The sequence below is a fragment of the Prevotella vespertina genome (genome assembly GCF_009728485.1).
Lineage (GTDB): Bacteria > Bacteroidota > Bacteroidia > Bacteroidales > Bacteroidaceae > Prevotella > Prevotella vespertina.
In genome coordinates this window covers 346029-401015 of record NZ_VVIQ01000001.1, presented here as the reverse complement: position 1 = coordinate 401015, position 54987 = coordinate 346029, and the positions used below count along the sequence as shown (strand labels likewise).

General features: G+C 42.4%; 44 protein-coding genes (1 of these 44 cut by a window edge). 14 read left to right on the top strand and 30 right to left on the bottom strand.

Annotation, left to right across the window (positions count from 1 at the left end; translation table 11 throughout):
- The first annotated feature begins 557 nt into the window (after positions 1–557).
- Complete coding sequence (locus F0475_RS01465) at positions 558–1256, top strand: alpha/beta hydrolase (protein ID WP_155715070.1); 699 nt, start codon at positions 558–560, stop codon at positions 1254–1256.
- A 136-nt stretch (positions 1257–1392) separates the two neighbouring features.
- On the opposite strand, the gene F0475_RS01460 is transcribed toward F0475_RS01465, so the two are convergent.
- Positions 1393–1596, bottom strand: a complete 204-nt coding sequence (locus F0475_RS01460) for an RsiV family protein (protein ID WP_234422926.1) — start codon at positions 1594–1596, stop codon at positions 1393–1395.
- Between the two features lie 221 nt (positions 1597–1817).
- Between F0475_RS01460 and F0475_RS01455 the strand changes: the two genes are divergently transcribed.
- The 3 genes from F0475_RS01455 to cysS all read left to right on the top strand — a co-directional run bounded on the left by F0475_RS01455 (position 1818) and on the right by cysS (position 5943).
- Positions 1818–2765 (top strand): Gfo/Idh/MocA family protein, encoded by a 948-nt coding sequence (locus F0475_RS01455; protein ID WP_155715069.1) that lies wholly within the window; start codon positions 1818–1820, stop codon positions 2763–2765.
- Between the two features lie 98 nt (positions 2766–2863).
- Positions 2864–3817, top strand: a complete 954-nt coding sequence (locus F0475_RS01450) for an alpha/beta hydrolase (RefSeq protein WP_155715068.1) — start codon at positions 2864–2866, stop codon at positions 3815–3817.
- Between the two features lie 638 nt (positions 3818–4455).
- The gene (cysS, locus tag F0475_RS01445) at positions 4456–5943 is read left to right on the top strand and encodes a cysteine--tRNA ligase (protein WP_155715067.1); all 1488 of its coding nucleotides are present in this window, start codon (positions 4456–4458) and stop codon (positions 5941–5943) included.
- Between the two features lie 374 nt (positions 5944–6317).
- On the opposite strand, the gene F0475_RS01440 is transcribed toward cysS, so the two are convergent.
- Positions 6318–7985 (bottom strand): nucleoside kinase, encoded by a 1668-nt coding sequence (locus F0475_RS01440; protein WP_199879764.1) that lies wholly within the window; start codon positions 7983–7985, stop codon positions 6318–6320.
- Positions 7986–8101: 116 nt separating this feature from the next.
- Here F0475_RS01440 and F0475_RS01435 point away from each other — a divergent pair, with 116 nt between their 5' ends.
- Complete coding sequence (locus F0475_RS01435; protein WP_155715065.1) at positions 8102–9811, top strand: Na/Pi cotransporter family protein; 1710 nt, start codon at positions 8102–8104, stop codon at positions 9809–9811.
- 727 nt (positions 9812–10538) lie between these two features.
- On the opposite strand, the gene F0475_RS01430 is transcribed toward F0475_RS01435, so the two are convergent.
- The 13 genes from F0475_RS01430 to pckA form a co-directional block, all read right to left on the bottom strand.
- Entirely contained in the window at positions 10539–10739 is a 201-nt protein-coding gene (locus F0475_RS01430) for a DUF4250 domain-containing protein (RefSeq protein ID WP_009434320.1), read from the bottom strand.
- 30 nt (positions 10740–10769) lie between these two features.
- Positions 10770–11249: a cytidine deaminase gene (gene cdd / locus F0475_RS01425; RefSeq protein ID WP_155715064.1), complete on the bottom strand. Its 480-nt coding sequence runs from the start codon at positions 11247–11249 to the stop codon at positions 10770–10772.
- Between the two features lie 80 nt (positions 11250–11329).
- Positions 11330–12796, bottom strand: coding sequence for a right-handed parallel beta-helix repeat-containing protein (locus F0475_RS01420; RefSeq protein ID WP_155715063.1), 1467 nt, complete (start codon positions 12794–12796; stop codon positions 11330–11332).
- Between the two features lie 51 nt (positions 12797–12847).
- Positions 12848–13687, bottom strand: coding sequence for a glutamate racemase (gene murI, locus F0475_RS01415; protein ID WP_155715062.1), 840 nt, complete (start codon positions 13685–13687; stop codon positions 12848–12850).
- Positions 13688–13772: 85 nt separating this feature from the next.
- Entirely contained in the window at positions 13773–14288 is a 516-nt protein-coding gene (locus F0475_RS01410) for an OmpH family outer membrane protein (RefSeq protein ID WP_009434339.1), read from the bottom strand.
- A gap of 150 nt (positions 14289–14438) precedes the next feature.
- The gene (locus tag F0475_RS01405; protein ID WP_004383130.1) at positions 14439–14942 is read right to left on the bottom strand and encodes an OmpH family outer membrane protein; all 504 of its coding nucleotides are present in this window, start codon (positions 14940–14942) and stop codon (positions 14439–14441) included.
- 85 nt (positions 14943–15027) lie between these two features.
- Positions 15028–15576 (bottom strand): OmpH family outer membrane protein, encoded by a 549-nt coding sequence (locus tag F0475_RS01400; RefSeq protein WP_155715083.1) that lies wholly within the window; start codon positions 15574–15576, stop codon positions 15028–15030.
- A 120-nt stretch (positions 15577–15696) separates the two neighbouring features.
- Complete coding sequence (locus F0475_RS01395) at positions 15697–18318, bottom strand: BamA/OMP85 family outer membrane protein (protein WP_155715061.1); 2622 nt, start codon at positions 18316–18318, stop codon at positions 15697–15699.
- Between the two features lie 14 nt (positions 18319–18332).
- A complete protein-coding gene (locus F0475_RS01390; protein WP_009434370.1) occupies positions 18333–19085 on the bottom strand; it encodes an isoprenyl transferase in 753 nt (250 codons plus the stop codon).
- A gap of 50 nt (positions 19086–19135) precedes the next feature.
- Complete coding sequence (porG, locus tag F0475_RS01385) at positions 19136–19828, bottom strand: type IX secretion system protein PorG (RefSeq protein WP_155715060.1); 693 nt, start codon at positions 19826–19828, stop codon at positions 19136–19138.
- Between the two features lie 18 nt (positions 19829–19846).
- Complete coding sequence (locus F0475_RS01380; RefSeq protein WP_155715059.1) at positions 19847–21229, bottom strand: DUF6242 domain-containing protein; 1383 nt, start codon at positions 21227–21229, stop codon at positions 19847–19849.
- Positions 21230–21966: 737 nt separating this feature from the next.
- Positions 21967–22422 (bottom strand): BACON domain-containing protein, encoded by a 456-nt coding sequence (locus tag F0475_RS01375; protein WP_155715058.1) that lies wholly within the window; start codon positions 22420–22422, stop codon positions 21967–21969.
- A 252-nt stretch (positions 22423–22674) separates the two neighbouring features.
- Entirely contained in the window at positions 22675–24288 is a 1614-nt protein-coding gene (gene pckA / locus F0475_RS01370; protein WP_009434377.1) for a phosphoenolpyruvate carboxykinase (ATP), read from the bottom strand.
- A 278-nt stretch (positions 24289–24566) separates the two neighbouring features.
- Between pckA and upp the strand changes: the two genes are divergently transcribed.
- The gene (gene upp / locus F0475_RS01365; protein WP_155715057.1) at positions 24567–25226 is read left to right on the top strand and encodes a uracil phosphoribosyltransferase; all 660 of its coding nucleotides are present in this window, start codon (positions 24567–24569) and stop codon (positions 25224–25226) included.
- 145 nt (positions 25227–25371) lie between these two features.
- A complete protein-coding gene (locus tag F0475_RS01360) occupies positions 25372–26676 on the top strand; it encodes a S41 family peptidase (protein ID WP_155715056.1) in 1305 nt (434 codons plus the stop codon).
- A 251-nt stretch (positions 26677–26927) separates the two neighbouring features.
- On the opposite strand, the gene F0475_RS01355 is transcribed toward F0475_RS01360, so the two are convergent.
- The 3 genes from F0475_RS01355 to F0475_RS01345 form a co-directional block, all read right to left on the bottom strand.
- Positions 26928–28658, bottom strand: coding sequence for an MAG1210 family protein (locus F0475_RS01355; RefSeq protein WP_155715055.1), 1731 nt, complete (start codon positions 28656–28658; stop codon positions 26928–26930).
- Positions 28659–28667: 9 nt separating this feature from the next.
- Complete coding sequence (locus F0475_RS01350; protein WP_004383119.1) at positions 28668–29417, bottom strand: LemA family protein; 750 nt, start codon at positions 29415–29417, stop codon at positions 28668–28670.
- A gap of 174 nt (positions 29418–29591) precedes the next feature.
- Positions 29592–30242: a hypothetical protein gene (locus F0475_RS01345; RefSeq protein ID WP_009434342.1), complete on the bottom strand. Its 651-nt coding sequence runs from the start codon at positions 30240–30242 to the stop codon at positions 29592–29594.
- 281 nt (positions 30243–30523) lie between these two features.
- Between F0475_RS01345 and F0475_RS01340 the strand changes: the two genes are divergently transcribed.
- Entirely contained in the window at positions 30524–31252 is a 729-nt protein-coding gene (locus F0475_RS01340) for a DUF1266 domain-containing protein (protein WP_155715054.1), read from the top strand.
- A 31-nt stretch (positions 31253–31283) separates the two neighbouring features.
- The gene (locus tag F0475_RS01335) at positions 31284–31814 is read left to right on the top strand and encodes a hypothetical protein (RefSeq protein WP_009434348.1); all 531 of its coding nucleotides are present in this window, start codon (positions 31284–31286) and stop codon (positions 31812–31814) included.
- Positions 31815–32534: 720 nt separating this feature from the next.
- On the opposite strand, the gene F0475_RS01330 is transcribed toward F0475_RS01335, so the two are convergent.
- The 7 genes from F0475_RS01330 to miaB form a co-directional block, all read right to left on the bottom strand.
- Positions 32535–33368 carry a LytTR family DNA-binding domain-containing protein gene (locus F0475_RS01330; RefSeq protein ID WP_155715053.1) on the bottom strand — a complete coding sequence of 278 codons (834 nt, stop codon included), beginning with the start codon at positions 33366–33368 and terminating at the stop codon, positions 32535–32537.
- A gap of 78 nt (positions 33369–33446) precedes the next feature.
- Entirely contained in the window at positions 33447–34454 is a 1008-nt protein-coding gene (locus tag F0475_RS01325) for a 2-oxoacid:ferredoxin oxidoreductase subunit beta (RefSeq protein WP_155715052.1), read from the bottom strand.
- Between the two features lie 38 nt (positions 34455–34492).
- A complete protein-coding gene (locus F0475_RS01320) occupies positions 34493–36391 on the bottom strand; it encodes a 2-oxoacid:acceptor oxidoreductase subunit alpha (RefSeq protein WP_009434390.1) in 1899 nt (632 codons plus the stop codon).
- Between the two features lie 3 nt (positions 36392–36394).
- Positions 36395–36784 carry a LamG domain-containing protein gene (locus tag F0475_RS01315; protein ID WP_155715051.1) on the bottom strand — a complete coding sequence of 130 codons (390 nt, stop codon included), beginning with the start codon at positions 36782–36784 and terminating at the stop codon, positions 36395–36397.
- A gap of 204 nt (positions 36785–36988) precedes the next feature.
- On the bottom strand, positions 36989–37516 hold the full coding sequence (locus tag F0475_RS01310; protein ID WP_155715050.1) for a hypothetical protein: 528 nt from the start codon (positions 37514–37516) through the stop codon (positions 36989–36991).
- Positions 37517–37817: 301 nt separating this feature from the next.
- Positions 37818–39677, bottom strand: a complete 1860-nt coding sequence (locus F0475_RS01305) for an ABC transporter ATP-binding protein (protein ID WP_155715049.1) — start codon at positions 39675–39677, stop codon at positions 37818–37820.
- A gap of 33 nt (positions 39678–39710) precedes the next feature.
- Positions 39711–41039 carry a tRNA (N6-isopentenyl adenosine(37)-C2)-methylthiotransferase MiaB gene (gene miaB, locus F0475_RS01300; protein WP_155715048.1) on the bottom strand — a complete coding sequence of 443 codons (1329 nt, stop codon included), beginning with the start codon at positions 41037–41039 and terminating at the stop codon, positions 39711–39713.
- 302 nt (positions 41040–41341) lie between these two features.
- On the opposite strand from miaB, the gene F0475_RS01295 reads away from it, so the two are divergent.
- The 3 genes from F0475_RS01295 (at position 41342) to F0475_RS01285 (ending at position 43727) form a co-directional block, all read left to right on the top strand.
- The gene (locus tag F0475_RS01295) at positions 41342–42595 is read left to right on the top strand and encodes a peptidase U32 family protein (RefSeq protein WP_155715047.1); all 1254 of its coding nucleotides are present in this window, start codon (positions 41342–41344) and stop codon (positions 42593–42595) included.
- A 166-nt stretch (positions 42596–42761) separates the two neighbouring features.
- Positions 42762–43178: a SufE family protein gene (locus tag F0475_RS01290; protein WP_155715046.1), complete on the top strand. Its 417-nt coding sequence runs from the start codon at positions 42762–42764 to the stop codon at positions 43176–43178.
- Positions 43179–43727, top strand: coding sequence for an RNA methyltransferase (locus tag F0475_RS01285; protein WP_009434333.1), 549 nt, complete (start codon positions 43179–43181; stop codon positions 43725–43727).
- A 175-nt stretch (positions 43728–43902) separates the two neighbouring features.
- Here the strand turns inward: F0475_RS01285 and F0475_RS01280 are convergent, their stop codons facing one another.
- From F0475_RS01280 to rnr, 3 genes are all read right to left on the bottom strand, one after another.
- On the bottom strand, positions 43903–44904 hold the full coding sequence (locus tag F0475_RS01280) for a C1 family peptidase (protein ID WP_199879763.1): 1002 nt from the start codon (positions 44902–44904) through the stop codon (positions 43903–43905).
- A 31-nt stretch (positions 44905–44935) separates the two neighbouring features.
- A complete protein-coding gene (locus tag F0475_RS01275; protein WP_155715045.1) occupies positions 44936–45751 on the bottom strand; it encodes a hypothetical protein in 816 nt (271 codons plus the stop codon).
- A gap of 363 nt (positions 45752–46114) precedes the next feature.
- Positions 46115–48394, bottom strand: a complete 2280-nt coding sequence (rnr, locus tag F0475_RS01270) for a ribonuclease R (RefSeq protein ID WP_155715044.1) — start codon at positions 48392–48394, stop codon at positions 46115–46117.
- Between the two features lie 84 nt (positions 48395–48478).
- Between rnr and F0475_RS01265 the strand changes: the two genes are divergently transcribed.
- Together F0475_RS01265 and F0475_RS01260 are read left to right on the top strand one after the other, a co-directional pair.
- Entirely contained in the window at positions 48479–49468 is a 990-nt protein-coding gene (locus F0475_RS01265) for an NAD-dependent epimerase/dehydratase family protein (RefSeq protein WP_155715043.1), read from the top strand.
- Between the two features lie 81 nt (positions 49469–49549).
- Positions 49550–50521, top strand: a complete 972-nt coding sequence (locus F0475_RS01260) for a phosphatase PAP2 family protein (RefSeq protein ID WP_009434399.1) — start codon at positions 49550–49552, stop codon at positions 50519–50521.
- Positions 50522–51052: 531 nt separating this feature from the next.
- Here F0475_RS01260 and F0475_RS01255 read toward each other — a convergent pair.
- Both F0475_RS01255 and F0475_RS01250 read right to left on the bottom strand, forming a co-directional pair.
- The gene (locus F0475_RS01255) at positions 51053–53524 is read right to left on the bottom strand and encodes an outer membrane beta-barrel family protein (RefSeq protein ID WP_155715042.1); all 2472 of its coding nucleotides are present in this window, start codon (positions 53522–53524) and stop codon (positions 51053–51055) included.
- A gap of 146 nt (positions 53525–53670) precedes the next feature.
- Positions 53671–54987, bottom strand: partial view of a glycoside hydrolase family 97 protein gene (locus F0475_RS01250; RefSeq protein ID WP_155715041.1) — the 3' portion only. It continues 705 nt past the right edge of the window; 1317 of the gene's 2022 nt are visible here — the last part of the coding sequence; its start codon lies off the right edge, out of view — the gene reads right to left on this strand; it ends in the stop codon at positions 53671–53673.

The following is a 54987-nucleotide window of genomic DNA, read 5'->3' as shown; positions in this document are numbered from 1 at the left end:
CCGGTCGACGTCCATTCGGTGCAAGCACTAAATGCCGTTTCCCCTCGACTTGCATGTGTTAAGCCTGTAGCTAGCGTTCATCCTGAGCCAGGATCAAACTCTCCATTGTAAAATATGTTTGGGTGATTAGAATAGATAATAGTGATAACAAATACCACATAAAATCAACTCTTCACCGAGTAATCTCTGTTTCAGAATGCTTATCCTTTAGTATCAAGTTTTAAAAGCACCTTTTCCTATATAAGGAATTCAATTGAATTGATCGGTTCGTTTCTTTTACCCATCTATTTGATTCTTAATCAAACAGACGCTTCTTGTACTACTTCTCTGTTTATGTAAATCTCTTCAAAGAACGCTTTCTTTATTGCTTTAAACACTCATAAGCACGTGGCTTATTTCGTAAAAGCGAATGCAAAGGTATATAGAAAACCAATACAATCCAAATGTTTTAAAGATTATTTTTAAGAAAAGGTGATATTTCTTTATAAAATTGACATACATCAATGGATTTAACCTAAAATGGGTTACTTTTGCATACAAACATCGATAAATAGAATATGAGACATCAAAGACAAATAATAGAGATAAATGGTCATACATGCATAATTCATTGCGAAGATAATGCAAAGGATTTTCTAATTCAACCCGTAGATAGTCATGATACGGAAGAATTAGAGCACCAGATTAGCTATATAGAAGAACATTCATCAGCAACATTCACCCACATTGCTATGCGTGTAGAGAAGTGGAATGCAGAATTAACACCATGGTCAGCTCCACCTGTATTCGGAAAGATTCCCTTTGGAGATGGTGCGAATCACACCTTATTATATATAATACAACAACTGATTCCCAAATTACAGCATCTATACAACTTATCCATTTGCGGAGAGAATACATTTCTTGGTGGCTATTCCCTTGCAGGGCTATTTGCTTTATGGGCTTCTTATCAAGCGGAGATACCCTTCAATGGTATTGCTGCAGCATCCCCTTCCGCATGGTATACAGGTTGGCTTGACTATGCAGAGAGTCACACCCCACAAATAAAGAACGCTTACCTAAGTCTAGGAGATAAGGAAGAAAAGACGAAAACAAAACTCATGTCAACCATTCGTAAGGATATGCTCAACCTAGAACACATATATAAAACGAAGGGAGTAAACTGCAAGATGGAATGGAACGAAGGTAACCATTTCCAAGACAATGGTATCAGGATGGCAAAAGGATTTGTATGGCTTTTGCAGAACCTAGACTAATAACATCGACACATAACTAGAGATTAAATAAAGGAAGCGTCTCCCTCATAAGATTTAATCACAAAGGAAGACGCTTTTATATTCTGCTTTATCATGGGGAAGGTGCTTATAACCTAGCAAGCGACCTCTTCCGCCATCAATCACCAAGCCCTGCAAGTCGACGAGCTTCAGGTGTAAGATACTTCTCAATCTTACTATAAGGAATCGTGAAAGTGGGCATACCATGCATATAAGGAGCAATTTCATATTGTCCATAAATAATCTCTACACCTTTTTCTACTAAACAAGGAGTAATAGAAGGTTTAGGAATTACCCCATTCCCAATGAATAAATCATTCATGTATTCTTGTATTGCAGCAGGCGAAGGGGGCTCTCCGTTATCTTTTAGCCAGCCAATATACCCACTGCTATAAGGCACGCCAATAATAATAGAAATCTTTTGTTCATAATAGTTATAAAGCTTGTTAACAGACCACAAATATAGTCTTTTCCTATATTATCTGCAAAACAATTCCTACTTTTGTTACGCTCTGAACACATCATAAACATCAATAGAACAGCATGAAGATAAGTATTATAGGCACAGGAATGATAGCCACCGAGGTTATCAAGATGCTAAGGAATGAGGCGAAAGGGATTGAGATAACAAGTATCTTTTCACACAGCAACAAGGAGAAAGCACTGACGCTTGCAAAGGAGAACGATATTGACCACGTATATACCGACTATGCCCAACTATTAAAAGAAGACGATGCCGACTTTGTCTATATAGCTTTGGTCAATAACGCACACTACACTTACGTGCGCCAGGCATTAGAGGCTCAACGCAACGTTATTGTTGAGAAGCCCTTTACGAGTACGCTTGAGGAAGCGAAGCTACTCGCACAGATGGCACGCGAACGTGGACTTTATCTCTTCGAGGCAGTCACACCCCTTCACACCCCCAACTTCCAACTCGTAAAGCAAAGTCTCAAGCGCATTGCTCCCATACATTTCGCACAATGTAATTTCTCGCAATACTCCAGTAGATACGAGCGCTACCTACAGGGGGATATAGCCCCCGCATTCAATCCAGAACTAGGTGGTGGAGCCTTGAACGACCTCAATGTGTACAACATCAACATCATCGTAGGACTATTCGGGGAGCCTATCGCCAACCAATATTTCGCTAATCATGGGCACAATGGCGTTGATACCTCGGGCATTATGGTGCTCACCTACCCCAATCTCACAGCCTCCTGCGTTGCAGCCAAGGACTCCAGTAGCCCTTCCTTCACCTTAATTCAAGGCGAAAAAGGATGGGTGCGTATCCCAACTACAGCCAATGAGTTCGGAAAAGTGGAGATTATGGAGCAAGGAAAGCTCACCAGCTACCAACGAAACGCATACGAGAGCCGTCTCGCCCATGAGTTTATGGACTTCAAGGATATATGGGAGCGGAAAGACTACAAGCGTATGGAGGAATGGCTCGACACATCACTTACGGTCATGAAAGTGCTGAGGAGTTAGAAAGCAGTCAAAGAAGTCAAGAGAAACTGAAGAACGTGCAGGATGATAGAGGCGTGAAAGTCAACAGAACTCATCCCTTAGCCTAATCACAAATAACAATGAAGAAGAAGCTCTCTCTATATCTTATCATCGCATTGATCGTGGTCATTGGCACACTAGCGGCTACCACATCTTATCTCCTAAAGTACATGCTTGAGGAGCCAACCCACACTTACGACTATCGTTGGGCAAAATTACATCAACGCTATCCAAGCCTTACTCCATGGTTAGACAGCCTCAAGACCACCCACCAACTGCGTGACACAACCATCCTACTCAATAACCACTTGCGGGCGCACGCCTTCTATCTTCGTGGTGATTCAGCCTGCGGGCGCACAGCAATATGCGTCCACGGATATAAAGACAACGGGTTGGGACTCCTATACATCGCTCATATATATAATAAGGTGATGCGCATGAACGTACTACTACCCGACCTTCACGGGCACGGGCAAAGCGAAGGCAACTCCATACAAATGGGCTGGAACGACCGCAAAGACATAGAGCAATGGATACCCGTTGCCGAACGGATGTTCCGTGATAAACGCCACCCTAGTCAGATGGTATTACATGGCGTCTCCATGGGAGCAGCCACCATTATGAACGTGTCAGGCGATGAGAATATCCCAACATACGTGAAAGCATACGTAGAGGATTGCGGTTACACCAGCGTATGGGACGAATGTACCGACCAGCTAAAGGCGCAGTTCAACCTCCCACAATTCCCCCTCGTCCCCCTAGCCTCAGCCCTCTGCCAAGTCAAGCATGGTTGGAATTTCCATGAGGCGAGTCCAATGGAACAAGTCAAGAAATGCCACCGCCCCATGCTCTTCATTCATGGCGACCACGACACCTATGTCCCTTCATGGATGGTATATCCCCTCTACAAGGCAAAACCCCAGCCCAAGCAACTATGGATAACACAAGGTTCTGAGCACGCATATAGCTATCACGACTATCCAAAACTATATGAATCCAAAGTGAAGAACTTCGTTAGCAAATACTTCAAATAAGTGGGCTAACGAACACCTCCCACGCTTTGGAAGCACTAAAGATAGCCCTTTCCCCACCTTCATCATACGTCTACCGCCCCCTTTCAACCATACTCGATACCGCTTACAAGTATGGTTGATTTCGTTTGCAGATATGCTCAATGTTGCTTACAAAGTATGTTCGATATTGCTTACAGCTATGCTCGGCATTGTTTACACATACATCTGCCATCCTTTACACATACGCCTCATAGTATCTTCACCATGGTGAAGATTGTGTTTCATCGTGATGAGACACTCGTTTCATCATGATGAGACACAGGTTTCATCATGATGAGAATAACATGAGACATACGTCTAATGAATCAAAGACGCACATCTAACGAATAGAAGACATACATCTAATGAATGGAAGACATATATCTAACGAACCAAAGATACACATCTAAGGAATGGAATACATACATCTAATGAATCGGGAACATAAGTCGGACAAAGCAGAGACAGGCACATAATCAAACGAAGACGCACGACCTGCGTATTCGCTTCCATATCTTTCACCGATGCGAAACAAAGATTATAAAAAGTGTAGACAGACGTGTTACGGGTGATAATAATTTTGTAATTTTGCATCACATTAAGTAATAAATAACCAGATTATGCAAGACTTAGTAATTTACAATACACTGCATCGTAAGAAGGAGTTGTTCCAACCCATCGCTGCACCTAACGTGGGTATGTATGTCTGTGGTCCTACTGTTTATGGCGATCCACACCTTGGGCATGCGCGTCCTGCCATCACTTTCGACCTCTTATTCCGCTATCTGAAGCATATCGGGTATAAGGTTCGTTATGTTCGTAACGTCACTGACGTGGGGCACTTGGAGCATGATGCCGATGAGGGGGATGATAAGATTGAGAAGAAGGCACGGCTTGAGCAACTCGAACCGATGGAGATTGCACAATATTACACCAATCGTTATCACGATGCTATGCATGCATTGAATGTTTTGCCGCCAAGTATTGAGCCGCATGCAACAGGGCATATCATTGAACAGGAGGAGCTGGTGAAGCAGATTATGGACAATGGTTATGCTTACGAAAGCAATGGTAGCATTTATTTCGACGTGGCTAAGTATGACAAGGACCATCATTATGGCGTATTGTCAGGGCGTAATCTCACCGATATGATTAATAACTCTCGTGAGTTAGCAGGCGTTGGTGAGAAGCATAATCAGGTTGACTTTGCATTGTGGAAGCGTGCTATGCCCGAACATATCATGCGTTGGCCATCGCCTTGGAGTAATGGTTTCCCTGGTTGGCATTGTGAGTGTACAGCTATGGGGCGCAAGTATTTGGGCGATCACTTTGATATTCATGGTGGCGGTATGGACTTGATTTTCCCGCATCATGAGTGTGAGATTGCGCAAGCTGTAGCTTCACAGGGCGATGAAATGGTAAAGTATTGGATGCACAATAACATGATTACAATCAATGGACAGAAGATGGGTAAGTCGTTGGGCAACTTTATTACGCTCGAACAGTTCTTTACTGGCAAGCATGACACGCTCACGCAGGCTTACTCGCCAATGACAATTCGTTTCTTCATCCTATCTGCTCACTATCGTGGGACTGTCGACTTCTCTAACGAGGCATTGCAAGCTGCAGAGAAGGGATACGAACGTTTGATGAATGGTATTGAGGATTCGGCACGCATTCAGCCATCGGATGCATCGGACGATAATACGAAGAAGTTTGTTGCTAACTTCCGTCAGAAGTGTTACGATGCGATGAATGACGACTTAATGACGCCTGCTGTCATCTCTAATCTGTTTGAGGCTTGCCACTTGGTAAACGTTCTTATCGATCACAAGGCACAGATTTCTGCCGATGATCTAAGGGAACTCACGGAGGCTATGCAACTCTTTGCTTTCGACATCTTGGGACTCAAGAACGAGCGCAGTGCTAATAACGATGCACGCGAAGAGGCATACGGAAAGGTAGTAGACATGGTACTCGATCTTCGTGCAAAGGCTAAGGCTGAGAAGAATTGGGCGGTCAGCGATCAGATTCGTGACGCTTTGGCTGATGCAGGTTTCCAAGTGAAAGACACTAAAGATGGTGTTACCTGGAAACTTGACAGATAAGAGGAAAAACCACTTCTAACACGTTCCCCGTAAACTTCTCATCAATGAGGAATTTACGGGGAACAGCTTTGTTCGGCTAATTACTCTTTTTATGTTTATCTTTGTATATGGCTTCTACAACTGAAGTTAAGCCAAAAATCGTGCCAAATACTAGTGCTGGCCACAAAATAGACCATGCTTGTTCAAACCCAAGATGATCAAAGAGTTCATAAATTAACCAGAAACATGTAGCTAATAACGTCTCACGAAAATACTTCCGCAGATATCTAAATAAGGAATACTTGTGCATTGTTTTAATAATTAGTTGTTTAAAAGTTTAACAGCACAAAGATAAGACTTATTTTTTAAATTATCATGAGAAACAAGAATACTTCTTAATACTTAAACGAACTACCACCAAGGAACTCACGGAGCAATGAGGTTGGAGGGAGCGCACGGAAAGGCTGTGGAGAGAAGTACTTGAGGAACTTGCGTAAACGATAGGCCTCGGCATATTCTTCACAATTCTCTGGTACTTGCTCGAGCACCTCCTCTGCTTGTGGCTTTATGACTGCAAGCTCGAAGAGCATAGCTGTATTAAACATCACATCGGCTTGCTCCTGATAAGGGAATATCCATTTATTCTCACCAGAACGCACACTAGGCCATCGGCGGATCGTTTCTTGTGCCGAACAACCACGATACTTATAATCACGAACAATGCGTCGGAGCAATCGATTGTCAGTTGTTGGGATATAGTTGTGATTATCCAATAGGATGGTAGTAAGCGCAGAAGCATAGATCTTAAACTTCTTGTCGTCGGGAATCTGAGCCGTGAGTGTCGGGTTAAGGGCATGGATTCCTTCTACAACCAACACGTTATTCTCCTCCAAATGCAACTTATTCCCACTCTTCTCACTACTTCCTGTTTGGAAATTATACTTGGGTAATTCCACCTCCTGACCATTGAATAAAGCATTAAACTGCTCGTTGATGAGTGGAATATTCAGTGCATAGATGCTTTCGTAATCATATTCTCCCTGTTCATCCTTCGGTGTTTCTTCCCGATTAACGAAGTAGTCATCCAACGAAATCTGTACGGGCTTCACACCACTAGCAAGTAGTTGCACAGAAAGCCGTTTGCAGAATGTGGTCTTACCACTCGATGATGGTCCTGCAATCAGTACCACCCTAATATCTTTCTTTGCTGCAATCTTATCCGCAATCTGTGATATCTTCTTCTCTTGCAAGGCTTCGCTGACATTAATTAGATTGGTGGCTTCACCATTGCCAACCGCCTCATTAAAGTCACCCACCGTCTTTATACCTAACAGACTCTGCCAACGATGATGCTCTTTAAACACTTCAAACATCTTATCCTGTCGTATCAAGGCACCTAATTGGGATGGATCTTGCACGGAAGGGATGCGCAGTAACACACCATCAAAATAAGGTTCGAGTCCGAAGAGATATAGTTGTGACGTGTTCGTGAGCATTGAACCGTAGTAATAATCCTTATAGTCATCCAGAACGTAATAAACAGTATAAAGCGTTCCACTACTCTTGAGCAACTTTGCCTTTTGTTCGTCACCGAGTTTAGAGAACATATCAATAGCCTCTTCTGTTGTTGTTTCAAAACGTTGGATAGGTAGATGAGCATTGACAATCTCCTGCATTCGTGTGCGAATGCGGTTTACATCCTCTGCAGTGATAGCATGACCGAGTTTCAAATTACAATAATAACCATTTGAAACAGGAATATCTATGATCACTTCGCTTCGCGAATAAAGGTCGTGGACAGCCTTACAAAGCACAAGGAAAAGCGACCGAGTGTAAGTGCGAATACCCGATTGTGTATGCAAATCAAGGTACTCCACATCCTTATTATGATAGAGCCTGTAATGCAACCCTTCAACTTTATTATTCACTTTAGCACTTACAGGACCATAAGGCATTTGAATATTTATTTCCTTGAAAACATCAGAAAGTGTACTTCCCATTGGGACTTTCAGACTTTTTTTATTATTTTTGCAGCGGATATGCAGTAATTGTGTCATAAGCATTTACGTGTTAAATGTAAGTCGGTGGACTAAATCGTTCGTCTATAAAATACGAATGGTAAAGGTAAAGATTGTTCTGCATATACACAAGAGTTAGTCGTCACAAATTAAGTTATTATATGTCGATTTGGATTTTTTTTAAGCTCATTGGAGCCTTAGCGTTACTAATGTTTGGTATGAAGGCAATGAGTGAAAGCCTGCAAAAGATGGCAGGACCTCAATTGCGTCATGTCCTTGGTGCAATGACAACTAATCGCTTCACTGGTATTTTAACAGGTACATTTATTACCGCAGCCGTCCAATCATCAACGGCAACAACAGTCATGACGGTTAGTTTCGTGAATGCAGGATTACTCACCCTTGTGCAGGCTATCTCCGTCATCATGGGTGCTAACATCGGAACAACCCTAACGGCATGGATCATGTCAGCAGGCTTCTCGTTTAACATTACCGACTTCGTTTGGCCTGCTTTCTTCATTGGTATTGTACTGATTTACTCTAAGAAGCGCAAGCTAATTGGCGACTTCCTCTTCGGCATATCATTCATGTTTCTAGGCTTGGGAACGCTGCGCCAAACGGGTATAGACATGGATTTGGCACACAACCAAGCGGTACTTGATTTCTTTAGTCAGTTCGATCCACAGAGCTTCTTCACCACAATTGTATTCTTACTCATCGGTAGTGTGCTGACGATGTGTGTGCAAAGCTCCGCTGCAATCATGGCTATTACGATGATTCTCTGTTCGACCGGTGTGCTTCCAATCTACCAAGGAATAGCACTCGTAATGGGTGAGAATATCGGAACAACAGTTACCTCTAACCTTGCCGCATTGACGGCAAACACGCAGGCACGAAGAGCTGCCATGGCACACATGGTGTTTAATATCTTTGGTGTTATTTGGGTATTGTGTATCTTCCATCCATTCATTAACATGGTCTGCAGCTGGGTTGGTTATGACGTGACGATGCCTAAGGGAGCAGCTGGATTTGCCGCTAATGCCGCTAAACTTAGCTTTGTGTTAGCCGCCTTCCACACCACGTTCAATGTTACCAACACGCTTATCCTTGTTGGTCCCATCAAGTACTTAGAAAAGTTAGTATGCTTGATTATCAAGCCAAAGGCCAACAAAGACGAGGATGAGTTCCGTCTTCATTTCATTCAGGCAGGTATCATGAAGACGCCAGAGCTCTCTGTCTTGGAAGCATCTAAGGAGATTAAGTCGTTTGCAGAACGTATCCAAAGAATGTTCGGAATGGTACGTGAACTACTTGGAGAGCGTGACACAGAGAAGTTCAATAAGCTTTATACACGCATTGAGAAGTATGAAGGAATCTCAGATAACATGGAGATTGAGATTGCCAAATACCTTGATCAAGTGTCAAATGCCCATTTGAGCGATGAGACAAAGGATAAGGTACGCTCTATGTTACGTGAGATTTCAGAACTAGAGAGTATTGGTGATGCTTGTTACAATATCGCTCGTACAGTGGGAAGACGCATACGCGGCAAGGAGGACTTTACAGAGGAACAGTATGATCATATACATCAGATGTTCGAGTTAACGGACGATGCTCTCACGCAGATGAATCGTATCTTGGTGGGACATAGACAAGACAACGATGTGAATCGTTCGTTCAACATAGAGAACGAGATTAATAATTACCGCAATCAACTACGCTCACAGAACATCAATGACGTCAATGAACATAAATACACTTACGCTATTGGTACGATGTATATAGACATCATTCAGGAGTGTGAAAAGCTCGGTGACTACGTTGTCAATGTGGTAGAAGCACGCATGGGTGTGCGCCAGCAAGAAGCATAAAGGGCATATACTGCCAACAACAAGAGAGTGTATCAAGTAGGTTAAGGGTATAGAAACAAACGTTCTCGTCCGTCAGTACGATTGCAAATACTAGACAGGTGAGATTATCTATACCAAAGAGTTTAACCTTTGATACACTCTCTTATTTTATACCAAGCCTATTACGAATACCGAGAAACACGTCTGCTTCCCCCTTAAAGAAACCTAACTAATGCCTTAAACAAACTACTTATAACAGCGTTTTCATGGCTTGAGACTGTGCGTTTCATGTACTGAAACCCTGCGTTCCATATACTGAAACCCTGCGTTCCATGTATTGAAACGCTGTGTATCATAGGCTTGAAACGATGTGTATCATAGGCTTGAAACGATGTGTATCATAGGGCTGATACGATGTGTATCATAGGTCTGAAACACTGAGTATCAAAGCCTGAAACACTGAGTATCAAAGCCTGAAACGCTGTGTCTCAAGGCTTGAAACGCTACGTCTCATACGCTGAGACAACATTACATCGGCTGAAAGTCGTCCGTATTTAAGACGATAGCCCCCACATACATTAAGGTTTTGTAAACAGGAACACATCATGTTTCTTCTGGCTAGCAACACGTTTCTAGCTAACAGAAGAGGGCATACACCTTATTATTAGACTAGGTTTAAAAGACAAGCCCCACCTTTCGGCGGGGCTTGCTGATACTTCATTTGAATGAAAATTAGTGTTATTCACGCTTACTTATCAAAGCCAATGGGGCGGAACTGATGCTGCTCTTCGCTATATACATAGCCTGCCTTGAGCAGAGAAGCCTTGAGTTTGTCAACGTCCTCATTGAAGTTGTTGCAAAGAGACTCTAGTGAATCGAACTCTTCATCACGCAGTAGCATGTTTGCACTGCTTACCAGTATTGCTGGATCTTTTGGTAGATAATCCATGATTTAATAATATTTTAAATGAATAGAGACCTACTTCATTGACTCACCAACGAATTGGAGAGGGAGCAAGTCCTTGACTGTATCAATAACATAAACGCCTGATGTACCATAAAGAAGGATACGAATGGGCTGGTTATAACGACTTTCTATCTCTAAGATAACCTGTCGGCAAGCGCCACAAGGTACGATTGGGTCACGCATCAAACCATACTCATTAGCCGCAGCTATCGCTAAGAGGGTGATAGGTTGGTCTGGATAAGTGGACTGGGCAGCAAAGATTGCGGAGCGTTCAGCGCATAATCCTGAAGGAAAAGCTGCATTCTCTTGATTCGCCCCCATCACTTCTACGCCATTCGCAAGCAACAATGCTGCACCAACACGGAACTTGCTGTAAGGCGAATAGCTGTTACCCGTAGCCGAGATTGCTGTTTGGATGAGGTGTTGCTCGTCTTCTGATAGTTCATCAAGTTGGCAGAATCCTATCTTAATACTTAAATCTATTGTCTTCATTGTCGATATTTGTTATTGGTTATTGGGCTTATTAGCCTTATTAGGCAATAGGACTAATTAGGCTAATAAGGCTAATTAGATTAATTAGCTATCAGCTCATAACAGCCAATATCTGGTTTATTATCACGCTGCTTACCATCATGATCGGTTGCGAAACGTGTATCTGTTAATACTCGCCCTGCATCAATAGCAGGTGAGAGAACGTTATTCTCTGGCTTTTTAAGGTGCAAGTCATAGTCTTGCTTATCGGCATTGACCTTGACAAATTGCTTATCTCCACCCCCTGGATAGTCCTTTGTGTTCTCCCAAATAACGTCTGTAAAACGTGCGAGCAAAGCGGTATCCTTTGGCTTTGGCGTGCGTAACAGACAATGATCGAACTGATAATTGGCTGTTACTCCGTCCTTGTTATACACCATGAGGACATCTTCAGAATAGCCAGTTACCAATGAGTTAACCATGTTGAAAGCCTGTAAAGGATAGTCCTTATCGCCTTCATGATTGCCAAGACTTAATGCTGCACCGCGGTTACTATCGAAAGGATAGAACTGAGCAAAGGTGCAATGAGTCAGCGTAATGTGCCCACCAAGGAAGGAGGCGCAGTCCATCAATGTGTTAGAGAATTGTGTATTATAGGCTTCCACCTTACTATTTACAGCCTTCAAACCATATCCTTGACAATTATGTATGGTTGAGTTAGCCAGTGTAAGTTTGTTTTGCGAGGTGTTGGCAGCGTCACACACGATACCATTATAAGCTGAATGGAGGTCGGTATGACTAATGACATTATCGTAACTATCGGCATGGAAGTGTATTCCTTGCCATTGTCCACTCACATGGTCATAGGGAAGATAAGGGAAGAGGCGGTCTAATCGGTCACCACGTAACACCACGGGATGATCCGCCGTACCCTCACATCGCAACGAGCCATACACTTCCAGTGATGCTTTCTGCGAGAAGTAAAGCGTTGTTCCAGCTGGTATTGTAAGTGTCGCACCCGCTTCTACCTTCAGAGTATCTTGTAAGACAATGGGCTTAGAGCCTGTTAATGTCATATTACTGGCGACCTTCAAACCCTTTAGAAGTTGCGCATCCCAGCTGTAAGCACTAAGGATTACACGTTGCTGAACGCCACTCTCAAGTGTAAATATAAGGTTATCTACTATCTCCTGTGGACTTGTTCCATTATTCAGAGGCGATGTCATTTCCACAAATACACGAATACTATCCTTGTTTCTCACCTCTAAGTCTTTCACTTGATAGCCATTAGCTGCATTCAACTCGTCTCCACTGACATTCACACGGAACCCCGTTTGATTGCCTTGTGCTAGTCGGACATTCGTCAATCGAAGCCCAGCTCCCGAGCGATTATACACCCAGAAGGTCTTTGTGGATGTAGGGACATTAGAAAAAGTGGTATCTAACTTCAACGTATCCGATGAGAAAGACAACAAGTTCGAACGTGATGTTGTAAATGTATCATCGTCCGAACAGGCTGTTATCAGGGCTACTATCGCCAAGAGGCATAGTATGGTTAATTTCTTCATTATCTATCTTTTTGGTTCTTATCTAACGATACTCCCCTTGCTTTTATTGCTTTACTCCAAATCCACATGCTCCACATTGACTTCCTCATGGATGAAGATTTGGGCGTTCTCTTTGAACTTCTCTGGGTTCTCTGTCGTTAGATACCTCACAGTTCCATGTTTCGTGCATCGTTGCTCCATATCTGGATGGCGTCGCAAATAGTCTTGTAAGCTCTCTGCAACATACTCGCCTTGTGCAACAATCTGCACATTCTCTGGAACATGCTTCCGTATTTTAGGCATGAGGATGGGATAATGCGTACAGCCAAGGATGAGCGTGTCAATTTGTGGATCACGTTCTAAGATAAGGTCTATACGCTTCTTCACGAAGTAATCAGCACCTGGGGTATCTGCTTCATTGTTCTCAATGATAGGCACCCAAAGCGGACAAGGAATACCCGTCACCGTCACGTCGTCCCATAGCTTTTGTATTTCAAGCTTATAGCTATGACTCTTTATTGTCCCTTCTGTAGCCAACACGCCAACATGACGTGAGTGGGTAAGTTTGCCAATCACCTCTGCTGTAGGTCGAATCACACCTAACACGCGGCGCTGAGGATCGAGTTTGGGTAAGTCATTCTGCTGTATGCTGCGTAGTGCCTTGGCTGATGCTGTGTTACAACCAAGTATCACTAACTGACAACCAGACTCAAAGAGTTTCATTACAGCCTGCCGTGTAAATTGGTAAACAACATCAAATGAACGTGAACCATAAGGTGCACGGGCATTATCTCCAAGGTAGATATAATCGTAATCAGGCAATAACTGGCGGATACCATGCAGAATGGTTAACCCGCCATAACCAGAGTCAAACACGCCAATAGGGCCTGGCTGTTGCGAATATTGTGACATTATCCTCTTTATCAAATCGTTATTAAATAGGGCTTTAAGGCTCTATCGTTTTGCTTATTAATGGTTTCAGACACTTGAATACAATCTACTTAAGCGCAGAGATAAGTGCATCTGTGATGTCTTCTCCTATGGCTGTATTCACAAACGGAAGGTTGTTATTGTCTGAGTTAAGAATGAAGGCGTACCCACTCTCCTTACCCATCTCACGAACAGTATTGTCTAGTTTCTTACGAACAGGCGCATAGAGATCTGCTTCAGCCTTCTTTAAGAGACGATCTGTCTCCTTACGAAAGGCGATGTTGCGGTCCATCAACTCCTCTAACTCTGCTTGCCGCTTACGGAGAATAGAGGGTTCTAACTTGTGCTGAACATCAAGGAAATCCTCATAACGATTGTTGAAGTCATCAGCCGAACGCTTTGTTTCTGCATCATATTTCGCCTTTAAGTCATTCAAACTACGTGTTGCTGTGGCATAGTCTGCCATTGCGTGCAATACCTTCTCATAACTAAAGTAACCGAACTTTAGGCTTGGAGTAGTTTGTTGTGCGACTGCTAAGAGTGGTAACAACATCAAAGCAAAGGAAAAGAATAGCTTTTTCATCCTATTAATTATTATCTCTTCTATATATAAATACAAATAATGAGGTCAACGCAAGAATACTAATTCGTGCGGTGACCTCACCCTTATCTCCTCTTGAGAGTCGACTCTCTAGAGGCATATTAACACGGGCAAAGACTCCCGTACATACTTTTACTTCATCTTAGCCAATTGAGCCTTAACCTCAGCTGTTACATCCTTGCTAAGTGCCTCATTGATATACAATGGCTGACCATTAGCTTTCTCCATGATGTAAACATAGTTTCCTGCCTTTGCAACAGCTGCAATCGCATTGCGAACTTTCTCAAGTACAGGACCGAGTTGCTTCTGCTGTTCCTCATTGAAAGCCTTTTGGTTGTCCTGAGCAGTCTGCTGAATCTTTGTATACATATCCTGCAGATTCTTCTCTGTTTCTGCCTGCTTTGTTGCATTCATTGTGCTCTTTGCTTTGTCATAAGCCTCAGCCTGACGCTGCAACTCTGCTTGCATGTCTTCCAACTGCTTCTGGTATTCCTTACCTTTAGCCTCTAACTTGCTCTGAACTGCTGTTGCCTCTGGGAGAGACTGGAGTAGAGCTTGTGAATCAAGGTGACCAAACTTCTGTGCAAACAAGGTCATTGGTGCACAGAGCATCAACATCAAAAATAACTTTTTCATTGCTTTTATTGTTTTAATAGTTTATGTTTTTGTTTTCTTATAAACGTTCTTGTGATTCTATGAATATCGGTTGTCTCACCTTATATTATTGGTAAGCATAACCTAACTTCTGTAATACTTCATTGCTGATATCAACCTTAGGTGACCCATATATAATGCCAGAAGCATTGCTAGAACGGTCAATAACAAGACTATATCCACGCTGATCGGAGATATCCTTGACGGCATTATAAATCTCATCTTGTATAGGACTTATCAAACTAGTGCGCTTCTTGAAGAGCTCACCCTCTGGTCCGAAGTACTTACGTTTGAGGTCGGATGCTTGCTTCTCTTTCGCCAAGATAGCATCTTGTTTCTTCTTCTTCTGGTCTTGAGAGAGGAATACTACTTCATTCTGATAGTTCTTGTACATGGTTGCAGCTTCTGTATTCAAAGCCTCAACCTCTGCTTGCCACTTCTTACTAACCTGATTCAACTGCTCATTCGCACGTTCGTAAGCTGGCACATTCTTAAGGATATATTCCATATCAATGAGTGCAAACTTCTGTGCAGAGGCTGATAAAGGTAAAAGAGTGAAAAGGTAAAGAGGTAAAACATACCTCAATACGCTGTTTAATATCTTCTTTTTATTCATCATTCTTCTTATTATTAAAATCAAATCTAACGTTTCTGTTTTATGAAAACAATCTCTCAACGCTCAAAGACCAACATTACAAGGTCAATGGTCAAGGATCAATAGGCAAAGTATCAAACCCTAGAACTCCTGTCCAAGGATGAAGTGGAACTGGCTTCCACCCTTCTTTCCAAAGACTGTATCAAATCCGTATGCCCAGTCGATACCCATCATACCAACCATTGGAAGGAATATACGAACACCAAGACCAGCAGAACGTTTCATATCAAATGGATTGAACTTACTTGTTTCTGACCATGCATTACCAGCCTCAACAAATCCCAAACCATAGATAGTTGTATTGCCCAAGAGGAACGGATAACGCAACTCTAGAGAGAAGCGGTCGTATGCGTAACCTTGTACTTCGTATGAAGGTGTGAGTGCTCCATTCTCATAACCACGCAATCCAATAGTCTCTTCTGCATAGCCACTAGAGTATCCACTCATACCATCACCACCCATATAGAAGGTTTCAAATGGGCTCTTCTTATTCCTGTTATAGCTGCCCAATAGACCTAACTCAACACGAGTAACCAAAACGAAACACTTCTGACTGCTACTAAGAGCTGTAAAGGTTCGTGCCTTAAACTTCCACTTGTGATACTCTATCCAGTGATACTTCTCTTGTTGCTCCTTTGAGTAATTAGGCGAATTAGGATTCGTTGCCAAGTGAGCATAGTCCTTACCATCCCACTTAGACCATGGCGGAGTAATCGTCAAAGATGCTGAGAACTCTGAACCACGACGTGGGAAGAGTTGGTTATCAGTAGATGTTCTATTCAGTGCTACAGTCAAGTTCAAGTTGTTAGATGTGCCTGTTGGCATGAGGAAGTATCGCCAGTTACGCAACATATAACGCTGATATTGCAACTGTAAAGACAATGTGAAGTAATCATCAGGCCAACTCAAACGTTTTCCCCAACCAGCATAAACACTCAACAACTTAATGTACTTGTCTGGATCATAATAGTTTTCATAACTATTGTAATTATAGTTTCCGTAACCGTAACGATAATTGTTATAGTTGTTCAACAGCGACTGGTTGTAGTAATTACTTGATACGTCAGTCTGCTTTGAATAAGAGACACCCACATTGAATTGGATAGGACGCTTACCACCAAGCCAGTTGGTTGAATACTGAACATTGTAAGATTGGTAATAAGTACCATTCGTCTGTGCTCCCAAAGACAATGTCTCACCATCACCGATAGGCATAATACCACGATGTTCACGGTTTCTACGGAGGAGATTAGCCATTGAGAAGTTAGTTAATTTCAAGCCTACTCGCCCGATAACACCCGTCTGTCCCCAACCCAGAGAAAGCTCAACTTGGTCGTTAGACTTCTGTTTCAAATTATAATTGATATCCACTGTTCCATCTTCGTAATTAGGTTCAGGAACAGGGTTGATAGCTTCTGGATCAAAATAACCCATTGATGCTAACTCGCGGGCGGAACGCTGAAGAGCCTCTTTAGAGAATAGGTCACCAGGCTTTGTACGCAACTCACGACGAACAACATTCTCATAGAGTCGGTCGTTACCATTAATCTTCACACGATTAATATGTGCCTGCTGTCCTTCCGTAATACGCATCTCAAGGTCGATAGAGTCGCCGACAATGTTCACCTCAGTTGGCTCAAGCCTATAGAAGAGATAACCATTATTCCAATACTCATTACCAACAGCATCCTCATCTTGTGAGAGTCGCTTACTTAGATAAGTCTGGTTATAAACGTCACCTTTCTTCATTCCAAGCAAACGAGATAGATAATCAGTTGAATAAACTGTGTTTCCGACCCAAGAGATATTACGAATATAATACTTCTTACCCTCGTTTACCTTTACATAGATATCCACATGCTTTGGATCAACATTCCACACACTATCTTTCAAGATGGTGGCATCACGGAAACCAAACTCATTGTATTTGGTAATGAGATTCTTCTTATCTTCTGTCCAACGCTCGGGTGTAAACTTCTTTGACTTCAGTAAATTACCAAGCTTTCCTACTTCATGTGTCTTAGCAAAAGCACCCTTTGAGAAGAAAGAACCCTTGATCTTCTTTATTGGAAGTTGCTCATTCCCTTCAATGATAATATTGCGAACCTTTAGTTTCTCCTTCTTATCTACATCAATATCAAGTATGACTTGATTCTTATTCGCAACATCATCACGCTGGAGAATATTTATCTCGGCATTCTTATATCCCTTATCATCAAAGTACTTCTTAGCAAGTATCTTGGCACGACTAATCATATTAGGAGTAATCTGACCACCTTTCAGTAAGCCCAACTTCTTCTCCATATCATCCCGTTCACTCTTCTTCAAACCATTGTAATTGATGGTCGAGATACGTGGTCGTGGCAAGAGATTAATTCTCAAGTAAATCTTATCACCGACGATAGAATCTGCACTGATGGATACATCAGAGAAGAGTCCATGCTTCCAATAACGTTTCACCGCATCAGTGATAGCCGTTCCTGGTACCTCCAACTCCTGCCCAATGCTGAGCCCAGAAATACCCGTAAGTACATAATCCTCATAACCATCAATACCGCTGACTGCCAGTCCTGCAAGCTTATAAGTATGCGGATTACCAGAATAAGTTATATCTGGATTAACGATCTTCTCTTGTCCGCTCACCGTTAGAGTCATTCCAGAAGTGAGAGCAAGAAGCATCAACACCTTATTTATCTTCGTCATCTATATTGCGTAACTTATTTGTTTTCGTTTTCTTCTATCTGTCTCTCTGTCTTTCCAAAACGACGTTGTCTCTTTTGGAAACTATATATAGCACGCTGTAAATCGCATTCTCCAAAGTCTGGCCAATAGGTATCACAGAAGTAAAGCTCTGAGTAGGCTATCTGCCAAAGAAGGTAATTAGAAATACGAAGCTCACCACCTGTCCTTATTAGAAGGTCTGGATCAGGCATAAAGTTGGTTTGCATGTGCTTACTGAGTAACTCTTCTGTTATCATTTCGGGACGTAGCGTTACTTTTTCATTGCCCTGATTTTCAGCAATGATATCCTGTACCGCCTTAGTGATCTCCCATCGTGAACTATAACTAAGAGCAACAACCATTGTCATAGCAGAGTTCTTCGCCGTATGTTCTTCCGTCTCTCTGAGTTTCTGTTGCACCTCTATAGGCAATCGACCAATATCACCTATCACACGGAATCGGACATTATTCTTCATAAAGATTTCATCTTCTAAAGAAGTCAAGACCAGCCCCATCAATGCAGCAATCTCATCAGAAGGCCGACTCCAATTCTCTGTAGAGAAGGTGTAAAGCGTTAGATACTTCACACCCAGACGTACACACTCAGAAGTAATACGGCGAACCGTCTCCACTCCTGCCTGATGTCCATAAGAACGGGGCTTATTACGCTCCGTTGCCCAGCGCCCATTACCATCCATAATGATAGCAATGTGTTCTGGAATCCGTGTCATGTCTAATTCTTCCACCATGATTATATATGAAGAAAATAACCTTTCTTACTATTCCTTATATAGCCATCTTATTCATCTTCATTGTGACATGTTCGGCACTTGGTCATAAAGCTATAGCTGAACGTCAATTGAAGTGTTGAATAGCTATCTGTATTCTTAAAGAGTCCACTACTCTTTATTCCGTAGGGATCTCTTTGCCCATCTAGTTCGTCAGAGAGTGAGAAATGCATCGCCCACTCTAGTCCGATATTCGTTCGATCGCCAACCTTATACTTAACGCCAACGCCAATAGGAAGGTTAGCCGAGAATGCGGAACTACGATTACCATTCTCTATCTTAACATACGTGGCACCCAGTCCTATTGTTACATAAGGTGACAAACGTTGTGCGCCACGATAATCTTTACCCGTTCCATATGGCAAGAAGTTATATTCGTAAGCCACGCCTACATCTACCAAAGAGTTATTGAATAGATAAGGTGTCGTGGCAAATTGAGGATAATAGGTCTTCGCATCAGCTGAAGAACCTTTCATCTTGCCAAAAGAGACATTCATCTTCAACCCCATATAAGGATTGAAATTATATCTGGCAAGCATCGTCCCCATTGGTTGCAAGTCTTTTGTTAAAGACTCATTGAAGTCGCCAAGATAGCCCATCAAGCCAACACCCGCTCCTAACTCCATCTTATATTCAGGGTCACTCTGTGCCCACAAAGATGTTGTTACTAAAAGGAGAAGAACGCTAATGATGGTCTTTTTCATCTTACTCAGCCTTAGAACTTACTCTGCAGCACGCTCTTGATTCAACTTCCAACCCACTCTATTGAGCCTTCCACGCCAAACCTTACTACCGCTAATCATCCAAATGTAAGCATCTGCGTCGACCGTTGCTGTAAATGTATTAGCGGGTTGTGCATTCAGTGGATAGCTAAAATCTTTATCGCTATTCCATACAATTCCTGCATCACGAGACAATAACATTGAACCGAATTTGCCACTATTATCCACGCCCATAGCTAGCGCAGCACCATCATAATTAACAACTGTAAGATGGCGATAAGCAGGCAATAGGAACTTAGTTGCTGCATTCTCTACATAATTCCAAGTATCGTCTGCTGTTGGACGATTCTTATAGGAAAGCCTTGTCCAAGTAACTGTCTTATTCCCACTAGCAGTTGTTCCTACTAGCAAGACACGACTCATATCATCAGCGTCATTGTTGCTCAATAAGGCATAATTGATATTGCTCACAGGGAGAAGAGAAGCGTTATCATCGAGAGTCTCAACATTCCATGTAGCCCCATTATCTTGCGAACGAACTAAGCTTCCAGCTGTTGTCAAAGCGAATAGCTCCGAAGAAGATGCAGCCACCAACTGCTTCAAGTTCGTATTCGTACCCACTTGAGTCCAAGCGTTACCATCAGTAGAACTAAGGATTCGTCCACTATCTAAGATAAATAACTTATTCTCTTTGACCAATACGCTCTGATAAGCATGTGCAGAGAAAGACTGAGACAACAAAGCCCAATGATTACCATCATTCTGCGCCGTCACATATCCCTTCGTCTGTGTTCCATCCGTTCCAAACACAAATATCTTATCCTTAGTACTTACAGCCTTCATCGCCGTGAAAGCACCGAAATTACTATTACCCTGCATACTTACCCAAGAGAACACATTGCCCTTCTGCTTATGCACATTCACCGATATCTTATAATCACGATAAGTATCCCGTGCATTAGAGTAGATACGGAACGAGCGGGGAGAAGTGAAATCGATTGAATCATTCGGAGAAAAGTAAGTCTGCTTATCTCCTTGTTGAGAAAGGATTGTAACTGTACCAGAGTTCTTGGTTGTTATTGTAGCCAAAACGTGCGCCACATCAGTTCCATAAGGCAGGGAGTCCACATTGTAAACCAGCCCCTGCGCTTGGTCAATATAGAACCTAAGATTCTTTGCTTCATATTTAGCATAGAAAGTACTATCCTTCCCAGACTTCGTAAGCGTATCACGTTTTACTTTCAGCTGCCCCAGAGTAAACCCTGTTATAGCTGTATCTCTAAAACTTGAGCCATTATCATCATTGTCATCATCTTTCAGACAAGATGTCATCATCAAAGTTGCCAATACAAGGCCTACAAGAGTATATATCTTATTACGCATCAGATACTAATAATTGAATTTAGCTGCAAATTTAATCAGAAATCTTCAGACTAAACATCTTTTACGGGGTTAATTATGTAAAATATGGATTTATACATCAGATTTTTAAGTTTGTTTAGTATTATATAGAAGATTCGTATTTCTAGACTATTAGAATCGTCAATATCGAAAGGGAACGCGCCCAAGTACCAAAGTGAGGACGACAGCAACGCCCGTACGCGATCAGCGCCCCCCGTAGCAATCTTAAAGAATAAATAGTAATAACGAAAGATATATGTATTACCATTCTTTTTCCCTGCTTTCCGATTGTTTTTTCATTGGTTCCGCATTGCTTTTGTACGCATCCAGCGTTATTATCTAAGCGTAATAATTAATTATCTAAGTGTGATAATACTTTATCTAAGTCTGATAATACTTTATCTAAGTCTGATAATACTTTATCTAAGTCTGATAATACTTTATCACGCTTAGATAATACAAAAACATACGTATTCCGCAAATGCGCAATACGTATAAAAATAAAACAAGATACGCATAAACTAAACACAGAATGCGTATGTAAGTATGACGATATTAGCTCCTGTTAAAGCTAAAAGCTAATATCAAGACGAAGAGAGGGGGCAAAGCAAGGTGTAAGTATTAGGTTACATCAATCCATATTAGCCGTAACGAAAAGAGGATGTGCCTATTTGACACATCCTCTCTTTGGTATAAATATAAAAAGAACACAGGAAGTTTTAATTAGGAGTAGCTAACTGCGTTATTTTTACTGAGCATTTACTATACACTCCGTCTACAGAAAGTATAGCAGTACGCTCCTTGTGACTACGATTCGTCTTTACATACACTTTCATCTCTTTGCTATTATTCGTCTGTTGCACTACTATCCAGTCAGCCGACCAGTTATTCAGAACGCCTTTGTGATATTTCTCTGAAGGATCTTGGTCTTTGTCACCAACGAAATCAGGCACAACCATATTCTTTACGCCATCCTGTATAAACGTTATGTTATCTATGCCACGCCAATCACCAAATTTTGCATAAAGTATAAACGAGTTTGAAGCATTTGAAACAGTAACATCCTCCTTATCAAAAGTTAAGAATTCATCTATCATTTTCTCTTCCTCTTTATCGTGACAAGCGGTAAATAAACATGCTAGCAAAGCTATTAATACAAAATAAATCTTCTTCATAAAATTATCTCCTTACGTTAATTAAACATTATACTTTATCCATTAATAGGCTTCTTTTAATTCATATCGTGACAAATTTAAATAAAAAAAGTAGATTTACAAAGGGATTATTAGTTATTTTTGTTCTTTGATTAAAGGTTATCTATCTAAAGCAAATTAACAGTACATGTATTAAACGAGAAGCCCTATCCGCGGTAACTGCGGATAGGGCTTATATTTATCGTATTAGTTACAATCCAGTAACTACAAGATTTAGAGCTGTGGACCAGCTGCAACGAGAGCCTTACCAGCCTCGTTGTTCTCGTACTTCTTGAAGTTCTTGATGAAGCGAGCTGCGAGGTCCTTAGCCTTCTCATCCCACTGAGCTGCATCAGCGTAAGTGTCACGTGGATCGAGGATCTCAGTTGCAACACCTTCGAGCTTTGTAGGAACAGTGAAATCGAAGTAAGGAATCTGCTTTGTTGGAGCAGCGTCGATTGAGTGGTTCAAGATAGCGTCGATGATACCACGAGTATCGCGGATAGAGATACGCTTGCCTGTACCATTCCAACCAGTGTTAACCAAGTAAGCCTTAGCACCACTCTGCTGCATCTTCTTAACCAACTCCTCAGCATACTTTGTTGGGTGGAGCTCCAAGAATGCCTGACCGAAGCAAGCAGAGAATGTTGGAGTAGGCTCAGTGATACCACGCTCTGTACCAGCCAACTTAGCTGTGAAACCAGAGAGGAAGTAGTACTTAGTCTGCTCTGGAGTCAAGATAGATACTGGAGGCAATACACCGAATGCATCAGCTGAAAGGAAGATTACCTGCTTAGCAGCTGGACCCTGAGACTCAGGACGCTGGATGTTCTTAATGTGGTAGATTGGGTAAGAAACACGAGTGTTCTCAGTTACGCTCTTATCAGCGAAGTCAATCTTACCATTCTCGTCAACTGTTACGTTCTCGAGGAGAGCATCACGTGTGATAGCGCCATAGATGTCTGGCTCAGACTCCTTGTCAAGGTTGATAACCTTAGCATAGCAACCACCCTCGTAGTTGAAGATACCCTTGTCATCCCATCCGTGCTCGTCATCACCGATGAGCTTACGCTTTGGATCGGTAGAAAGAGTTGTCTTACCAGTACCAGAAAGACCGAAGAAGATAGCTGTGTTCTCACCATTCATGTCAGTGTTAGCAGAGCAATGCATAGAAGCCATACCCTTCAATGGCAAGAAGTAGTTCATCATAGAGAACATACCCTTCTTCATCTCACCGCCATACCATGTGTTAACGATTACCTGCTCCTTAGATGTTACGTTGAACATAACACAAGTCTCTGAATGAAGACCTAGCTCCTTCCAGTTCTCAACCTTAGCCTTAGAAGCATTGTAAACAATGAAGTCTGGCTCCTGATCGAAGTCTGCCTCTGACTTTGGACGAATGAACATGTTTGTTACAAAGTGAGCCTGCCAAGCAACCTCAACGATGAAACGAATCTTCATACGTGTGTCCTTGTGAGTACCACAGAAACCATCAACTACGAAAAGACGCTTGTTAGAAAGCTCCTTCTTAGCGATGTCCTTAACAGCTGTCCAAGCTTCTTTAGAAGCACGGTGGTTGTCGTTATGGTATTCCTCAGAATCCCACCATACTGTATCGTGAGAGTTCTCATCATCAACGATGAACTTATCCTTAGGAGAACGACCAGTGTAGATACCAGTCATTACATTGATTGCACCAAGCTCAGTCTCGTGACCCTTCTCATAGCCCTCAAGACCTTCCTTTGTTTCCTCATTGAACAATACCTCATAAGAAGGATTGTAAAGTACTTCTGTTGTACCTGTAATTCCGTACTTCTCAAGTACGCTCTTATCAAACTTTGCCATTTCGTTATAAATGTATTTAGTTGAAAATTAATGTTTACCTTACCACGATGTCTCATTGAAAGACACCGCAAAGGTAATATAATTATTAAGTACGAACAAATAAACGAATAGAAAAAGTATCAAAGTATTCTGCCTTATGGTTAAAGTTACTAAAATTATTCTAGGCACGTGTACATTTGCAAATTAGACTTTGCAAACCTACAGATTATTTCTTACTTTTGCCGAAATTTTGTACAGCAAGTTGCAAGTTTTCTTGCTTATAACACCTAAGATAGAAAATGGAAATCATTAATTTTTCGGAACAGAACTCCATCATCAACCAATATCTGGCTGAGATTCGTGACAAAGACTACCAAAAGAATCGCTTACTCTTCCGCAACAACGTGATGCGTATTGGAGAGTTTGAAGCATTTGAAATCTCTAAAACACTAAACTACGAACCAAAGGATGTTGTTACTCCATTAGGTACCGCACAGGTCAATATACCAACAGACAAGATTGTCCTTGCAACTATTTTCCGTGCTGGATTGCCTTTCCATAATGGTTTCTTAAACATATTTGACCATGCCGGCAATGCTTTTGTCAGTGCTTATCGTGAGTATAAAGACGCTGCACATCACGAGGTAGGTATTCACGTTGAATATCTTGCTACACCAGACATCAATGGTAAGACACTTATCATCGCAGACCCTATGCTGGCTACTGGTGGTTCTATGGAGTTAGGCTACAAGGCTATTCTTTCAAAGGGAACTCCTCGTCATGTGCATGTTGCTTGTCTTTTGGCTACACCAGAAGGTATCGCACATATCCGCAAAACTTTCCCTGAAGACTCTACCACCATCTGGTGTGCAGCAATTGACGAAGGATTGAACGAGCATAAGTACATTGTTCCTGGCTTCGGTGATGCTGGTGACTTGTGCTATGGTGAGAAGTTATAAAGATACTCTATAAATCTTCAAATCGGTTCATTAGAGAAAACTAGAAGCTGATTTTCATAAATCCTTTCGTCTAACGTATGAAGTACTTAAAACTCATATTTTAGCTTCAAAAGGAAGTCTATGACCAATCAAAGCTTTCTCACTTATGAACCGATTTAGTATTACATTACTTTTACATAAGTGCATTATGAAGAAGTCTGTTGTATTGATGATTGTTACCTTTGGATTAATAGTATCTATATTTGCAGTGTTTGCTCTAAATAGATGGTATCCAACGCATGGGCATGCAGACTGGGATGAGGTTCAACAATTCACAGCAGACAATATACCTGTTAATCCAAAAGACTTCCGAAGTGATTTCGAAGAGATATTCGAACAGGTCAAAAAGAAATACCCATATATTACTAAGAAACACATCAACCTTGATTCGATTCACACCACTTGCCTTCAACGAATTGACACCATGCAATCGAAAGTGGCTTATTCATTACTTATAATGGAATTCTTTGCCAATTTGAAATGCACTCATGCAAATAATGAAAGCATACTATATCCTTGGTTCATACAAGGGGATAATATCATTGTCATTGGGAATCGTGTGTTTGTTAATCATCCTTCAGTCTTTGCTATAAAGGCTGGATTGCAAGATAAAGACGAGATTATAACTGTTGATGGTGTACCTACAAATAAATGGGTGATGCATAATAGCAAATATGTCTCAGCTTCGACAGATGCCACTCGCTATCTACTATCAGCTTTGACTATACTCTGTAGTTATACAAGTCCTATAAAGACACTTGGCATTATTCGCCATGGAAAACCAATAACTATCACCATTCATCTGCAATCTAAGTCTGTTCCCACAAAGGCAGAGGAACAAAACGTAACTTGGGGAACGATTTCTTCAAAGGTTGGATATATAAACGTGAAAAGCATGCAAGATAATGCTGACACTGAATTCACCAAAGCTTTGAAGCATCTAAGCAAACTCCCATACTTGATAGTTGATGTGCGTCAGAATGGTGGAGGTAACAGTTGGATAGGAGATAATATTGCGCAGAACTTAATAAAGGGTAAACGACGTATTTGGAATGGGTCTACAATATCTCCTTCTACTAACAGCTATAAGGGAAAAGTAATCATCTTGATGGGTCATTATTCTTGTTCTTCAGCTGAGACTTTTCTCATTACAATGAAAGAAAGTGGTGATGCCTTGTTGGTTGGTACATCTTCAGCTGGTGATACAGGCGGTATTATTTGTCTTTTTAAGACATCACACGGAATATTCTATCGACTTCCTGTAGGACATTCGTCTGGTGTTTCTCCCAAAGGATTCCCATTAGAAGGGAAAGGAATAAGCCCGAACTATTTGGTACCAATGAAGGTTAACGACTTCTTATCAGGGAAAGACACTCAACTTGATTATGCCCTTCAATTATTTAAAGAATAGCTGTCAGCACCTGAAAGTTTATGTGTTTACTTGTTTTCGACCTTATTATCGAACTTAACACACACTCTTTAGTTCTAATCAAAACCTCTCCTTACATAAACAAAGAACGATAGAAACCATAACTTCTATCGTTCTTTTATTTTACCTTTACTATATTGCAATAAGAGGCACTCTAAATTCTTCGCGAAGAAAATCGAAATTGTTCGCGAAGAAAATCGAGAATCTTCGCGAACAATTATATGGTTTCCCTTTTATACCTTCGAAGCAATATGCCGTCGATAGAGGTCTAGATGGCTTTTCTGAAGTATTTCTCCAATATGATTTAAACGTTGCTTCTGAGAAATATTTGCTTCTTCTTGTGTATTATCTTCGCGCATAAGAATACGCCCATTACCAGCTACAGGTAGATATTCATCCCATTCCACGGGTACATTATGATACCTACCATCGCCACCATATTTACTAATATAAGTTAGGCGACGCACACTTCGGTAACCATAAGCCGTCACTGTCAATAGCGTGCTGCCATCCCCTTGCTGTTTCTCTTCTGTCTTTAAGATGCAATTCGTAACACAATCGGGATGTTTGAAATGATCTTGCCCCCAGAAATTAGCTAATGCCTCATGCTCCCAGAACGAACTCTTCTGTTGCATGTCTTGACCATAAATTGCTGACTGCGGACGTATCTGTTGATACATAGGCACACAAAGTAAGGGAGCGAAAGCAAAGTATATAGCACGGAAATAGATTGCATTGATTCTGTGAAAATCCTCTTGTGCCTTATCATAATCGAATCCTTGATACTGCCTAGGGTTCAAATCGAGGTTTAAGTCCTGCATGTGATGCGCCATAATGACGTTGATCATCTTAGCTTTGTTAAAGTCGAAGTCATCACCGAAGGCTGTTTCCTCATCCTGCAATAGCTTCATCATACTCTGTTGAGCTAATGGCGTAAAGAGTAAAGCATATTGCTGATTATTATTTCGATTACTTGTATTGAAGGCAACTTCAAACTCCTCATTTGTTAGCATTGCAAAGTAACCATCTTTCAAGTTACGTGCTTTACGATGTAAGCGGTACTTATCCCATTTAAAACGTAGCGAGCCTTCTTTGCCTGCCAAGCCATTTGGTTTGCGATAGAACACTAAGTCAGGCGCAGCAGTATTACCATAGATGAGCCTTGTTCGTTCGAAATACTCTGGATAAGGTGCCGTCACACTAGCATGTAAGGTTTCCGAACGTTGCACCGTCCGCCTATTACCATTTCCATCCGTCACCGTCTCTGTCCAATAAATAGTCTTTGAGCCATAGTAAGTCTTTGTTCCCATCTCCATCTTACGTGTTCGACAGATAACAAAGGGGTTTCCATTGATTAGTCCAGAATGGGAATAAACAACAGAACGCTCTGCATTGAAGGAATCATCCCAACCATAACTCTTGCGTAAATCGGCTAGACGTTGGGTCGTAAAATAAGGATCGAACTCCAGTCTAGGCACACTCTTCGACATCATTCTCGTCAGAACATCCCAGTCATAGAGCCTATTCAGCGGTGCCATCTGGCTCCACGCCTCTTCCTTCAAACGGGAAAGTATAGCCGAAATATTATTCCGTTCATGCTTGAGATCAGACAACCTCGGGTGTACCTTCATCAACAAAAAGACAAGCGAGAGTACTGACACGGCACCAGCTATTAAAAGATTCTCTATTGGCCAGTTCTCATGTTGTGCCAAGATCGCCAATACTCCGCCAATCACGAGCAACCATAGCACAACACAAAGAACCGTCCACCATGTAATCCGATTCTTTACTTCTGCCAAGACTGTCTCATTATCATAGACCTTCCGGCACGTCTCTCGATTGGCTTCTACATCAATAGCAGCCTCACGAGCCAACTCCTCAAAGGTTTCTTCACTAACCTTCTTAAACTTGTCACGAAAGACATTGATGTACTCATCGAGTGGATCGTAAATATCTTCAACCATCTTTTATCCTTAGAAGAACTTACTTCTTGCAGCTTCACGTATTTCAGCCGATGCGGTGAATGGTATACGAGTAGTGTAGCCCTGCTGAGCTGCAACAATCATCTTCGTTGGCCATGAGAATATATCGGTGTTCCATTGGGTCACCCTACTATTATATACGGTGCGGGCAGCTGTGATTTCACGCTGAAGATAATTGTTCTGCTGCATAGCATCAGCGATGGCACTATGTGCTTTCAACTCAGGATAAGCCTCAACCTGTGGGAACAACCGACCTAAGGCAGAACCTACTTGCGCACTCACCTCGTTACGATTTGTCTCATTGACACTACCACCACGTAGAGCAGCAACGGCTTTCATCACATCTTTATCTAAGTCGATAGCACGCTCAACAAGTCCTACAACGTTCTGAAGAATCTGCACACGTTGCTCTAGATAGTTGTCGATGTTTGATGCCTCAGCCTGAATACGCTGCTCTAATTGCTGGAAATAGTTGCGAGCCGATATCTTCATAAAGATAAAGATTACACCAGGAAGGATTCCAACAAGACAACCGACAACTGCTACTAACAACGGATTCTCCATCGTACTACCCATTATCGCTACAAACAGGAGCACCAATACGGGTATTACCACCCACAGAGCAATCTGAAATAGGGTTGACCCTGTACCAACTGTCACTGCCAATTGCTTGTCAATTACATGTACGTCACGACCTGACTCATTAACAGGTCCCGTGACTTCATCTAGTAAATTTGCCATACGCTAAGTATTAGTTGTTTCTTATAGAAATGATTTATTTAGGTCTCAAAGGTAATGGTTTTCTAGTAAATGAGCAAACATACTTACCTTATATTTCAATGGAAGCATGCTTATTAATGACTTCTATCACTACCAGGGTTTACTCCCCAGCAGTGATAGATGTATGTGTGTGCGCTACTTTATTCCACAAAGGTTCATCAATTCCTTTCCCCATGAAGGCAACAAGCCCTGTGGTTGCTCACTAGCATAGAGTTGCTTGATGGTTGTCAATTCCTTTGGTTCGTTCATACTAGGTTGCCCAGTAATCTTACTCATGTTATCAAAGAAGATGTAGAGGAGCAAATGTGCACGTGGATTATCAGGATTTACACCAATAGCCGACTTGTAATTGATGATTGCATCCATATAATATGACTTGCCATTCACCATAGGATTCTGTACAATGAGTGCCGTGTAATAGAGTCCTTTAAGCACTAATGCCTCCGAACGGGCTACACGATCAGTCGGACAGAGTGCTTGTAACGCCTCCAAATCAGGCTTTGCTGACTCAAGGAATAAGCCCGAATGACTGTCTTGTGGGAAGTGGACAGCATACTGAAGAGCAAAGAGCGTCTTGTAATAAAGCGGTAACCATTCGTTAGGATACTGTTTCGTCAGTCGATCCAAAGCATCCATACCAACGACAATAGACTCTGCATTTTCTGCATTTACTTTACTTAGCGTATTGCTCAAAGCCTTTTCCATAGGCTGAACATCAGCTGCGTAAACACTAGTTGCGCACATAAGGGCAACGATAACGACGAGTTTTGAAATTAAAGTTCTCATAAGTCCTAATTTTAAAAGGTGAAACATATTGTCTGCTGCAAATGTAGTAAGCCTTTTAGCAAGCTCCAAATATTGGGGACAGACGACCAAGTTATGGGCTGTATAACTATGTGCTCAGCTGAAATACTAGTTTTTGGGACTAATGACTAATCGCTTTTCAATCCATGTGAAGTGATGTATAACAGGAAGAACGACGAAGGTAAAAATGTTAAAGAAAACTATACCTTTACCTATACAACTGAATTTTTCGTATCTTTGACAGCAACTTAAAAACCAAAGCTATGGGGCTATTCAACTATTCAAGTAAACTATCCGACGAACAATTACGTCGCATCTCCCTAAGTGCACAATACCAAGGGCAGCAGGGAGGAGACCATTTTACACTTTCATCTAAGATTGGTTCACGTGCAAAAGTACTTCTCGAACAAGGCTGGGGTATCACAAATCGACAAGAATTATGCGAAACCATAGAGGAATTGCTCGGACGTTGCCGCTCACTTGATATTGCTGTTATAAAAGAAGAAATGATGGCAGAGGTACAAGAAGACAGCGGAATCAACACTGAGGTACGACGTATATGGTCAATGGCAAGTATTGTTGATAAACATTACATAACACGAGCTGTAGATTTAAGCGATTTGCTTAATATGCTAACCAACTATATTGCAGCACAAGATAGTCTACTTGCTAATGAACTGATTACCTCATGGGATGCTATAACAGGAAAAGACGTTATAGGATGGGATATAGGGCGCGCAGCCTATCTCGTGCGTGTTGGTGTGGAAATGAAATACCTCAATGCAGACCAGGCGTGGGACTATCTGGAGAGAGCTTACCAAAGAGCCATCAGCACATTCGACACATGGGAAGAGCTCGGACGTTCTTATATCATCGGACGTTGTTGTTGGACTTCTCATCCAGAGGAGCGTGATGTCTTAGGCTTTTGTAACGTAGTGAAATGGCTTTTGAAACATCCCGAGAGCCCTTGGGTAAAAGTTAAGTTGAAATAATTTATCAATAACATATTAAATCTTTCAGATTATGGATCATACTTTTGTTCTAGTTATCATCATGTTCATTGCAGCGAGTATTATTGCCTTCTCGCTTATGTTCTACGTGCGGCAAAAAGGTAAGAATAGTAAGGGAGTCTACACAGCAAAGGCAATGGAATTCATCACAAAGAAGTACCCTTCTATCAATACAAGCAATATCAAGTGTGTAGAATTTTATATTCCTAAGGGGAGTTTAGGACAAATAGACCCAGCAATTATTGCCTACAATGATGAGGACATGTATATAATATCCGCTCTCGCTCAACCTATACCAGGCTTCTACAGAATCAAATCTAATGAGCAAGCTGAATGGGATATGTTCTATTATCCTATGACAAGCATAGAGCAGGCTGGCTTTGATGAAAAGCAGAAACACTTCTTTCTCGTTATTAAAGGAGAATCAATTAAACTGAAAATCAGGAAAAGAAATACCTTCCAAGAGGATCAGCAGGAAGAGTTAAACGACTTCTTTGCGACGATATCTCGCGTACTAAAAAAGAATGAAACATTGAACGTATAAGCCTCAAAGAATACATCAATAATACACAAACGAAGGTGCATAAAGCCGTAAAAGGTTTTTATGCACCTTATATTATATACCTATCAATGCGCACCTCCACCCCATAAAACGATTATTCTCAACATCCAATACTATGATTTACAAGCCCAATACAGCTTTTCTGCAATGCTTTTACTCACACTAAAGCTCCCTTTCCAACCTCAGTTTCGTCTCTTTTGTATATACATTACATCCCTTTCCAACCTCACTTCCATTTCTTTTGCATATACATTACATCCGTTTCCAACCTCCCGTCCATCTCTTTTGCATATACATTACATCCGTTTCCAACCTCCCTTTCATCTCTTTTGTAGCTACCTTTTTTTAGTTTCATCATGAAGAGACACAGATTTCATCATGATGAAACGAATGTCTCATCACGATGAAACATAAGTTTCACCATGGTGAAACTAACAGAAGACATAGGTCTAACAGATGAAACTCCCCTTAGTTTGTAACGCAACTCATAGGAATTAGCATTCGCAATCATACTATTCCGAGCATCATTACATAGGTAAGAGTGCCTCAAGCATAGCCTAACGACAGGAAGAAATGGCGTAAGGCACTGACAAAAACACAATGATTTGCCTATCCAAACTCACTTCTATTAGGGGCATTCCTACTATGAGAAGGGCTTGGAGAGGTTATCAGAAAGGGCTTTAAATAAGGTTGGGTGCGATTTTAACTAAGGTATTTTCGTAAACTGGGAACAAAGGTGCGGGACACAGGAATCGTATCGCGACACACCTTAAAGCGCAAGAGATAACCATTGGAGTTACCCTTTGCCGACTCAATATTATTGATGTTTACGAGGAAGGAACGGTGGCATTGAAAGATATTATCATACGGCAGATCGGCTTTCAAGGCGGTCAATGTGGTGCGAAGTTCCCTACGTTCTATCTTGTCGCACGCCACGTAGCACACTAATGCGTTATTCTTCTGCGCTTCGATATACAAGAGATTGTTTATAGGCAACGATAGGTCCTCGCCACGCAGATTCTGGTCATGTAATGTAATCATAATTCCTACTTGCTCCTCATTGGTCTTAACCTTCACTTCCTCAAGTCTGTTGTGCAACATTCGGTTGTAACTTATCAGCGTGGAGATACCTGTCACGAGTAACCAAATTAGGAAAGTCCAGTAAAAAAAGACTAAGAAGAGTTGCCACGAGAGCGGTACCTTAAAGCAGAATGAGGCATAAATGGTCATGGAAAACGCCATAGCTAGTTCGATTGCAACCGAATATATTAGCACATCACCATTGGTAACGAATCCTTTTTTACGCCTTGGTATGCCCAAGAAAAGCAAAGAACAGAGTCCTTGAACGCATGACGAGAGTATGCCTACGCCCAAACACATCAGAAAGATACTGCCAGAATAGTTGCTAATACCAAATGGTTGGAAGAGATAAAGGAGTATAAAAATGCCAGTCCCTAACGCTAACAATGAGCGTAAAGAACTGACATTAGCTTGCAAGGGGCACTTGCTATATAGGAATTCTGTGAATCTGTGCATGGCTCAACGTATTATTTACCTAAGGGCAAAGATACACATTTTCTATTACAAACGCAAGTGCTATAAATGAGAATCACATCACTTTACTTCCCATATATCGTTGGTTTCCAACATTTCCATGAACGTGTGATAATGCTTCTGCGCCTTCACTTCTTCTATCTGTTGGTTCACTGCAGCATCGTAAGTAGGTGCTTCAACATCACGAATCACTCCGAGGGCTATTGGGAAACCATCTTCATTACTCATCATAGCCAACTTCAGCTGTAGAGTATTGTCTTGGCAGTGGGCATCATGTACGAGGATATCATCTTGCGTAACGCCGTTCTCGCCAATCTTAACTACCTTCAAGCCGAATCCCTCTTGCATGAGTCCATACTCCTTATTAGCTCCAAAGATCAAAGGTTCGCCATGCTTAACGTAGATTGCATTCTCTTTACGACCTTGAGAGGTGTAGACTGAGTTGTGACAACCATCGTTGAAGATCACACAATTCTGCAAAATCTCACACACGGAAGCCCCCTTATGCTGGTAAGCAGCCTTGAGAATGGCCATTGTCTCATTGTTGTCGCTGGCAACGCTACGTGCGAAGAAGTTGCCACGAGCACCGAAACAGAGTTCAGCGGGGCGGAACGGATCTTCCGTTGTACCAAAGGGACTCGACTTAGAGACGAACCCGCGAGGACTAGTTGGGGAGTATTGTCCCTTCGTTAGACCATAGATGCGGTTGTTCAACAGAATCATATTCAAGTCGATATTGCGTCGCATGGCATGGATGAAGTGGTTACCACCGATGGCAAGAGCGTCACCATCGCCCGAAACCTGCCAAATGGTAAGGTTGGGATTGGTTACCTTTGCACCCGTAGAGATAGCTGCGGCACGACCATGAATGGTCTGCATGGCATAGGTATTAGCGTAATAGGGTAATCGACTTGAGCACCCGATACCACTGATAACAGCAGTTTCATAAGGTGGAACACCTAGTTCTGCCATTGCTTTCTGCAAGCTGGCAAGGAAGAAGTGGTCGCCACATCCGGGGCACCAGCGTGGTTGTCCCTTCTTAAAGTCTTGTGCTGTATATTGGTTCATAATCTGTTTAGAATTTAAAGAAGTTATGTTTAGGGGTCTTACTGCAATATCTTTGTATAGAACGTACCACTCTCTTCCTTTGGTAATGGAGCCTTAAGGAGTTTCTCAAACGTTGCAACTAATTCCGTAACAACGAAAGGCTGTCCCTTTACTTGGTTGTACTGATAAGGAGCAAAATGGTTGATACGAATACGTAGAAGGGCTGCTAACTGACCAAGGTTCTGTTCGGCAACCACCACCTTCTTGTATCTTCCCAGTACTTCTGCCGTATTCTTTGGCAGAGGGTTGATGTACTTGAATTGTGCCAAGGCTACCTTATTACCCTTACGACGCAACTCTTCCATTGCAGAATACAAGTGACCATAGCTACTACCAAAGCCTACTATGAGCAAATCGGCGTCTTTCTCATCACCAAGCACCTGTAGGTCGGGTACAGGAATACGTGCCACTTTATCCCAACGAAGCCTATCCATCTTGTCATGATTCTCTGGATCGGTTGAGATACTACCCGTTTCTCCATCCTTCTCCAATCCTCCTAGGATGTGTGTATAGCCCTCTGTGCCTGGTATCGCCCAGTAACGTGCGAGCGTCTCTGGGTCACGCTTGTAAGGAGTGTACTTATACTTCTGTTCCTCTGTAGCATAATGTGGATGAATCTCGGGCAGCTCTTCGATGTCAGGTAACTTCCACGCAGAAGAGCCGTTAGCAATGAATGCATCGGTCAAGAGCACTACTGGCGTCATATGTTCCAATGCTATCTTACATGCGTGATACGCTGCATCGAAGCAATCAGTGGGACTTGTGGCTGCAATAACAGGCATTGGGCTTTCACCGTTACGCCCATAAAGCACCTGCAAGAGGTCGGTCTGCTCACTCTTAGTTGGTAAGCCGGTAGACGGACCACCACGCTGTACGTCGATAATCACCAATGGAAGCTCATCAATAAGGGCTAGATTTATTGCCTCACTCTTTAGACAGATACCTGGACCAGAGGTTGATGTAGCAGCTAAAGCACCTGCAAAAGCAGCACCGATAGCCGATGCGCAACCTGCAATCTCGTCTTCGCATTGCACCGTTGTGACGCCCATTGACTTGTGTTTAGCCAATTCGTGGAGGATATCTGTTGCTGGAGTGATAGGATAAGAACCCAAGAATAAACGCAAGCCAGCCTTCTCTGCTGCTGCCATCAAGCCGTAGGCAGTCGCCTTGTTACCCGTGATATCCATATAGCGACCCGCTTCCTTCACCTTAGACTCTATGCGGTAAGTGTTCGGAACAGACGCATGTACGTTGTGACCATAGTCATATCCAGCTCTTACAACACGTTTATTGGCTTCGGCAACAGCTGGTTTCTTCTTGAACTTAGCCTCTAGGAAACTATCTACTAAGCTCAAATCACGATTGAAAAGCCAGCAGACAAGTCCCAAAGCAAACATATTGCGGCACTTTAACATGGACTTATTATCCATGCCAGTATCAGCCAAACACTCCTTCACCATCTTTGTTATAGGGCAAGCAACCACTCTATCGGGGTCGATACCCATCTCACCTAGATAGTCATCACTGCGGAACTCTGCCTTTTGGAGGTCTTTCGCACCAAAGGAATCGGTATCAATAATGATGGTTCCATTCGGTTTGCAATGCCTGTACTGCATCTTCAGTGCTGCCGCATTCATGGCTACGAGCACATCACAACGGTCTCCCGGTGTATATACCTTGCCTGCACCAACATGCACCTGAAAGCCACTCACACCCGTTAACGAGCCTTGCGGGGCACGGATATCAGCTGGATAATCAGGGAACGTAGACACTCCATTACCCACAGTTGCGGATATTGTTGTGAAGATGTTACCGGCTAACTGCATTCCATCCCCCGAATCCCCGGAGAAGTGAACGACCACATTATCAAGCTCTTTAACTTCGATTTGTTCTTCCATAGATTATTTCCTTTTGTTTATGTTAGTTTTATCTCTTTGGTAAACACGTATCCAATCTATCTCCATTTGGTATGTATGAGTAGTATCAACGGGCTTTGCCCAAGAACCGTCACCCACTGATTGGTTAAGTATCAGATAGAAATCGGACTTGTCAAAAGGCCATTGTTCTGGATTATCTGGCTCTTTCTTGTATTGAATATCAGGCAACGTGCCATCTGGCTGATTAAATTCATCATTAAAGATAAGCTTATATTCCGAGCCAGAGGATAAGCGGTCAGTTGTCGAAGTAGGCGTATCCTTTCCTCGACTTGACAGCTGCGCAAAGACGTTCAACACGGATAATACCATTAGAAGTAAGACCACCGTGCGGCGCTTGTTCTCCTTATCTAACATGGTTTTTAGTTGCTCTTTCTGTTTACGTTAGTATATCTAAGGGCAAAAGTGCGAAATATTATCGAGAAAACAAAATGTTTTTCAAAGAAAAACACATTATTTACGAACATCGCTACTAGATTGAGTTTCCATAGCACATAGGGCTGACAAATTCCCTTACAGGAAGTCATGTCAACCCTAAGATTTACTTACTTTAAATCGAGCTTACTTCAGAACGAATCCATAAGAGACATAGAACACTGCCTTATCTTTGTTTAGGTCGCTACGATAGTCATTGTATCTAACGCCTAAACCAAGCTCTGAACGAATGCTACCGCTACTTTTCCTAACGTAAATTCCACCTTGATAATACATGTAGCCGCGGTTATGTCCACCGCCAATGGTGTGCCCTACGCTTACTCGAGGCTGTACGAGCAGACTAAATACATTACCAGATGCAATAGAAATCTTACCAATATCATATTCAACTTGCCCACCAAAGGTAGTGAGTAAATCGTGTGTCTTAATCCCTTGAGACTTCATTAAGGTAACGGCTTCTTCGACTCTCAAGCCTGCAGAAAGCCTCTTCGTAACATCATAAGTGGCAGAGATATGAGGGGTTACAATCTTATATGACTTACCACCCAAGCCCAAATCTGTGGCGAAAGTCACGTTAAACTTACTCGTTTGAGCACGACTAACACTTACGCAAGTAGCCAATAGTACAAGCATTAAAAGGATTTTCTTTTTCATAAGCCAAGCTGTTTAAATGTATATCAAGATTAGTTATCTATTTTATATATTAGTATTGCTTGCAAATATAGATATTATTTCTTTTACTTGCAACTCATGTTAGGTATTTCTTTAAAACACATATCTTCATTAATAGCAATCAAGAGGATAAAAAGAAAGAGAGGCTTTCCTCCATTGAAGGAAAGCCTCTCTTCATAGCAAGGAGACGCTCTTCTCACATCAAAGAAACGCCCTCTTCATTTGTAAATAATACTATGCATTCTCCCATCCATTCGACAATAAGCCTTGGAGAGGGGGCTTTTTATATCTCCTGCATATCGTGCAACTTCTTATAATAACCATTCATCTCCATCAGTTCGTCATGCGTTCCTCGCTCTACAATCTCGCCCTCGTGCATCACACATATCTCATCAGAATTCTTGATAGTAGATAGTCGGTGCGCCACAGCAATGGTCGTTCTCGTTCGCATCAACTTATAGAGAGCATCTTGAACAAGGCGTTCGCTCTCAGTATCCAACGCCGATGTAGCCTCATCGAGGATAAGAATTGGAGGATTCTTGAGGATGGCGCGCGCTATACTCACACGTTGGCGCTGCCCCCCCGAAAGCCTTCCTCCACGATCACCGATGTTTGTGTCGTAACCTTTCTCACTATGCGTAATGAAGTCATGGGCGTTAGCTATCTTCGCAGCATCCTCTATTGCCTCATCAGAAGCAGTCACTCCGAAGGAGATGTTGTTCTTAAAACTATCGTTGAAGAGGATTGCCTCTTGGTTTACATTACCTATCAACTGGCGTAAGTCATGCACTCCTAGATCCTTCACGTTGATTCCGTCAATGAGAATCTCACCCTTCTGAACATCGTAATAACGTGGTATAAGGTCTAAGAGAGTGGACTTTCCGCTACCACTCTGCCCCACCAAAGCTATGGTCTTACCCTTTGGAATCACCAAGTTGATGTCCTTCAATACCCAATGCAAGACTGGATTGCCGTCTTTATCCTTCTCATCTGCATAAGCAAAGCTAACATGTCGGAACTCAATCTCATGCTCGAATGATTTGAGATGGACTGGGTTTTCACAGTCCTTGATGTCTACCTCCGCTTTAAGAATCTTATCCACACGTTCCATGGAAGCAAGTCCTTTAGGGATATTATAGCCTGCACGAGAGAATTCCTTTAGTGGATTAAGTATGCTATAAAGGATGACAAGATAGTAAATAAAGGTTGGTCCGCTGATAATTGGGTACTGTCCGAGTACCAAAGTACCACCAAACCAGAGTACAACAACAATCATCACTGTTCCTAAGAACTCACTCATCGGGTGCGCCAGTTGCTGACGAATATTCACACGCATGATGTCGTTGCGGTAAGAAGTATTCACTTTGTTGAAGCGTTCATTCATAAGTCCTTCGGCACAAAAGGCTTTGATGACCCTTAAACCACCCAGTGTCTCTTCAACCTGGCTCATGGTATCACTCCAAAGACCCTGTGCTGTAATGCTATTCTGCTTTAGTTTACGTCCAACATAGCCCATGAACCATCCAAAGATAGGGACAAAAAGAAGAGTGAAGAGCGTTAACTGCCAGGATATTATTAATAAGGTGGTAAAGTAAATGACGATAAGTACAGGGTTCTTAAATAACATGTCGATAGAAGACATGATGGAGTTGTCTATCTCCTGCACGTCTCCACTCATCCTTGCGATTATGTCTCCCTTACGTTCCTCACTAAAGAAGCCAAGTGAAAGAGAGGTTATTTTCTGATAGAGTTGATTACGTATGTCACGTACAACTCCTGTACGAATTGGAATGATAGAAGCCGATGATAAGAAGTAAGCACCCGTCTTTAAGAAGGTCATGAAAGCGAGTATCAGACCTATAATTAATAATGTGGTAGTTGGTCCAACACTGGTTATAAAGATCTGTGTATAGTAATCAGCATTATTGGACAGAACCTCCTTTATTGACCCAGCATCCCATGACATGTAATGCGTTGCACCTGTTCCTGCATCCACCTTAAACAATATTTGGAGCAAAGGAATCAGTGTTGCAAAGGAAAAGATATTGAGTATTGCCGATAAGATGTTGAATATTATCGACAAGAAAAGATACTTCTTATAAGGTGGAACGAACCTCCGTAATACGTGTAGAAACTCTCTCATAAGTGTTTTGTCAGCTTATCCCATTTTCTAATTTTACACTTCTTCACCAAATAAAGTGGCACTAGTTGAGCCTGTTATACGTACTCGAACGAACTCTCCGATGTGATGATTACCACGTGCAATAACGACTGCTTTGTTTTGAGGAGTGCGTCCCATAAGTTGCTCGCGACTTCGTTTTCCAAAGCGTTCGATGAGGATTTCAAACTCTTTCCCCTCATCCTTCTTGTTCTGTTCAGCAGAGATTTCGGTCTGAAGGCGTATCAATTCATTCAAACGACGAATCTTCTCATCTTCTGAAACATTGTCGGGAAGGTGCTTTGCAGCGTATGTTCCTGGGCGTTCTGAGTATTTGAACATAAAAGCGGAATCGAATCCAACCTCACGCATTAACGACAAGGTCTCTTGATAATCAGCCTCTGTTTCATCGTGATAACCGATGAAAATGTCTGTTGTTAACCCACAATCAGGAATGAGACGACGTATTGCCTCTATCTTACTTAAGTAGTCTTCACGAGTGTACTTACGGTTCATTAACCTCAAGACTTTATTGCTTCCACTCTGTGCGGGGAAGTGTATATGATTACAGAGGTTCGGTTCCGACGCTACTGCCTCGATAATATCTACGGTCATATCTTCTGGGTTAGAAGTAGTGAAGCGAACGCGCATGTCTGGCACACTTTGAGCCACTTTACGCAAGAGTTCTGCGAATGATGTGCCATTTTCGGGGCGTTTCCCGTTTGGCAAAAGACCATAGGAATTAACGTTCTGACCCAATAGCGTCACCTCCTTAAAGCCCTTATCATGCAAGTCCTTAACCTCCTTCAAGATACTTTCCACATCACGAGAACGCTCTCTACCACGCGTGAATGGAACGATACAATAGTGGCAGAAATTATTGCAACCACGCATGATGCTGACAAATCCCGATACACGGTTTCCACCGAAGCGTTGCGGTATTACGTCTCGATAAGTCTCTGTTGTTGATAGCTCGATATCTAATGCGTTGTTCCCATTCTCGCATTGCGCAATCATGTCGGGGAGGTTTAGATAAGAGTCAGGACCGCATACTAAGTTAGCAAAATGGTTCTGAATAAGATCGTCCCTAACGCGTTCTGCCATACATCCCAATACACCCAGAATGAGCTTGCGACCCTTCTTCTGCTCTGCATGTAAGGTGTCCAAGCGATGATAAATCTTGTTTTCTGCATTCTCACGAACCGAGCATGTGTTCAAGAAGATAGCGTCTGCTTCATCTTCATTATCGCATACATCGTACCCAGCCATCTTCATTACAGAGGCAACCACTTCAGAGTCTGCCACGTTCATCTGGCATCCGTACGTCTCAATATATAGTTTTTTCATACCTTTCTAACCGATAAAAATCAGCTTGCAAAGATACTAAAAAGATTGTAGATAGTCGAAGAACAGCCTGACTATTTGACCTTTAGAACCGACGAAAATAGGCTTTTTACAAAAGTTACAAAGTCCTTTACGCCCTTTATCGGATATTTTCTGTACCTTTGCAAAGTGATTATTCTCAGTAAAAGAGATTACTTTATAAGGAGTTGCTCATCAGTATCTACATAACACCTTAGCGAGGTATTACATAAAAGGAAACAAACACCTTACTAACTGATAGCACCCAGTTCAAGATAATAAACATAATGGATAAGAATATAAACGACTTTGAAATAATGGCACCCGTTGGCTCTCGTGAGTCATTGGCGGCTGCTATACATGCTGGAGCAAACTCTGTTTACTTCGGAATAGGTAAGTTGAACATGCGTTCCCACTCTGCTAATCACTTCACAATAGACGACCTTAAGGAGATAGCAGAGACTTGCAACGCACAGAACATCAAGACTTATCTAACGGTAAACACGGTTATCTATGGTGAAGACATTACAACGATGCACGAGATTATAGACGCTGCTAAGGATGCAAATATCACTGCCGTCATAGCGAGCGATGTAGCTGTAATGATGTATTGTAGGCAAGTTGGCGTTGAAGTCCACCTCTCCACCCAATTGAATATATCAAATATTGATGCCTTAAAGTTCTATGCGCAATTTGCAGATGTAGCCGTTTTGGCACGCGAACTGAACATGGATCAGGTAAAGGAGATACACGAACAGATTATAAAACAGAACATTTGTGGACCTAAAGGACAGCCTATTCGCATAGAGATGTTCTGTCATGGAGCCTTCTGCATGGCTATCTCTGGCAAGTGTTATATGAGTCTTCACGATGCCAACAGATCGGCTAATCGTGGTGAATGTGTGCAGATTTGCCGTCGTAGTTATACGGTAACTGATAACGAAACAGGCAACCAGTTGGAGATAGACAATAAGTATATAATGAGTCCAAAAGACCTTAAGAGCGTTCGATTCATTGATAAGATGATGGATGCTGGAGTACGTGTCTTCAAGATAGAAGGTCGTGCTCGTGGACCCGAATATGTACACACTGTGGTCACTTGTTATCGAGAGGCAATACAGAGCGTATTGGATGGAACCTTCACAGAAGAGAAGAAAGACAAGTGGGACGAACGCTTATCTACAGTCTTCAATCGCGGTTTCTGGGATGGCTACTATCAGGGTCAGAAGATGGGAGAATGGACCAAGGAATATGGTAACAAGGCTACTGAAAAGAAAGTTCTCATCGGTAAGGTGATGAAGTACTTCTCGCGTCTTGGCGTTGCAGAAATAGCCGTTGAAGCCAACACCTTCGCAAAGGGTGACAAGCTACTCATCACTGGTAACACCACTGGAGCTATGTTCCTCAATGCTGAAGAGATACGTTATGACCTCAAACCAGTGGATGTTGCAGAGCAAGGATGGCGTGTGTCTATCCCCGTTCCAGATAAGGTTAGACCGAATGATAAGCTGTTTAAACTAATCAAGAGTGCCAAGAATTAAGGAATGAAAGGGCGTTAAGACAAATGTTCTTGATGGTACATTAAGGATATACAAGGCTACAATACCGATTCTTGGTATAGTAGATTGAAACACATCAAGCCGCTTTACACTTGTCTTAACTCCCTTTTCTCCTTCACTCCTACCACTCCTTTAAATAAAAGAAACTATGACAATAAACGAAGCGCAAGATGCAGTAATAGAAGAGTTCAGCGACTTCTCCGATTGGATGGACAAGTATCAGATGTTAATCGACCTAGGTAATGAGCTTGAACCATTGGCTGAACAGTATAAAAACGAGCAGAATCTCATAGACGGATGTCAAAGTCGTGTATGGCTCCAATGCGATAATGTCGATGGCAAACTGGTGTTTACAGCTGATTCAGATGCGCTTATCACGAAAGGTATTATCGCTCTTTTGATTCGCGTTCTAAGTCATCATACCGCACAAGAGATTATAGATTCCGACCTATACTTCATTGATAAGATAGGCTTGAGACAGCATCTTTCACCTACAAGAAGCAATGGTTTGCTGTCAATGGTTACTAAGATCAAAGCCTATGCGGTTGCTTTTAGTATGAAATAAATGCGCAAGTTACGTACAATAGAGATGAGTCGGCTCTCCATTGAGGAGTTTAAAGAAGCCGAGAAGTTGCCTCTCATCGTCGTTCTAGACGATGTGCGGTCATTATATAATGTAGGAAGTGTATTCCGTTCAGCCGATGCTTTTCGTATAGAAGCCATCTATCTATGTGGTATAACGGCTACTCCTCCTAATGCCGAGATACATAAGACGGCTTTAGGAGGTGAAGATTCGGTTGATTGGAAATACTTTGAACGGACAGAAGATGCCGTTGAAGATTTGCATAAGAAGGGTGTTTTCGTTTATAGCGTAGAGCAGGTTGAACATTCAACAAAGCTCCATACGCTCAATCTCAATGCTGAATCGACTACAAACAACAGCCATTATGCCATCATCATGGGCAATGAGGTGAAGGGCGTAAAACAATCTGTTGTTGACATGAGTGATGCTTGCTTGGAGATACCACAGTTCGGAACGAAGCACTCTCTGAATGTTAGTGTGACCGCAGGAATCGTTATCTGGGAGTTTGCAAAGCAACTCTTTACTAAGTAATAAGCCTCATCTATCCAACAAACGACGCTCATCAATAATACTGATAAGCGTCGTTTGTTGTTATTTTTAACCTATTTTTATTCTATTATTAGATTATTTTCGTCTACTTTTTAATCTATTTTTAATTCCAAGGAAAAGTTTTCTCCATGATAAAGAGGCTTTTCGCAGTAGATAACTATAGGTTAGTTCCCACCAAGGCAATGGTCTTCATATAGACATAAGGCTCACTCAAGAACATGAAACCATGGTAAGGATTGTCCGTGCCCCAGCTATTTTTACAAAGAAAGAAGCGTTTACCATGCTGGTCATGGGCTATTCCAACAATCTCCATACAATGGTCGTCAGTTGTTTGAAAGTGCTCAAACGCTTCCTGTCTGTCCTTTTCTGTCCATTGCCGAGCCTCATCATCCAACACTGCATATCCATGTTCAAAGGAGAAGAGGGGCTCTGAGACGTCACCTTCCCAGCACACGGGATGCTCTTTCTTCAGGCTATTTACAATGCAGGGGATGATGTCTTTTGCTGGAATATTTAGGAAGGTATCGTGGAAATAATTATCTGGAACTTCTAAAGGAAAGCTCTCATGCAATGGATGATGTAGGAAACTCGTTACCGCTGTGTACTCATCTGGCATACAAACGCTGCGTGCAAACTCGTAAGGAGTGTATCGCACACCAAACATAAAGACCTGTTTTGGTAAAGTTCCGATACTCTTATCCAAGAGTTCGTCAACCTTCTTCGAACGATCAAGACGCCTACAAAGGACATTATAGTCCATATCTGGCTCACTATGATAGGCATCATAATGCTGTAAACCATAGGTTTTGATGAGGTCAAGTGTCATTGTACTCATACCACGAGTGGTGATGGGTCGCTCTAAACGAGCCACTCTCTTCGGTAGAAATTGGCGTTTTCTAGCCTGCTCATATAGGTACATTCGAGCCACATAATCGGCACTTAGATTGACAGAATCACCTTGTATGATATGCTCTGACTCAATCGTTGCAAGCATAGCATAGACCCAACAAAGTGAACTGGAGCCTTGATTCTTCACGGGGGAAGTAGGAAGTAAGAGGTCAATGGTGAACTTCTCCTTTGGAAAACTACGTTTTTTTGCCCCTTGCGAACAACTAACAATAAGCAAGGGAAGCATGAATAAATAAAGAATTTTCCTCATTTTACATTTCAATTATTGGTAGTCTGGTGCCCTAGTATTCTATCATCTTTTCCCAAGCAGCAACTACTTCCTTATCTAAAGGAGGGACAGAAGCGGGAATAGAGAACGTCCATACATGGTTTTTCTCCTTCTTTATCTGTTTGAGTTCAGCCTCTGTTATCGTCATTCTATCCGATACATAGAACTCACTCCATACATCAATACGATCGTCAACATCCTCTCCTCGATAACGAGCAAAGAAGGTTTGATGCTTTTGGAAGGCGTTAAGAGCATAATTAGAAAGGTAAGTTTCACTCTCATCAAATTGTGTCATACGAGCAACGATACCATACATACGCAACTGACTCATATCTATTTCATGGTTAGGTTGCCCCACTAACTCATCCATCTCGATAGTTGTCAGCAATTCAGTCTGCCCTTTTATCTTCTGTTTGTCATGCGTTATTTTACCGCACTTATCCGCCCATCGATACACATCTCCATTGTTCCTCGTTGAATACTCTTCGCTATTTATACTCTCAATAAGCGTTTGTCGCTCTAGATTTGGCAGTGACATCCGCACAAAGGTATCGTCACCATTGGCTTTCGGAGCCTTTCGACGACGCTCACCAAGGAACTTTCTATCAATAAAAGGCGACTTCTTTTTATTGTCAGAGTTGCCTGCTATGGAGTCAGATACGGGTATATAGAACTCCATCATACCATCTACAAAATAAGAGAGCATGCTATTTGTCGCCTGATAAACACGATAATAACCCTTTAAACGAGTGTATCTCTGCTCTTGCGCATGCGCTATTAGAACAAAGAAAACGCCGAGTAAGAGTAGAAATAGTCGTTTGTTACACATAAAATAGAATCATTTTTCTGTCTTAACTCATAATTCATAATTCAAAATCCATCATTGTGCTTACCATTGTTAAGCTCTCATTAAATTGAAAGTAACCCCACGCTGTAGGGACAGACGCCCTCGCCTGGACTCCCCACCCAGCCTCCCCTAAGGGAAGGAGTGCCTAACGGGAACCAGTTAGGATAGGTGTTTTCTTGTCCAAGAGATGCCACATCCAACAGAACTAACAACTTGTCTACACGTCAACTCGTGTACTTGTCAACTCTACCTAACAACTTGTCTACACGTCAACTCGTGTACTTGTCAACTCGAAGTAATCCCAATTTTGAATTGTGAATTATGCATTTTGAATTAGAGAAAGCCTTATCTTCTCCGCCTTCTTTCCTTCTTCTTCCTATCTTTTGGTTGCTCCTTTACAGGTTGTTGGGGCATCTTCACGGGTCGACCATCATCTAGTGTGAAGTCGAGCTGTTTGCGTTCTAGGTTCGCTTTAGCCACCTTTATACGGATAGGATCACCCAGTTGATAAACGTGATGACGGCGTCGCCCTACTAGACAATAGTTCTTTTCGTCGAAGTCGTAGTAGTCATCATCAAGGTCACGCATTGGTATCATGCCTTCGCAATGGTTCTCATCTATCTCTGCATAGATACCGAAGCTCTGGATACCTGATATATGTGCATCGTAACACTCACCGATGTGTTCGCCCATAAACTCAACCATCTTATACTTGATGGAGTCGCGTTCTGCATTCTGCGCAACCAATTCCATATCCGAACAATGCTCACACAACTCTTCATAGTGATCCTTGTTTGCAGAACGACCACCATTCTGGTAACGTGTTATCAAGCGATGCACCATGGTGTCGGGATAGCGACGAATAGGCGAAGTAAAGTGTGTGTAGTAATCAAAAGCTAGTCCGAAGTGCCCAATGTTATGCGTTGTATACTTCGCTTTCATCATCGATCGCAGGGCAATCGTTTGTATCACCTTCTCTTCGCGAGTACCTTGTACCTCATCCATGAGCTTGTTCAACGCACGAGCTGTAGCCCCCTTCGTACTCGAAGACTTAAGTTTATAACCGAACTTAGCACTGAATTCACGTAGATTCTCAAACTTCTGAGGGTCTGGATTATCGTGAACTCGATAAGGGAGAGTCTTTGCTTTCTTGCCTTTAACGGTCTTTCCAATGCTTTCCGCTACTGTTTTATTAGCAAGGAGCATAAATTCTTCTATCAACTTGTTGGCATCTTTCGATCGTTTGAAGTAACAACGGAGCGGCTTACCAGTGTTATCTACATCGAAATGGAGCTCTTCTGAATCGAACTTAACGCTTCCGCCCTTGAAACGACGTGCTCTAAGAAGTTTTGCCAAGCGGTCTAGTGTAATGATTTCTTCGGCATATTCACCCTTATAACCATCCTTCCCTGGCTTTGGGGCAGGCTCTCCTGTACCATCAACAACACCATTATCTTCCAGTAATTGCTGTGCCTCTTCATAAGCGTAACGCCTATTCGACTTGATAACGGTGTGTACAATGCGGTAAGCCTTTACATTTGCGTCATTATCAAGATTGAAGATACAACTGAAAGCGAGCTTCTCCTCATTGGGACGCAACGAACAAATGAAATTACAAAGACGCTCTGGAAGCATTGGAATAGTGCGATCCACAAGATAAACAGAGGTCGCTCTCTGCTGTGCCTCACGGTCAATTATGTCGCCTTCTTTGACATAATGCGATACATCTGCTATATGTACACCAACTTCCCAAAGCCCTTCCTTCTCTAGTCTTCGTATAGAGAGAGCATCGTCAAAGTCCTTTGCATCCTTTGGATCTATCGTACAAGTCCACACGTCACGGAAGTCTTCTCGCTCCTTAAAGTCCTGCTCTGTGATCTTAGCACTTATCTTTTCGGCAGCATCCTCGACGCGTTTAGGATACTTATAAGGCAATCCGTATTGCGCAAGAATGGTGTTCATCTCAACGTCATTATCACCAGCTGCACCCAAGACATCGACTACCTCGCCCATAAGGTTCTTGTGGTTTGCGTCAGGCCATTGTGTTATCTTCACCAAAGCACGGTCACCTGTAGTTCCACCACGCAACTTCTTCTTAGGAATTAGTATGTCATGGATAAAGAGATTCTCCTGAGTTACAAGGAAGGCAATGTCCTTCTCCACTCTTAACTTGCCTACGAAGGTGTCTTTCTTGCGCTGCAATATCTCGATGACCATTGCCTCCTTAATATGATTCTGGCGTCTTGCCATGTACTGCACTTTGACATGATCGCCATTTAAAGCAGCCATCGAATTACGCTCGGAGACGAATACAGGAGTGCCACCATCGTCTGGTTGAAAGGTATTCTTTCCATTAGCTTTGCGAATGAAAGTACCTTCTTGCACCTGTCCCTTTGTATTGAGAGTATAGGCACTATCGCCTACCTTTGCAAGAAAGTCGTCCCATGCCATCTCTTCCATCACATCAATTGCTAACATCTTAGCCGGATGTGTCTTTAACTTCAAAGCACGGAATATCTCTTTAAAACTATATGTTTCGTTAGGTTGCGACTGAAAGAAAGAAGTCAACTGTTCGGCTAGTTGCTTCTTAGTTAATCGTTTTCCACCTTTCTTATCTTTCGTCATAAATAATGGAATTAGTATGTTTATATATTCGACAAAGTAACGAAAAAGTTTGTATCTTTGCAAACGTTTGCTAAGATATTTTCGATGAATAAGATATTAATAACAGGTGCTTCGGGCTTCATTGGGTCATTTATAGTGGAAGAGGCAATACGTCAAGGATATGAAACCTGGGCTGCCGTGCGTCGCTCGTCATCGAGAGAGTATTTAAGAGATGAGCGCATTCATTTCATAGAATTAGACTTTTCTTCTGTCGATAAATTGACAGAACAGCTTGCAGGACACGCCTTCGACTATGTTATTCACGCTGCTGGTGTGACGAAGTGTTTGCATAAAGCAGACTTCTTCCGCATCAATACGGATGGAACAAACAATCTCGTAAAGGCACTTCAAGCTACTCAACCAGCACTGAAACGCTTTGTCTTCATTTCAAGTCTTAGTATCTTTGGAGCTATCAGAGAGCAACAACCTTACAAGGAGATTGAACCTACGGACACTCCAAAGCCTAATACGGCATACGGACAAAGTAAGTTAAGGGCTGAAGCAATGCTCCCCAATGACTTTCCTTATATTATCCTGCGCCCAACAGGGGTATATGGTCCGAGAGAGAAGGATTACTTCTTGATGGCAAAGAGTATCAAGGGGCACTCCGACTTTGCTGTTGGTTACAAGCAACAAGACATCACCTTCGTCTATGTAAGGGATGTTGTGCAGGCTGTCTTCCTATCGCTTGAGCACGGGAAGGCTGGAAGTGCATACTTCCTAAGCGATGGTAAGGTTTATCAAAGCACCACTTTCAGCGACTTGATACATGAGGAACTGGGCAAACCATGGTGGATTCGCATTACTGCACCTATCTGGTTGCTGCGTATTGTGACCTTCTTTGGCGACCTAATAGGGCATATTACGGGTAAAATATCGGCTCTTAACAATGATAAATATCAGATTCTTAAACAGCGAAACTGGCGTTGTAACATCCAACCAGCTATCGACGAACTGGGCTATCAACCGAAGTATGACCTCAAGAGAGGGGTGAAAGAGACAATTGATTGGTATAAGAAAGAGGGTTGGCTATAGATTAGCTAATTATTATTAGGCTAATTGGACGAATAAGCCTAATAGGGATAATGGGGCTAATAAGTCCAATAACAACAAACAATGAAACGATTCATAACAAACTTATTTAAGCTAGAGAAGAAACCTGTTAAGGGTCTTATGGCATACGAATGGGTGGTAATGGCTTACTTGGTATTGACACTTATCATCACATTCTTCATGTACACCAGCATCAATAACCCACAAGCTATGATCTACGGGCGCATCCGCATCGTTGCTCTCACGGCTGTTATGTGGCTTGTTTATCGCATTGCACCCTGTCGACTAACACGCTTCACACGTGTAGGAGTGCAAATGGCATTACTCGCATGGTGGTATCCTGATACTTACGAGATCAACCGCCACCTCCCAAACCTTGACCATTTAGCAGCTACATGGGAGCAATCTCTCTTCGGATGTCAGCCTGCTTTGCTCTTTGCAAAGGCTCTTCCGGGGCATATCTTCAGTGAGTTATTCGACATGGGATACGCTGCTTATTATCCAATGATAGCTGCAACCGCCGTTTACTACTTCGGTTGGCATTACAAGGAGTTCAATCGTGCTGCCTTCGTCATTCTCTCTTCGTTCTTTATCTATTATGTTATCTTCATCTTCCTACCGGTCGTTGGTCCTACATTCTACTATAAGGCGATAGGCTTACAACAAGCTGCTGCGGGCGTATTCCCTAACTTGCACGATTATTTCAACCATCATCAAGAGTGCTTACCAAGCCCTGGTTATACTGACGGCATATTCTATCACCTCGTTGAAGACGCTAAGGCGGCAGGCGAAAGACCAACGGCAGCGTTCCCGAGTTCGCATGTTGGCGTGAGCACAGTCTGTATGTTGCTCTTATGGCACGACCGCAACTATCGTCTCTTGGCTGTTCTTGCACCGTTCTACATCCTCCTTTGTTGTGCAACAGTATATATTCAAGCACACTATCTCATCGATGCCATCGCTGGCTTCATCACTGCTTGTATCATCTTCGCCATCCTCATGAGACTTTCACGTAATATGATTACAAAGGAGTAAAGACGCTTGACTTTAACCCCTCCCAGCCTCCCCCAAGGGGAGGAGTGCCTAACGGGAGCGAACAATGAGAGGCTTTCTTCAAATTAAAGAAAGCCTTTCGTTGATATGAAGAAAGGCTCTTCTCACATCAAGGAAACGCCCTCTTCAAATGGCAAAGAGTATTCTTTAATTAACTACCATAGACTTATTCCCTCCTTTAAGAAGCTCATCAAGAGGCTTTCTATTATGTATCCAATCCATTAGAAAGGCTTTGAAGACTTTTATACAAGGCTGTACAATCAATTATACAGGTGTGTATAATCAGTTATACAAGCGTGTATAATCAGTTATACAAGCGTGTATAATCCCGTTAACAAAGTATCTTGTGAATGGGAGATATACTATCGAACGAGTAAAAGAGATACTATCGAGTGATTCAAAGAGAGACTATTAAGGCAATGAAAGGGCTGTAACATCATTCGTGTTACAGCCCTTTATGATTTTAATTAATGCCCATTAGGAACATTAATAACGATAAACAAGTACGGAAGATTACATCCCGACACCCATTCCCATGCCGTTCATCTGCTGGTCGTTCTTCTTTTCTTGGAAGTCGTTAGTTATCTTTGTCTCATGACTCTGGTATTGCTTCTTGGTGTTACCAAAGTTCCATGTAAGTGTGAAGGATATCATCTGGGCAGGAATTGAGATGTTCATACGATTCTCAAAGTCGGCTCCATGACTATACTGATTTATCTTTATCTTACCAGTGAATGGCACGAAATACATCAAACTCAAGTCGAGTTTATCCTTAATAAGGCTCTTTGATAGCGTTGTATTAAACATATTAAAGCCGCCGTTATAGCCTTGTAGAGAATACTTCTTCGTCATTCCACCCACGAACATACTCCATTTCAAATCCCAAGGGAAGGTTTGCTGCACACCGAGGAACGTAGTGGCTTGCCATCCATAGTTATGTGCATTGAGTTGTTCCGATCGAATATCTGCATAGTCAACATTGGCTGTTAGCATCAGTCGTGTCTTACTAGTTACAGCGTAATTCATAAATGAACTGAAGTTCGTCCAACGGCTTTTAACGATGTTGCCATACGTGGTATTCAGTATCGAACCATGCATGAATGAGTACTGTTCTATCTGATTATTGGCAAAGTTCTCACCGAGTGTTACGTTGATCATAAACTTCGGTGTGAAGGAGTTGAAGACTACTTTTATGTTGTGACTCTTCTCTACTTGCAAGTCAGGATTACCATAGCTATCGGCGGTCGGGTTGCTTATGTCGTGGTAAGGATTCAGATAACTGATACCTGGTCGACTGATTCGCATAGAATAGTTAACGCCTAAATTCATACCAGCTGATAGGTTGTAAGTAAGGCTGGCAGATGGTACTAGGTTGCCATAGTGCTTCTTGAAGTTGGCACCAGGACCTACTATGAACTTCACGTTCTCCCATGTATGCTCGTAACGAAGCCCTACCTTAGCACCTAACTTACCCATTGTTGCTGCATATTCAGCGTATTCGGCAAGGATGCTCTGCGTGTTCCTATAATTCACACTGTTGTTGGCATTGTAGACATTAGCACCACTTACGATGTCATAAAACTTCGAGTCGGAAGAGTTGCGACGTGCGATAAACTTCAAACCAGTGCTTAAGGTCTGTCCTTTCCCTATTGGTGTGGTATAGTCGACTTGCACTGTATGCTCCGTTCCACGCATCTTCGCCTCTGAATAAAGATCCTTTAATGGAATCGTAACACCCGCTGGTAAGGGATCATAAACACGAAGATTTGTGTTCTCGGCAGGTGTTGTTGAGAAGAGATAACTCAGTGTCAAACTACTTGTGCGAGCCTTATTAAAGAATCGCTGATAGTCTATGCTACCGTTAAAGGAGGTGTTCTTATTCTTCATGGTCATCTCGTTACCATACGAGAAACCTGTTCCGTAAGGACCGCCGGAGAAGGTCGTCATGGGGTGACCATCGTTCTTCATGGTAAAGGAAGTAAGCCCAATGGATGCACCAATATTGCTCATAGAGTCAAGCTCATAGCCCAGACTAAGGTTACCCATGGTGAATGGGATGTGAGTATTGCCCTTTTGACGATAGTCCATACGTGACCCATCACTCGCAGTACGGCTCATCTCGGTCACAGTACCTTTCGACTTTGCTGCGTTATACATGATGTTAGCACTATACGTCAGCTTTCCCTGCTGTCCACTAAGGAACCCAGACGACCGCCACCCCTTGTTTCCTGCAGAGATAGCAAGGTTTCCGTTATATCCATTCATATTAACGGCACTCTTGCCATTAACGCGGTTCATGATGATATTCAGCACTCCGCCTGTTCCTTCGGCATCATATTTAGCACCTGGATTGGTCACTACCTCTATTGATTTAACCGCCGAGGCGGGCATTGACTTGAATATTTGTGAGGGATTGGAAGAGAACATTACGTTCGGTTTACCATCCACATAAACCTTGAAGGAGGACTGTCCATTGACCGAGATATTGTCTTGTCCATCCACAGTTACCATCGGAACCTTACGCAGCATGTCGAGTACTGTGTTCGTCTTAGCGTCATTGTCAGCCTGAACATCATACGACATCTTATCCGTTTCCATCTTAACAAGTGGCTTTTGTGCCACTACCTCCACACCTTTCAACTGCTTCGTATCATCTTGAACCAGCAACTGCCCCAAGTCGATAACGCCTCCTGTGGCTGTAAGTTGCACCTTTCGGAGAACCTCCTTACGCCCCATAGCAGTGAAAGAAACCAAGAAGTTACCCTGCCCTGTTACCTGCTGAGAGAACTTACCATCAATAGCTGTAACCGACATAGCCACTGGTTTATCGCTTTTCTTACCTTTATAAACACGAACAGTAGCGTAGGGTTCCCCCTCATGGGTCAATGAGTCGAGTAGAACTCCCGATATTGTTGAGGTCTGACCATGCACTGCTACAGACATAGTCAATAGTCCAAATGTTACAAATAACTTGTATTTTCTCATATTATTACGTACTAAACGGTGCAAAGATAACAATAAATCACATATAAGGCAAGTATTCCTTACCAAAATAATAACCAAAATCCCTGCCCTTCAAGATGATAAGGCAGGGATGAATATAAGTTTAATAAGCTATAAGCTATTGCTCCTTACGCTTGCTTAATGAGCTGAATTGCAAAGCCACCACTCTTTGCCATGTGTAGTTTCAATACACTATCATGGTTCACAACAAGCTGTTCGATGGTCATTGGATAAGGGTTCTTATCATATTCGGCATCAGGTCCATCCTTATAGATAATAGCCTTATAAGTTGTACCTGGTGCTAGGAAGTCGAGTTTAAGACTGATGTCTCTAGCGTTCTCATCGGTCATTCCACCCACAAACCAGTCCTGGTTATCACGGTTCTGACGTGCAGTAACGATATACTTACCAATCTCTGCCATCGGGATAACCGTCTTCTGCCAGTTAGAAGGCATTGCTTCAATGAAGGTGAAGGCTGGTTGATCCTTGTAATTCTCAATCTCGTCAGCAGCCATCTGCCATGGAGTGTAGATGACAACATACTCGGCAAGCTGCTTAGCAAGCGTTGTGTGTGGATGAGTATGCGCATAAACCTGTCCTTCGAGCTTGAAGATACCAGGCGTGAAGTCGATTGGTCCAGCTAATTGACGTGTGAATGGGAGCACACAAAGATGGTAAGGTGGGTTGCCACCAGCGCCATCCCAAGCATTCCACTCTTGTCCTCTCACACCCTCACTAGCGATGAGGTTGGGGTAAGTACGCTGTAGACCAGTTGGCATAGCAGGCTCATGATTGACCACCATGATGTGGTGTCGGGCTGCAGCCTCAATCACTTTGCGATAGTGACGCACACCATATTGCGAGTGTTGAAGCTCCTTGTTGTCCATAACCTTATTCACATAGCCTGTCTTAATAGCCTTAATTCCCATCTTCTCATAGAGAGAGAAGGCTGCTTCAAGCTGTTCCTCATAGTTCTTTGCGGCACCACCTGTCTCGTTATGAGCAATCAGTGAGACTCCTTTCGACAATGCGTACTTCTGCAAACCATCGAAGTCATAGTCTGGATAAGGCTTTGTGAAGTTGAATTTATCACCTTCCTTACCCCAGTCGTTCTCCCATCCATAATTCCAACCTTCGACTAATACGCCTTTAAAACCATGCTCGGCAGCAAAGTCGATATAGCGTTTTGTATTCTCAGTTGTGGCTCCATGCTTTGGACCAATACCCCATGTGGCATGTTGCATGTGGTAAGTCCACCACACACCAACGTACTTTCCTGTTGTAATCCACGATGTATCCTTAATCTTACAAGGGTCATTAAGGTTTAACATGATGCGGTTTGTTATCAAACCACACACATGGTCTTCTACTGATAACATACGCCAAGGAGAGACGAAAGGTGCTTTTGCACGCACCAAGTCGCCATTTGACCATGGTACTAACTC

Excerpts from the sequence above, each read along its gene's own strand:
- F0475_RS01465 (WP_155715070.1), top strand. The coding sequence starts at position 558 with ATGAGACATCAAAGACAAATAATAGAGATAAATGGTCATACATGCATA.
- F0475_RS01460 (WP_234422926.1), bottom strand. The coding sequence starts at position 1,596 with ATGAATGATTTATTCATTGGGAATGGGGTAATTCCTAAACCTTCTATT.
- F0475_RS01455 (WP_155715069.1), top strand. The coding sequence starts at position 1,818 with ATGAAGATAAGTATTATAGGCACAGGAATGATAGCCACCGAGGTTATC.
- F0475_RS01450 (WP_155715068.1), top strand. The coding sequence starts at position 2,864 with ATGAAGAAGAAGCTCTCTCTATATCTTATCATCGCATTGATCGTGGTC.
- cysS (WP_155715067.1), top strand. The coding sequence starts at position 4,456 with ATGCAAGACTTAGTAATTTACAATACACTGCATCGTAAGAAGGAGTTG.
- F0475_RS01440 (WP_199879764.1), bottom strand. The coding sequence starts at position 7,985 with ATGCTTATGACACAATTACTGCATATCCGCTGCAAAAATAATAAAAAA.
- F0475_RS01435 (WP_155715065.1), top strand. The coding sequence starts at position 8,102 with ATGTCGATTTGGATTTTTTTTAAGCTCATTGGAGCCTTAGCGTTACTA.
- F0475_RS01430 (WP_009434320.1), bottom strand. The coding sequence starts at position 10,739 with ATGGATTATCTACCAAAAGATCCAGCAATACTGGTAAGCAGTGCAAAC.
- cdd (WP_155715064.1), bottom strand. The coding sequence starts at position 11,249 with ATGAAGACAATAGATTTAAGTATTAAGATAGGATTCTGCCAACTTGAT.
- F0475_RS01420 (WP_155715063.1), bottom strand. The coding sequence starts at position 12,796 with ATGAAGAAATTAACCATACTATGCCTCTTGGCGATAGTAGCCCTGATA.
- murI (WP_155715062.1), bottom strand. The coding sequence starts at position 13,687 with ATGTCACAATATTCGCAACAGCCAGGCCCTATTGGCGTGTTTGACTCT.
- F0475_RS01410 (WP_009434339.1), bottom strand. The coding sequence starts at position 14,288 with ATGAAAAAGCTATTCTTTTCCTTTGCTTTGATGTTGTTACCACTCTTA.
- F0475_RS01405 (WP_004383130.1), bottom strand. The coding sequence starts at position 14,942 with ATGAAAAAGTTATTTTTGATGTTGATGCTCTGTGCACCAATGACCTTG.
- F0475_RS01400 (WP_155715083.1), bottom strand. The coding sequence starts at position 15,576 with ATGAATAAAAAGAAGATATTAAACAGCGTATTGAGGTATGTTTTACCT.
- F0475_RS01395 (WP_155715061.1), bottom strand. The coding sequence starts at position 18,318 with ATGACGAAGATAAATAAGGTGTTGATGCTTCTTGCTCTCACTTCTGGA.
- F0475_RS01390 (WP_009434370.1), bottom strand. The coding sequence starts at position 19,085 with ATGGTGGAAGAATTAGACATGACACGGATTCCAGAACACATTGCTATC.
- porG (WP_155715060.1), bottom strand. The coding sequence starts at position 19,828 with ATGAAAAAGACCATCATTAGCGTTCTTCTCCTTTTAGTAACAACATCT.
- F0475_RS01380 (WP_155715059.1), bottom strand. The coding sequence starts at position 21,229 with ATGCGTAATAAGATATATACTCTTGTAGGCCTTGTATTGGCAACTTTG.
- F0475_RS01375 (WP_155715058.1), bottom strand. The coding sequence starts at position 22,422 with ATGAAGAAGATTTATTTTGTATTAATAGCTTTGCTAGCATGTTTATTT.
- pckA (WP_009434377.1), bottom strand. The coding sequence starts at position 24,288 with ATGGCAAAGTTTGATAAGAGCGTACTTGAGAAGTACGGAATTACAGGT.
- upp (WP_155715057.1), top strand. The coding sequence starts at position 24,567 with ATGGAAATCATTAATTTTTCGGAACAGAACTCCATCATCAACCAATAT.
- F0475_RS01360 (WP_155715056.1), top strand. The coding sequence starts at position 25,372 with ATGAACCGATTTAGTATTACATTACTTTTACATAAGTGCATTATGAAG.
- F0475_RS01355 (WP_155715055.1), bottom strand. The coding sequence starts at position 28,658 with ATGGTTGAAGATATTTACGATCCACTCGATGAGTACATCAATGTCTTT.
- F0475_RS01350 (WP_004383119.1), bottom strand. The coding sequence starts at position 29,417 with ATGGCAAATTTACTAGATGAAGTCACGGGACCTGTTAATGAGTCAGGT.
- F0475_RS01345 (WP_009434342.1), bottom strand. The coding sequence starts at position 30,242 with ATGAGAACTTTAATTTCAAAACTCGTCGTTATCGTTGCCCTTATGTGC.
- F0475_RS01340 (WP_155715054.1), top strand. The coding sequence starts at position 30,524 with ATGGGGCTATTCAACTATTCAAGTAAACTATCCGACGAACAATTACGT.
- F0475_RS01335 (WP_009434348.1), top strand. The coding sequence starts at position 31,284 with ATGGATCATACTTTTGTTCTAGTTATCATCATGTTCATTGCAGCGAGT.
- F0475_RS01330 (WP_155715053.1), bottom strand. The coding sequence starts at position 33,368 with ATGCACAGATTCACAGAATTCCTATATAGCAAGTGCCCCTTGCAAGCT.
- F0475_RS01325 (WP_155715052.1), bottom strand. The coding sequence starts at position 34,454 with ATGAACCAATATACAGCACAAGACTTTAAGAAGGGACAACCACGCTGG.
- F0475_RS01320 (WP_009434390.1), bottom strand. The coding sequence starts at position 36,391 with ATGGAAGAACAAATCGAAGTTAAAGAGCTTGATAATGTGGTCGTTCAC.
- F0475_RS01315 (WP_155715051.1), bottom strand. The coding sequence starts at position 36,784 with ATGTTAGATAAGGAGAACAAGCGCCGCACGGTGGTCTTACTTCTAATG.
- F0475_RS01310 (WP_155715050.1), bottom strand. The coding sequence starts at position 37,516 with ATGAAAAAGAAAATCCTTTTAATGCTTGTACTATTGGCTACTTGCGTA.
- F0475_RS01305 (WP_155715049.1), bottom strand. The coding sequence starts at position 39,677 with ATGAGAGAGTTTCTACACGTATTACGGAGGTTCGTTCCACCTTATAAG.
- miaB (WP_155715048.1), bottom strand. The coding sequence starts at position 41,039 with ATGAAAAAACTATATATTGAGACGTACGGATGCCAGATGAACGTGGCA.
- F0475_RS01295 (WP_155715047.1), top strand. The coding sequence starts at position 41,342 with ATGGATAAGAATATAAACGACTTTGAAATAATGGCACCCGTTGGCTCT.
- F0475_RS01290 (WP_155715046.1), top strand. The coding sequence starts at position 42,762 with ATGACAATAAACGAAGCGCAAGATGCAGTAATAGAAGAGTTCAGCGAC.
- F0475_RS01285 (WP_009434333.1), top strand. The coding sequence starts at position 43,179 with ATGCGCAAGTTACGTACAATAGAGATGAGTCGGCTCTCCATTGAGGAG.
- F0475_RS01280 (WP_199879763.1), bottom strand. The coding sequence starts at position 44,904 with ATGAGGAAAATTCTTTATTTATTCATGCTTCCCTTGCTTATTGTTAGT.
- F0475_RS01275 (WP_155715045.1), bottom strand. The coding sequence starts at position 45,751 with ATGTGTAACAAACGACTATTTCTACTCTTACTCGGCGTTTTCTTTGTT.
- rnr (WP_155715044.1), bottom strand. The coding sequence starts at position 48,394 with ATGACGAAAGATAAGAAAGGTGGAAAACGATTAACTAAGAAGCAACTA.
- F0475_RS01265 (WP_155715043.1), top strand. The coding sequence starts at position 48,479 with ATGAATAAGATATTAATAACAGGTGCTTCGGGCTTCATTGGGTCATTT.
- F0475_RS01260 (WP_009434399.1), top strand. The coding sequence starts at position 49,550 with ATGAAACGATTCATAACAAACTTATTTAAGCTAGAGAAGAAACCTGTT.
- F0475_RS01255 (WP_155715042.1), bottom strand. The coding sequence starts at position 53,524 with ATGAGAAAATACAAGTTATTTGTAACATTTGGACTATTGACTATGTCT.